General features: G+C 64.4%; 30 protein-coding genes. 16 read left to right on the top strand and 14 right to left on the bottom strand.

Annotated elements, in window-relative coordinates; genetic code table 11:
• From mdoH to H7225_RS12725, 6 genes are all read left to right on the top strand, one after another.
• On the top strand, positions 1–1,884 hold a 1,884-nt coding region (gene mdoH, locus H7225_RS12750; protein WP_290662376.1), incomplete at its 5' end, for a glucans biosynthesis glucosyltransferase MdoH.
• Between the two features lie 156 nt (positions 1,885–2,040).
• Positions 2,041–4,512, top strand: a complete 2,472-nt coding sequence (locus tag H7225_RS12745; RefSeq protein ID WP_290662374.1) for a class I SAM-dependent DNA methyltransferase — start codon at positions 2,041–2,043, stop codon at positions 4,510–4,512.
• Complete coding sequence (locus H7225_RS12740) at positions 4,505–5,773, top strand: restriction endonuclease subunit S (RefSeq protein WP_290662372.1); 1,269 nt, start codon at positions 4,505–4,507, stop codon at positions 5,771–5,773. The genes H7225_RS12745 and H7225_RS12740 overlap by 8 nt, the downstream gene beginning before the upstream one ends.
• Positions 5,770–7,443 carry a crosslink repair DNA glycosylase YcaQ family protein gene (locus tag H7225_RS12735; RefSeq protein ID WP_290662370.1) on the top strand — a complete coding sequence of 558 codons (1,674 nt, stop codon included), beginning with the start codon at positions 5,770–5,772 and terminating at the stop codon, positions 7,441–7,443. The genes H7225_RS12740 and H7225_RS12735 overlap by 4 nt, the downstream gene beginning before the upstream one ends.
• Positions 7,444–7,544: 101 nt before the next feature.
• Positions 7,545–10,808: a type I restriction endonuclease subunit R gene (locus H7225_RS12730; RefSeq protein ID WP_290662368.1), complete on the top strand. Its 3,264-nt coding sequence runs from the start codon at positions 7,545–7,547 to the stop codon at positions 10,806–10,808.
• The gene (locus H7225_RS12725) at positions 10,805–11,503 is read left to right on the top strand and encodes a SprT family zinc-dependent metalloprotease (RefSeq protein ID WP_290662366.1); all 699 of its coding nucleotides are present in this window, start codon (positions 10,805–10,807) and stop codon (positions 11,501–11,503) included. The genes H7225_RS12730 and H7225_RS12725 overlap by 4 nt, the downstream gene beginning before the upstream one ends.
• 8 nt (positions 11,504–11,511) lie before the next feature.
• Here the strand turns inward: H7225_RS12725 and H7225_RS12720 are convergent, their stop codons facing one another.
• The 4 genes from H7225_RS12720 to H7225_RS12705 form a co-directional block, all read right to left on the bottom strand.
• Positions 11,512–13,476, bottom strand: coding sequence for a calcium-binding protein (locus H7225_RS12720; RefSeq protein WP_290662364.1), 1,965 nt, complete (start codon positions 13,474–13,476; stop codon positions 11,512–11,514).
• Positions 13,477–13,506: 30 nt separating this feature from the next.
• The gene (locus H7225_RS12715) at positions 13,507–13,980 is read right to left on the bottom strand and encodes a hypothetical protein (protein ID WP_290662362.1); all 474 of its coding nucleotides are present in this window, start codon (positions 13,978–13,980) and stop codon (positions 13,507–13,509) included.
• A 2-nt stretch (positions 13,981–13,982) separates the two neighbouring features.
• A complete protein-coding gene (locus H7225_RS12710; protein ID WP_290662360.1) occupies positions 13,983–14,387 on the bottom strand; it encodes a hypothetical protein in 405 nt (134 codons plus the stop codon).
• A gap of 188 nt (positions 14,388–14,575) precedes the next feature.
• Entirely contained in the window at positions 14,576–15,133 is a 558-nt protein-coding gene (locus H7225_RS12705) for a hypothetical protein (protein ID WP_290662358.1), read from the bottom strand.
• A 128-nt stretch (positions 15,134–15,261) separates the two neighbouring features.
• Between H7225_RS12705 and tagF the strand changes: the two genes are divergently transcribed.
• Positions 15,262–15,972: a type VI secretion system-associated protein TagF gene (gene tagF, locus H7225_RS12700; RefSeq protein ID WP_290662356.1), complete on the top strand. Its 711-nt coding sequence runs from the start codon at positions 15,262–15,264 to the stop codon at positions 15,970–15,972.
• A gap of 41 nt (positions 15,973–16,013) precedes the next feature.
• Positions 16,014–17,888, top strand: a complete 1,875-nt coding sequence (locus H7225_RS12695; protein WP_290662353.1) for a serine/threonine-protein kinase — start codon at positions 16,014–16,016, stop codon at positions 17,886–17,888.
• Between the two features lie 28 nt (positions 17,889–17,916).
• Here H7225_RS12695 and H7225_RS12690 read toward each other — a convergent pair whose 3' ends face one another.
• The 3 genes from H7225_RS12690 to H7225_RS12680 all read right to left on the bottom strand — a co-directional run bounded on the left by H7225_RS12690 (position 17,917) and on the right by H7225_RS12680 (position 29,365).
• Positions 17,917–19,278, bottom strand: a complete 1,362-nt coding sequence (locus H7225_RS12690; protein ID WP_290662351.1) for a caspase family protein — start codon at positions 19,276–19,278, stop codon at positions 17,917–17,919.
• Positions 19,279–19,342: 64 nt separating this feature from the next.
• Positions 19,343–27,652, bottom strand: a complete 8,310-nt coding sequence (locus H7225_RS12685) for an autotransporter-associated beta strand repeat-containing protein (protein ID WP_290662349.1) — start codon at positions 27,650–27,652, stop codon at positions 19,343–19,345.
• 9 nt (positions 27,653–27,661) lie between these two features.
• Positions 27,662–29,365 carry a ShlB/FhaC/HecB family hemolysin secretion/activation protein gene (locus tag H7225_RS12680; RefSeq protein WP_290662347.1) on the bottom strand — a complete coding sequence of 568 codons (1,704 nt, stop codon included), beginning with the start codon at positions 29,363–29,365 and terminating at the stop codon, positions 27,662–27,664.
• A 305-nt stretch (positions 29,366–29,670) separates the two neighbouring features.
• On the opposite strand from H7225_RS12680, the gene H7225_RS12675 reads away from it, so the two are divergent.
• The 7 genes from H7225_RS12675 (at position 29,671) to H7225_RS12645 (ending at position 34,944) form a co-directional block, all read left to right on the top strand.
• On the top strand, positions 29,671–30,045 hold the full coding sequence (locus H7225_RS12675) for a hypothetical protein (protein WP_290662345.1): 375 nt from the start codon (positions 29,671–29,673) through the stop codon (positions 30,043–30,045).
• Between the two features lie 15 nt (positions 30,046–30,060).
• Complete coding sequence (locus H7225_RS12670; RefSeq protein ID WP_290662343.1) at positions 30,061–30,579, top strand: glycoside hydrolase family 19 protein; 519 nt, start codon at positions 30,061–30,063, stop codon at positions 30,577–30,579.
• Complete coding sequence (locus tag H7225_RS12665; protein WP_366481496.1) at positions 30,576–31,016, top strand: DUF4087 domain-containing protein; 441 nt, start codon at positions 30,576–30,578, stop codon at positions 31,014–31,016. Before H7225_RS12670 ends, H7225_RS12665 begins: the two co-directional genes overlap by 4 nt.
• Positions 31,017–31,038: 22 nt before the next feature.
• Positions 31,039–31,860, top strand: coding sequence for a 2-oxo-tetronate isomerase (gene otnI / locus H7225_RS12660; RefSeq protein WP_290662341.1), 822 nt, complete (start codon positions 31,039–31,041; stop codon positions 31,858–31,860).
• 21 nt (positions 31,861–31,881) lie between these two features.
• A complete protein-coding gene (locus tag H7225_RS12655) occupies positions 31,882–32,742 on the top strand; it encodes an alpha/beta hydrolase (RefSeq protein WP_290662339.1) in 861 nt (286 codons plus the stop codon).
• Between the two features lie 25 nt (positions 32,743–32,767).
• Complete coding sequence (locus H7225_RS12650; protein WP_290662337.1) at positions 32,768–33,325, top strand: YaeQ family protein; 558 nt, start codon at positions 32,768–32,770, stop codon at positions 33,323–33,325.
• A gap of 101 nt (positions 33,326–33,426) precedes the next feature.
• Positions 33,427–34,944, top strand: coding sequence for a PPC domain-containing protein (locus H7225_RS12645; RefSeq protein ID WP_290662335.1), 1,518 nt, complete (start codon positions 33,427–33,429; stop codon positions 34,942–34,944).
• A gap of 24 nt (positions 34,945–34,968) precedes the next feature.
• Here H7225_RS12645 and H7225_RS12640 read toward each other — a convergent pair whose 3' ends face one another.
• From H7225_RS12640 to H7225_RS12630, 3 genes are all read right to left on the bottom strand, one after another.
• Positions 34,969–36,648 carry a long-chain-fatty-acid--CoA ligase gene (locus H7225_RS12640; protein ID WP_290662333.1) on the bottom strand — a complete coding sequence of 560 codons (1,680 nt, stop codon included), beginning with the start codon at positions 36,646–36,648 and terminating at the stop codon, positions 34,969–34,971.
• Between the two features lie 121 nt (positions 36,649–36,769).
• Positions 36,770–37,963, bottom strand: coding sequence for an amino acid aminotransferase (locus H7225_RS12635; RefSeq protein ID WP_290662331.1), 1,194 nt, complete (start codon positions 37,961–37,963; stop codon positions 36,770–36,772).
• Between the two features lie 26 nt (positions 37,964–37,989).
• Complete coding sequence (locus H7225_RS12630) at positions 37,990–38,475, bottom strand: glutathione peroxidase (protein ID WP_290662329.1); 486 nt, start codon at positions 38,473–38,475, stop codon at positions 37,990–37,992.
• Between the two features lie 131 nt (positions 38,476–38,606).
• On the opposite strand from H7225_RS12630, the gene H7225_RS12625 reads away from it, so the two are divergent.
• Complete coding sequence (locus H7225_RS12625; protein ID WP_290662327.1) at positions 38,607–40,250, top strand: ATP-binding protein; 1,644 nt, start codon at positions 38,607–38,609, stop codon at positions 40,248–40,250.
• 33 nt (positions 40,251–40,283) lie between these two features.
• Here the strand turns inward: H7225_RS12625 and H7225_RS12620 are convergent, their stop codons facing one another.
• From H7225_RS12620 to H7225_RS12605, 4 genes are all read right to left on the bottom strand, one after another.
• The gene (locus H7225_RS12620; protein ID WP_290662325.1) at positions 40,284–41,132 is read right to left on the bottom strand and encodes a M14 family murein peptide amidase A; all 849 of its coding nucleotides are present in this window, start codon (positions 41,130–41,132) and stop codon (positions 40,284–40,286) included.
• Positions 41,129–41,704, bottom strand: coding sequence for a Holliday junction branch migration protein RuvA (ruvA, locus tag H7225_RS12615; RefSeq protein WP_290662323.1), 576 nt, complete (start codon positions 41,702–41,704; stop codon positions 41,129–41,131). The genes H7225_RS12620 and ruvA overlap by 4 nt, the downstream gene beginning before the upstream one ends.
• Positions 41,701–42,363 (bottom strand): response regulator transcription factor, encoded by a 663-nt coding sequence (locus H7225_RS12610; protein ID WP_290662321.1) that lies wholly within the window; start codon positions 42,361–42,363, stop codon positions 41,701–41,703. Before H7225_RS12610 ends, ruvA begins: the two co-directional genes overlap by 4 nt.
• A 15-nt stretch (positions 42,364–42,378) precedes the next feature.
• A partial coding sequence (locus tag H7225_RS12605; RefSeq protein WP_290662319.1) for an ATP-binding protein occupies positions 42,379–43,613 on the bottom strand: 1,235 nt, incomplete at its 5' end.

Here is a 43,613-nt window from a genome sequence, read left to right as displayed (position 1 = left end):
TTGCTGCAGTGGATACAGATCGGCCTGTTCGCGCTGCTGTTTGCCTGGGTCTCGGCCGGCTGCATCACCGCGGTGATGGGCTTTTGGGTGCTGGTCAAGGGCGACAAGCACGCGCTGTCCAAGACCACGGCCAGCAACCGCTCCTTGAGCGCCAACGCCCGCACCGCCGTCATCATGCCCATCTGCAATGAAGACGTGAGCACCGTGTTCGCCGGCCTGCGCGCCACCTGTGAATCGTTGGCCACCACGGGCGCGGATCGCTTGTTCGACGTCTTCATCCTGTCGGACAGCAGCGACCCCGCCGTGCGCGCCGCCGAGCTGGCCGCCTGGTCCGAACTGCGCGGCACCTTGAACAGCGACCGCATCTTCTACCGCTGGCGCCAGCGCCGCATCAAGCGCAAGGCCGGCAACGTGGCCGATTTCTGCCGCCGCTGGGGCCGCAACTACCGCTACATGGTGGTGTTGGATGCCGACAGCGTGATGAGCGGCGATTGCCTGGTCACCTTGGTGCGCCTGATGGAAACGCACCCCACCGCCGGCATCCTGCAAACCGCGCCCCAAGGCGTCGGCCTGAACACCGTGCACGCCCGTGGCCAGCAGTTCTCGTCCCGCGTGACGGGCCGCCTGTTCACCGCTGGCATGCAGTACTGGCAACTGGGCGAGGCCCACTACTGGGGCCACAACGCCATCATCCGCGTCGAGCCCTTCATGAAGCATTGCGCCCTGGCGCCTTTGGAAGGCACCGGCGGCTTGAGCGGCGAGATCATGTCGCACGACTTTGTGGAAGCCGCGCTGATGCGCCGTGCCGGTTACCACGTGTGGCTGGTGCCCGACCTGGTGGGCAGCTACGAACAACAGCCGCCCCACATCCTGGCCGAGCTGCAACGCGACCGCCGCTGGTGCCAGGGCAATCTGCAAAACGCCCGACTGATCGCCGAGCCCGGCCTGCACGCCGTGCACCGGGGCATGCTGATCACCGGCGCCATGGCCTACCTGTCGGCCCCGCTGTGGCTGGTCTACGTGGCCTTGGGCGCGATGCTGTGGTTGGTCGGCGGCAATGTGTTCTTCACGCCCGAAGGCGACCTGACCGTGGGCGTGCCGAGCCTGTGGATCGGCACCATCACCATGCTGGCCTTGCCGCGATTTTTGGGCGTGCTGGCCGTGGTGATGAAGGGCGAGCAGCGCTTCTATGGCGGCACCGCCAAGCTGGTCAAGAGCGCGTTCATTGAAGCGGGTTTGTCGGCCATGCAAGCGCCATTGCGCATGGTGGCGCACTCCACCTTCGTGATCGGCGCGCTGACCGGCTTGAAGCTGGATTGGAAGTCGCCCCCGCGTGCAGCCACCGATGTGAGCTGGCAGGAAGCCACGCAGCGCTTTGCCCCGGCCGGTGCCGCCGTGCTGGTGATCGCGGCAATCCTGGCCCTGGTCCACCCGCCCGCTTTGATCTGGCTGCTGCCGGTGGGCCTGCCTTTGCTGCTGGCCATTCCCTTCACGGTGATCACCAGCCGCACGGGTTTGGGCGAGAAGGTGCGCCAGGCCGAGTTGCTGCTGGTGCCCGAAGAATCGTGGTCGCCCTCGGTGCTGCGCCGCGCCTGGGCCTATGCCCAGCAAAGCAGTGATCCCCTGCCTTGGGGCGAGGTGCTGGACAACCCACGGCTGTGCGCAGTGGTGAGCGGCGCCATGGGGTCGCGCCGCACCTCGCAAGGTCTGCGCGGGCAAGCGCGGCGCCAGCGGATCGAGCAACTGGCGAGCGAGGGCGCCAAGCCCACACCGGCCGAGGTGATGCGGTTTTTGAGCGAGCCGGGCAGCTTGCAGCAGTTGCGCGCGGCGGTGCTGTTCCCGAGTGCTGGCGCCGAGTCACGCATGTCGACATCGCACGCCTGAGATCGGCGAACGTTGCCGGGCGCCGGCTTCGTCTGAGGCCGTGGCGGTTCTGATGATGGTGGCGCCCCTGATGAATTTGTCGATCAGCGAGAATCGCAGCTCTTGACCAGGCCAGCCCCGGCCCCGCAGCAGCCCGTTTCCGACAGGATTTCCACCATGCCCTTGACCTTGCAACAGCTTGAACGGCACCTCTTCAAGGCCGCCGACATTCTGCGCGGCAAGATGGACGCCTCCGAGTTCAAGGAGTACATCTTCGGGATGCTCTTCCTCAAGCGCTGCTCCGATGTGTTCGACCAGCGCAAAGAACAGATCATTGCCCAGGAAATGGCCGGCAAAAAATCCAGGGCCGACGCCGAGTTCAGCGCCGAACTGCGCCGCTGGTACGGCCAATCCTTTTACGTGCCCAACACTTCCAGCTGGGACTACCTGGTCAACGAGGCCCACCAGGACGTGGGCGGCTTCCTCAACCGCGCCCTGGGCGGCCTGGAGAGCAACAACTCCAGCTTGTCGGAAGTGCTGGAACACATCGACTTCAGCCGCAAGGTGGGCCAGAGCAAGATCCCCGACATCAAGCTGCGCCAGCTCATCAACCACTTCAGCCAGTACCGCCTGCGCAATGAAGACTTCGAGTTTCCTGACCTGCTGGGCGCGGCGTATGAATACCTGATTGGCGAGTTCGCTGATTCGGCGGGCAAGAAAGGCGGAGAATTTTATACACCCCGCTCGGTGGTGCGCATGATGGTGCGCCTCATCAAGCCCGAAGAAAAGCACAGCGTGTACGACCCCTGCGTAGGCTCGGGCGGCATGCTGATCATGGCCAAGGAATACATCGACGAGCACGGTGGCGACGGCACCAAAGCCGAGCTGTGCGGCCAAGAGGCCAACGGCACCGTGTGGTCGATTGCCCGCATGAACATGCTGCTGCACGGCATCAGCAGTGCCGATCTGCGCAACGACGACACCCTGGCCGAACCCGCCCACGTTGAGAACGGCGAGCTGATGCGCTTTGACCGCATCCTGGCCAACCCGCCGTTCTCCATCAACTGGGGCACGGCCGACACCGACCGCAGCGGTCAATCCGTCTGGGCGCCCAAGTTCCGCGCCGAGCGCTTCGCCTTTGGTGAAGTACCACTGGGCAGCAAGAAGGCCGATTTGATGTTCTTGCAGCACATGGTGGCCGTGTTGCGCGATGGCGGCCAACTGGCCACGGTGATGCCGCACGGCGTGCTGTTCCGGGGCGGTGAAGAGCGCAGCATCCGTGGCGGCATGATCGACGCTGATCTGTTAGAGGCCGTGATCGGCCTGCCCGCCAACCTGTTCTACGGCACCGGCATCCCGGCCTGCGTGCTGGTGATGCGCAAGGGCAAAGGCCAACGCAGCGGCAAGCCGCCCGAGCGCCAGGGCAAGGTGCTCTTCATCAACGCCGACCGCGAATACTTCGAAGGCCGCGCCCAGAACCACCTGCTGCCCGAACACATTGAAAAAATCGCCGACACCTTCGATGCCTTTGCCGAAGTGCCGGGCTTCTCAGCCGTGGTCAGCAACGCCACCCTGCGCGAGAACGGCTACAACCTCAACATCCGCCGCTACGCCGACAACGCCCCACCGCCCGAGCCGCACGATGTGCGCGCCCACCTGCAAGGTGGCGTGCCCAAGGCCGAGGTGCAGGCCAAGGCCGCGCTGTTCAAGGCCCATGGGCTTGACCCCATGGCCTTGTTTGCCGAACGTGATGCCGCTTACTTTGACTTCCACCCCAAGCTAACCACCCGCCAGGCCCTCAAGCCCGCGATTGAAACCAACCCCGGACTGCTGGCCCGCGAGCAAGCCGTGCGCGATGCCTTTGCCGCCTGGTGGCAAGCGCACAGCCCGCGCATCACGGCGCTGGCAGGCGCCAAGAGCCTGGTGGGCCTGCGCCACGATCTGCTGCACAGCTTCAGCGAAGCCCTGGAGCCCGTGGGCCTGCTCAGCCGCTTTCAGGTGCGCGGCATCGTGGCGGGCTTCTGGTTCGATGCCAAGTACGAGTTCATGACGCTGATGGCACGCGGCGCAAAAGGCGTGGTGGATGCGTGGCGCACCAGCATCCTCACGGCGCTGGATGACGACCAGCACAAGGGCAACCCGCTGGACCACAAGCTGGTGAAGTGCCTGATGGGTGACTTCATTCAAACCATGGCGGAGTTGGATGCGCGCAAGGTGGAGTTGGACAGCCAGATCAAGGCGGGCACGCCTGAGAAGCGGGGTGATGAGGCCGAGGGGGATGAGGGCGATTCAGCCGAAGCGGGTGACGAAGAACCCGTGATGGATGAGGCCCAGCTCAAAGTGTGGAAGCAGCAGCTGGCCGCGCTGAAGAAGCAGATCAAGGCCGAGCAGCAAGGCTTTGCCCAGCGATTGAACGAGGCTGTGGATGCGCTGGACGAGGCCGGGTCAGCGGAGTTGCTGTTGACGGTGATGCAGCGGGATGTGGCTGTGATCCTGGAGCGTTATGTGGCCGCGCAGCGGCAGCAGGTGGTGATGGCGTTTGAGGGCTGGTGGGACAAGTATCAGGTGCCGTTGACCAAGATTGAAGCGCAACGAGACGATGCGTCACGAGGCGTTCAAGAATTCCTGCGAGGCCTAGGTTATGCCTGACATTAGCTTGCCGATTGGATGGAAGAAATCAAGCTTAGCCACGCTCGCTAGCTATGTGAACGGCTTCGCCTTCAATGAGCAGTACTGGTCCGAGAAGGGGTTGCCCATTGTTAGGATCGCGCAGATCACGGGCTCTCAACCCGTGGTGGATAGATTCGACGGTCAACTTCCCAGTCACTACCGCCTCAACGATGGCGACCTGATTTTTTCGTGGAGCGGGACGCTTGCAGTGGTCCGTTGGAATGGTGGCCCGGCCTGGTTGAACCAGCATTTGTTCAAGGTCGAACCGCGAGGCGATGTTGACGGCAATTTGCTTTTTCATCTGCTGCAGCGCTCTGTCGCCGAGATGGACAAGCGCTCGCACGGCAGCACGATGAAGCACATTAAGCGTGGTGAGCTGGCCGAGTACGAGGTGACGTTGCCAACAAACTTGGATGAGCAATCCGCTCTGGCCCAAGTCCTCGACACCCTCGACACCACCATCCGCCAAACCGAGGCCATCATCGCCAAGCTCAAGCAGGTCAAGCACGGCCTGCTGCACGACCTGCTAACCCGAGGCATCGACGCCAATGGCGAACTGCGCCCGCCTCAGAGCGAAGCGCCGCATCTCTACAAGGCGTCGCCGTTGGGGTGGATTCCGGTTGAGTGGTCCGTGCAGCCCCTGGGTGAGATAGCGGAGGTCAGCCGTGGCAAATTTACCCATCGTCCGCGCAACGATCCCGCGTTCTTCGGCGGCTCTCATCCGTTTATTCAGACCGGCGATGTGGCTAGTGCTGAAGGCGGGCATGTATCAACATATTCACAGACGCTGAGCGTGCAAGGAACTGCTGTAAGCCAGGAATTCCCAGCAAACACCATCGCAATCACGATTGCAGCGAACATTGCCGACACAGCAATTCTGGCAGTGCCGATGTACTTCCCCGATAGCGTGGTCGGCGCGGTCGTGCATCCGCAGTTCAACGTCCGATTTGTAGAACTGTCGATACGTAAAGCCAAGCGCTTACTGGATGCCAGGGCACCGCAAAGCGCGCAGAAAAACATCAACCTACAAGATCTCCGCCCGCTGCCTCTCGCTGTGCCACCGAGACTGGAGCAAGATTGGATCGCACAGCGATACGAAGCCACACAGTCTCGACTGGAGACTGAGGGCGCGTTCGCCGTGAAAATGCGACAGCAAAAATCCGGCCTCATGGAAGACCTCCTCACCGGCCGCGTCCGCGTCACCCCATTGCTCGCCCAGGCCCCCACCACCCAGCCATGAGCACCCCCACCCTGCCCCCACGCGAATCGCTCACCGTCGAATTCAAAAGCGACCGCACCCGCCTGCCCGACCGTGACCTGGTCGAGGCCGTGGTCTGCCTGGCCAATGCCGAAGGCGGCGAGTTGTGGCTGGGCGTGGAAGACGATGGCACGCCCACCGGCCTGCATCCTGAGCACCTGCAACTGACCGGCCTGGCAGGCATGGTCGCCGCCCGCACCTCGCCTTCGCTGCCCGTGGTCGTCACGCCCGTCACCTTGGATGGCGTCCCCGTGGCCCACATCGCCGTGCCCAAAGCACAGGGCGAAGTCGCCACCACCAGCGGCGTGTACCTGCGCCGCCGCATCAAGCCCGATGGTCAGCCCGAGTGCGTGGCCATGCTGCCGCACGACCGCGCCAGCCGCGTCAGCAGCTTTGGCCTGGTCGATGCCTCCGCCCAGATCGTGGCCGGTGCCACCCTGGCCGACCTGGACCCGTTGGAGCGCGAGCGCCTGCGCCAATGCGTGCAGCAATACGGCGGCGACCGCGTGCTGCTGGAGCTGGACGACGAAGCGCTCGATGGAGCCCTGGGCCTCACCGCCCGCCTGCCCGATGGCAGCGCCCGCGCGCCCACCCTCACCGGCCTGCTGCTGGTGGGCAAAGAGGCCGCATTGCGCGGGCTGCTGCCCACGCACGAGTTCGCCTTCCAAGTGCTGGCCCGCGAGGCCGTGGGCTTCAACGAGTTCCGCCGCTTCCCGCTGCTCAAGGCGCTGGATTGGCTGGAGACCAACTTCCGCCCCTACAACCCCGAGCGCGAGATCCAGGTGGGCCTGTTCCGCGTGCCCGTGCCCAAGGTGGACCTGGGCGCCTTCCGCGAAGCCGTGGCCAACGCCCTGGTGCACCGCGATTACCACCGCCTGGCCGCCGTGCATGTGCGGCTGGACGACGAGGGCCTGACCATCAGCAACCCCGGCGGTCTGGTTGATGGTGTGACCCTGGCCAACCTGCTCACCACCGAGCCCCGTCCGCGCAACCGCACCCTCGCCGACGCCATGAAGCGCGTGGGCGTGGTGGAGCGCTCAGGCCGGGGCGTGGACAAGATCTACCGGGGCATGCTGCGCTTTGGCCGCCCCGAGCCCGACTACCGCCGCACCGATGTGAACAACGTGGTGCTCAAGCTGGCCACGGTCGATGCCGACGAGGCCTTCTTGAAGCTGGTGATCGACCAGGAAAGCAAGCGCGGGCAAGAGCTGCCCATCGACAGCCTGATCGCCCTGGCCGCCCTGCGCGAGCTCAAGCGCCTGAGCACCGAAGAGCTGGCCACGCACATCCAGCGCGAAGCCGCCCAGGCCAAGCGCACGCTGGAAGCCTTGGTCGAGATGGGCCTGGTGCAGGCCCACGGCAACGCCCGGGGCCGCAGCTACACCCTGGCCGCCGGGGTGTACCAGGCTGATGGCGACAAGGCCGCCTACACCCGCCAGGTCGGCTTCAGTGCCTTGCAGCATGAGCAGCTGGTGCTGAGTTATGTGCGCCAACACGGGCGGATTGCCAGGGCCGAGGTGGCCGACCTGTGCCGACTGTCGCCGGACCAATCTGCCAAGCTACTGAAAAAGCTCAAGGAACAAGGCGCGCTGCAACAGCATGGCGAACGCCGCTGGGCTACTTACACACTGAGTAGCGACGAATCTCTATGAGCTTTTATGGACGTCTATGAGCCGCTATGAGCCTGCTTTGGAGGCTTTGGCCCATATGATCTCAATGAAATCAATGACTTAACAAACGGGGCGGGCGGTCTATGGGCTGGGAATTGGATGAAGTCGAGCGCCCCCTGGTCGAGCAACTGGTCAGCCAAGGCTGGCGCCACGTGGCCGGCACGCTGGACGACCCCGCCCGCACCGAGCGCACCGCGTTCTCCGACGTGGTGCAAGCCGCCGTGCTGCGCCGCCAACTGCACGCCCTGAACCTGCACAACGGCCAACCCTGGCTGGATTCCGATCGCCTGACCCAGGCCGTGGCCGCGCTCACCCGCCTCCCGGCCCACAAACTGATGGAGGCCAACCGCGCCGCTACCGACTTGCTGCTCCATGGCATCACCGTGGAAGGCCTGCCCGGCTGGGACGGTGGCCGCCACCAGACCATCCACTTCATCGACTGGGCGCACCCCGAGCGCAACGCCTTCACCGTCATCAACCAGTACCGCGTCGATTGCCCGCCCGGCTTCAACCGGGGCAAGGCCTTCATCGTGCCCGACCTGGTGCTGCTGGTGAACGGCATCCCCTTGGTGGTGATCGAGTGCAAAAGCCCCTCGGTGCCCGAGCCCCTGGCCGAGGCCGTGGACCAACTGCGCCGCTACAGCAACCAGCGCCAGGCCAGCGGTGAGGTGAACGACCACGAGGGCAACGAGCCCTTGTTCCACACCACCCAGTTGCTGGTGGCCAGCAGTTTTGACGAGGCGCGCGTGGGCACCGTGGGCGCCACCTTCAAGCATTACACCGCCTGGAAAACGGTGGTGCCCTTGACCGAAGAGGCCGTGAGCCAGCGCCTGGGCAAAGCCCAACTGTCCGAGCAAGAGCGCCTGGTGGCGGGCCTGTTGACCCCCAGCCACTTACTGGACGTGGTGCGCCACTTCACCCTGTTCATGAACACCGATGGCGCCACCGTCAAAGCGGTGTGCCGTTACCAGCAATACCGCGCTGTGAGCCGCGCCATCGAGCGCCTGCGCCACGGCAAAACCCGCCTGCAAGACGGCGAGCACGATCGCCGTGGCGGCATCGTGTGGCACACCCAAGGCTCAGGCAAAAGCCTGACCATGGTTTTTTTGATCCGCAAGCTGCGCACCGATGCGCAGTTGCGCCGCTTCAAGGTGGTGGTCGTCACCGACCGGACCGACCTGGAACGGCAATTGTCAGAGACCGCCGCCCTGACCGGCGAGATCGTGGCGCGCGCCACCACCGCCGACAAGCTCAAGGCCATGCTGCGCATCAAAGGCCCCGGCCTGCTGTTTGGCATGATCCAGAAGCAGCGCACGGGTGATGCGGTGGGCGAGGCTGGCCTCACGGCCGAAGACTTGCCTGCGCTGAGCAGTGTCGTGAAGGCCCGCGAGCCCGAGCCCGCCGAGGTGCTCAACGACGACGACAGCATCCTGGTGTTGGTGGACGAAGCCCACCGCGGCCAATCAGGTGACCTGCACGCCACCTTGCAAGTGGGCCTGCCCAACTGCGCCCGCATCGGCTTCACGGGCACACCCATCCTGATGGGCGACAAGAAGCGCACGCACGAGGTCTTTGGCGAGTTCATTGACCGCTACACCATCCGAGAGGCCGAGCTGGATGGCGCCATCGTGCCCATCCTGTACGAAGGCCGCACGGCCCAAGGTGCCATCAAAGACGACGCCAACCTCGATGAGTTGTTTGAAGACCTCTTCCGCGAGCACACGCCCGAAGCGCTGGAGGCCATCCGCAAAAAATACGCCACCAAGGGCCAGATCTTTGAAGCGCCCGACCTGATCCGTGACAAGGCACGCGACATGCTGCGCCACTACGTCACGCACATTCTGCCCAATGGCTTCAAGGCGCAGGTGGTGGCGTACAGCCGCCTGGCCGTGGTGCGCTACCTGGGTGCCTTGGGCGATGCCCGAGACGAGCTTCTGGCCGATGCGGAAAGCCTGAACGCCGAAGACAAGGCCATGAGCGACGAGGCCCTGTGCGTGCGCCCTGCCGCGGTGCAAGCCACCGTGCAGGCCTGGCGCTACCGCGACACCCTGCGCGCCACCGAGTTCGCCCCGGTGATCTCCGGCGGCAACAACGATGACCCGGCCTGGAAACCCTGGACGGATGGCGCCGCGCACGAGCAAAGCATCAAGCGCTTCAAGAACAAGGCTGATCCGCTGGCCTTCCTGATCGTCAAGTCCATGCTGCTGACGGGCTTTGACGCGCCCATTGAAGGCGTGATGTACCTGGATCGCCCGATCCGCGAGGCCGAGCTGCTGCAGACCATTGCGCGTGTGAACCGTACCGGGCACGGCAAGAAGTTCGGCATCGTGGTCGATTACTACGGCCTGGCGCACCACCTCAAGCAAGCCTTGAGCGTGTATGCCGACGAAGACATCGACGGTGCACTGCAAAGCCTGAAAGATGAGATCCCCATCTTGCGTGATCGGCACTTGCGGGTGGTGGATCTGTTCCGCAGCCGTGGGGTCGAGTCCCTGTCTGACATCGAGGCCTGCGTTGGACTGCTGGGCAAGGAGCGCCTGCGCGCCGAATTCGGCGTCAAGCTCAAAGCCTTCTTGAATCTGTTGGACGTGGTGCTGCCTCGCCCTGAAGGCCTGCCATTCGTGGCCGATGCCAAGCTGCTGGCGTTCATCTATGCACGCGCCCGCAACCGCTACCGAGACACCCAGGTGCTGGGCAAAGATGTGGGCGCCAAGGTGCGCAAGCTGATCGACGACCACGTGATCTCGATGGGCGTGAACCCCAAGATACCGCCGGTGTCGCTCACCGATGCCGACTTTGGTGCCCAGGTATCGCGCGAGCCCAATGACCGGGCCAAGGCCTCCGAGATGGAGCACGCCATCCGTGCCCACATCCGCGAGCACATCGATCAAGACCCTGTCGCCTACCGCAAGCTCAGCGAGCGCCTCAAGGACCTGCTGGACAAGTTGGGCGAGCAATGGGATGAACTGGTGAGCGCCCTCAACGTGATGGCGAACGACATCCGCCAAGGGCATGTGGCACCGGATGCCCGCTTGCCTGAAGTGCCGGAGCACTGCGGCCCCTTCCTGCGCCTGATCGTGGACACGGCCGTGGGCGATGGCAGCATCACCGAGGCCGAGCGCCAGAAGCTGGCGACCTTGACGGTCGAGGTGGTGGACACCATCGTGGCCGAGCTGGTGCCCAATTTCTGGCGGCCCAACCGGCAACCGGCCCAGGATGCCTTGGCCACGCTGGTGTTCGAGCGCCTGATGGCCTCACGCCTGTTGCCCCCGCCACAGCTTGACGCCCTGGTGGACAAGCTGATGGAGTTGGCCCGCGCCAACCATGAGCGATTGCAAGCCTCATGAACAGCCTGATCGTTGAAGACCTGGCCTTTGAGGTGCGCCGCAGCGCCAGCAGGCACACGCTGGGCATCACCGTGGGCCGCCTGGGCGAGCTGGTGGTGTCGGCCCCGCCTGAAGCCCCCGAGGCGCAGTTGCGCGACTTTGTGATGCGCAAGCGACTGTGGGTTTACAAGCAGTTGGCCAAGAAGGAAGCCTTGCAGCACGTGGTGCCCCGCAAGGTCTTCACCGACGGCGAAGGCTTCACCTACCTGGGCAGGAGCCATCGACTGCGCCTGGTTGACGCGCCAGAAGGCCCGGTCAAACTGACGGGGGGGCGGTTCGTGATGCCCCAGTCTTTGGCGCCCCAGGGCGATGTCCACATGATCCGCTGGTACAGCGAGCGGGCTCGGTGCTGGCTTGACCACAAGGTCAAGGCCTACGCTGACCGGATGGAGGTCAGCCCGGCGGGCATCACGGTGCAAGACCTGGGCTACCGCTGGGGTTCGTGCGGCAAAGGCAGTCGGCTGTACTTCCACTGGAAGACGATCTTGTTGCCTGCCCGGATCGCTGAGTACGTGGTGGTGCATGAGCTGGCTCACCTGCATGAGCCACACCACACGCCAGAGTTCTGGCAGCGGGTCGAACGTGCCATGCCGGATTTCGCGCGCCGCAAAACGTGGCTGGCGGAACACGGCATGAGCGTCGAAGGGGTGGTTTAAGATTTTTTCTATTGCCAACTGGCCGTGATCAATTCAGCCAGCGCTGGTTGGGTTGGACTCAGCAATGTGCTTTGGCCAACCGGCACGGCTGACATCGCAGCCATGGCATCGACCAACGGGCTAACCTTGTCCGGTGTCAACGTTTTGCCATCCGCCAGGCGAATGAGTTCGACCTGATGGTCTGCCGCCGAGAACCAGCCCTTGATGGTGAAGGTCTCTCGCGAGTCAATCAACGCCAGGGTCAAATCATTGCTCGTGCGACCCAGCCAGATCTGATCTGCCGTGACACCGTCGGCCACATCAAGCCTGTCGATTCCGCCTGCATCCAGGACGACATCGTCGCCCTTGCCTCGTCCCCAGACGAACACGTCATTGGATGTGGCCGACGTGTCGATCAGCGTGTCGTTGCCCGCGCCACCATTGAGCACGTCGTTGCCATTGCCGCCGATAACGGTGTCGTTACCGTCCCCGCCGCTCAAACGATCGTTGCCATCACCACCATCCAAGATGTCATCACCATCGCCACCGCTGAAACGGTTGGCCGCGTGGTTGCCCAAGTACATGTCGGCGCTCTTCGTTCCAGTGGTATCGGCGCCTGGCCACAGCACACCGAGCTCATTGAGCGTACGCACAACAGGGGCATCAGGGGCCAGTTCAGATATCCATGAACGGAGCTTGCCGGTCGCATCGAATGAGGTGGCCGACAGGGTGTGCGAGCCGAAGCGAGTCAGATCCACCAGATCGAGCAAGGCATTGCCGCTGTCTTGTTGCTTGCGGACTTCAAGCATGGCATTCAGGCCGCTGGCGTCGAGTCGGAGCTCACCGGATTCGTTGCCGCTTGGCGCGGGGACGATGGCCTCCAGGTACGGCAGCAGGCGGGTTTGAATGACCAAGGCTCCATAGACGCTTTGTGACAAAGCATCGTAGCTTTGTTGCAAGAGCGCCTGACGATCACTGGCGGTCGAGATGCTGGTTTTGCCGGTTTTCGCCAGGGTCCGGTAGTTCTCACCATTGAATGCCTCCAGCACGGACAGCCGCTGCTTCCAGAGTGCATTGCCGGCTGCGTCCTGCCCGTAGAAGGAGTAGCTCACGGCGTGGCCTGCGGCCTCCCATTCCGATACCGTTGTCAACGGGCTGGTGTCGGACCAGGCCTTGAGCAAGGGGGCGATCAGCACCATCTGGGCATCGTGAGTGTTGGCTTGGCTGAAGCGAGTCAGAATGTCTCGCAGCGCAGTTGACTGGGCTGCTGCTTGCGACAGGTTGGCCACGGCGCCAGAGCCCAGCATATCTGGCAGGTTCTTGATGTCGTCGGGCAGCGTACTTGAGGTGACGATCTGTCCATGAAACCGATCTTCTGCAAACCAGGCGTCGGTGTAGGCATGGTTTTCGCCATTCATGGTGAAGGTCGCGCGGCCGTCAAGCCGGGTACCGTCCGCGAGTGTTTCGCTGCTGGCGGTCTTGGCCAGTTGTATCTCACTGATGCCAAGCTGCCCTAGCGTGAAGAGTTCATTGGCCGCGCTGATGCCGTTCTGGTTCAAATCTCGCCAAATGCGCAAGCGATCAAATACCGCATCTTGCCCATTGATCACGCCATCCTTGACGTTGTCAAGGTCGGCCAGGGCGGCATACCCGTTGGCGGCCAACTTGCCATTGCGCAACAGGGTGCTGTCGCCAAACAGCTCTCGGCCTGTGTCTACGCGCCCATTGCCGTCTCGGTCCAAAGCCAGCAAGCCGTCGTCTGGCGAGGCCCACGCTGTTCGGGTGCGAATGCCGTCGGCATTCAGGTCAAACGCCATTCGATCACTGCTGTCAAGTTGGCGGATTTCGATGCCATCGCCGTCAAGGTCGAGCACCAAAGGCGAACTGCTCTTCTGCGAACCAGTGAATTTCACGCCCACTCTCGGATCGATGAATGGCAGACCCAGGCCGCCTTCATCCTGGTGCTTGTCGAAGGGGTTGGGCGTGGGATTCAACAGGTTTTTTTCACCGCCAGGTGTGAGGCGTCAACTCAGGTCGTGCCCTGCCTTGCCCATGGCATCCAGCAGTGTCTTATTGACGCTGTTGCTGTTGCCTTCATTATCGCCACCCCCGTAAAACGAGTAGCCTATGTCCTGCTCGTTGATGGCTTCGCCCGCAGTGCGCGCCTTGTTCCACAAGTCCGTGATGGCCTGTTCATCGCCAGAAGCAATCACCTCGCTGGGGTGTCCCTTGTCGTAGTAGCCAGACCAGCCTGCATCGCCTCCTGAGTAAGGCCTGCCGTTGGGATCCAGGCTGTCTGTAGTCCCGTTGAACTCATAGAACTCGACCGTATCACCCAGCAGCGTTGAGCCTATGGGTTTGGTTTTGCCATCGTCAGAGGTGGCAAGGCCATGCATCTCTGAAACCAGTTTGCCTTTGTCGTCCACCAACGTCAGGTAGTAGTGGCCACCCGCGCCGATAACAGGCAGCTCCCTGCGTTCAATTTTGTAGTTCCCCATTTTCATTTCCCTTTGTATATTTCTTTCAAGCCATAGTCGACCTTGATGGCCTCAATGCGTGTGTCGTGTTCTTGAATCGCGATGTCGATGGTTTCCTCGAACAGATAGTGCTGGGTTGGCCCAAACAGCTCGCATCGCTCTTCGAGCGATGTTGTGACGCTCAGATGACAGGCTGTGCTTGTCAAGCCCTTGACGCAGGTGAAGTGCTGGTTTTCTAGCCACTCAACCAATGGCGCGGCGTTGCTTTGCAGTGCAAATCTGCGCAGCACGCCTTTGCGGATCCGCTCTGGAATGGACTGCTGCGGGAAGTCCGGCCCTTTGCGGTGATACCTGCTTTCCTCAAGCAACTCAACAGGGCCAGGTGTGTAGCTGTATTGCATGCCCAGCTTGACCACGCCCAGGTCCATGGACTGGCAACGCTTCTGGCACCCGGATACGCCCATCAGGATCATCAAACTGGCGAGCAGCCAGGCTGAGCTTCGGAGGCATGCGTGATCTTGCGGCGATTTATTCATACGGTTGACATGGCGCCTGGTGGAGTTGATCCGGTGCATCATATGAAAATGGCCGGTCCTGCGCGTCGCTCCAATGGGGGTCACTTGATTGCCGCTCGCATTTCTTTGAAGTCATAGTCAGCCTTGATGGCCTCAATGCGTGTGTCGTATTCATCAATGGCGATGTCGACGGTATCCTCGTACCGGTAGTGCTTGGTTGGCCCAAACAGCTCGCATCGCTCTTGCAGCGATACCTTGGCGCTCAGATGACAGGTGGCGCCTGACGAAACCTTGGCACATTCAAAGTGCTGGGCCTTCAGCCACTCGATCAATGGAGCGGACTTGCTTTGCAGGGCAAACCTGCGCAGCACGCCTTGGCGGATCCGATCTGAAATGGACTGTTGCGGATAGTCCGGCCCTTGAAAGTGATAGACGCTCTCTTCAAGCAACTCAACAGGGCCAGGTGTGTAGCTGTATTGCATGCCCATCTTGACCACGCCCAAGTCCATGGACTGGCAGCGCTTCTGGCACCCGGACACGCCCATCAAGATGATCAAACTGGCGAGCAGCCAAGCTCCGCTGCGCAGGCATGCGTGATCTTGCGGCGATTTATTCATACGGTTGACATGGCGCCTGGTGGAGTTGAGCCGATGCATCATATGAAAATGACTGCGTGCGCGCGTCGCTCCAAATGGGGGGGGGTAACGCACACACCGATGGCCAAAGAGGCGCGCCTTTTTTCGACCATCATGTCAAGGCATTCCAATCCACTCTCCCCGCAAAACCCATGACCGCAACACCCCCCACCCCCGGCTGGTACGGCAAGCTGCCCACCTTGGGCGACTTCGCCTCGCGCCGCCTGGAATCCAGCTTCATCGACCCATGGGATGCCTGGCTGTCCGAAGGCATCGCCGCGTTGCGCACACAAGCTGGCGAGCCGTGGCTGGACGCCTACCTGGCCAGCCCCGTCTGGCGCTTCGTGCTGATGCCCGGCGTGATCGGGCTGGACACGGCGATGGCCGGCGTGCTGATGCCTTCGGTCGACCGCGTGGGGCGCTACTTCCCGCTCACACTGGCCTCGCCACTCAACGCCACGCCGCAGTCGGCCGCCGAGGTCGATGACCTGCAAGCCTGGCTGCACCAGTTGGACGACACCGCCGCCGATGCCCTGCACGACGACTGGAGCGTCGACCAACTGGAGGCCGCACTAGAGCGCCTGCCGCTCGGCCTGAACGCCACCACCGCCGTGCCGCCCGGTGCCGACGCGTTGAGCAGCGTCATCCAAGGCCAAGTGCTGCACGCCACCCTGCCCTTGTCCAGCCGCCAAGATTTAAGCGCCCTGATCGCCCACAGCAGCGCCTTGCAATGGCAGGCCGCCACGCAAGGCCTGGCCTTCTGGTGGGCCGAATCGGCGGAGGGCGCCCCCCGCAGCCTGGTTTCGCGTGGTTTGCCACGGGGCGACGGATTTGCCGCCCTGTTGGGCAGCGCCGCCGCCTAGAATCACCGCACGCACCACCAGCCAGAGGTCTTGAGCAGCGCATGAGCGATTCATCCGACGACGACCGCACGATCATCAAGCCGGTCAACCGCACGCCGCCGCCGCCCGCCGCCGCGCCCACCCCGGCGCAGGACGACCACGGCAATGCGCTGCCGGTCGGCACCTACCTGGGCGAGTTCGAGGTGACCAGCATGCTGGGCGAGGGCGGCTTTGGCATCGTCTACCTGGTCTGGGACCACTCATTGGAACGCCGCGTGGCGCTCAAGGAGTACATGCCCTCGGCCCTGGCCGCGCGCAGTGGCGGCACGCAGGTGTCGGTCAAATCCGAGCGCCACCGCGACACCTTTGAAGCCGGCCTGAAGAGCTTCGTGAACGAGGCCAAGTTGCTGGCCCAGTTCGACCACGCTTCGCTGGTGAAGGTGTACCGCTTCTGGGAGGCCAATGGCACGGCCTACATGATCATGCCCTTCTACGAGGGCCAGACGCTCAAGCAGGCGCTGAAAGACATGAACGGCCCGCCCGACGAGGCCTGGCTGATGGGCATGCTGGCGCCGCTGACCGAAGCCCTGGAGGTGATCCACGCCGAGCAGTGCTTCCACCGCGACATCGCGCCCGACAACGTCATCCTGCTGAAAGGCAGCGGCCGCCCGTTACTGCTGGACTTCGGCGCCGCCCGCCGCGTGATCGGCGACATGACGCAGGCGCTGACGGTGATCCTCAAACCGGGCTATGCGCCGGTGGAGCAGTACGCCGAAGTACCGGGCATGAAACAAGGCGGCTGGACCGACATCTATGCGCTGGCCGCGTCCATCCACTACGCGATTTTGGGCAAGACGCCGCCGCCGGCCGTGGGCCGCTTGATGAGCGACCACTATGTGCCGCTGGCGCAGCAAGTGGCCGGCAAGTACAGCGAACGCTTCCTCAATGCCATTGACCGGGCCCTGGTCGTCAAGCCAGAAGACCGCACCCAAAGCATCGCCGAGTTGCGCGCGGCCTTGGGCCTGGGCGGCGTGGATTTCAACCCCATGGTGACGCAGCCGGTGAACCTCGCTTCGCAAGGTGGGGCGTCCAAGTCTCACCGGGCCCCGGCGCCCGCGCAGGCCAAGCGCCAAACGGCTTCTGCCAACAGCACCGCCACCGCCCCGGCGGCCTCGCGCACCGGGCTGATGATTGGCGTGGGCGCCCTGGCCTTGGCGGGCTTGGGCGGCACGGCGTTCTGGTTGCTGACCAAATCATCGGCGCCACCGGCCCCGGTGGCCGCGGATGCCAGCCTGGCCGCCACCCCCGCCCCTGCCACGGTGGCCGTCGCGCCCGTGGTCACGCCACCACCAGCCGTGGCCCCAGCAACACCCCCCGCGCCCGCGCCCATCGCCGCCACGCCCCCCGTGGTCGAAGGCCCCTTCGATGCTCTGCGCGAGTTCGACCGCATCATCGCCGCGCAAACGCCCGGCTTCGGCGTCGAAGCGGCCTCGGCCAAACCCCAATTCCGCATCGGCAAAGACCGCCTGGCCTTCACCGTCAAGTCGGCGCGCGAGGGCCATGTCTACGTGCTGCTGCAAAGCACCGAGGGCGAGTTCATGCAACTCTTCCCCAACAAGATGGCGCGCAACAACCGCATCAAGGCGGGCCAGACCTTGAGCTTGCCGCAAGCGACCTGGCCCATGGACGTGGCCGGCCCGGCGGGCACCGATCATTTCCTGGTGATTGTCTCAAGCCAGCCGCGCAACTTTGAGGCGGCGGGTTTGAAGAACGATGGTGGCTTCGGCATGTACCCCAAGCCCGATGCGGCTTTGGAGATCGCCAAGCGGCACACCGGCCCAGGCTCGGCCTTCGCTGGTGCGGTTCAGTGCGAAGGCGGCCCGGGCTGTGTGGACGAGTATGGCGCGGCCAAGTTCTCGTCCGACGAGGTGCCGTGAGCGCACCTGCTGGCGCGCTGGCTGACGACTACTTGCGGTAGTGGTCCAGCGTGGGCGGCGGCGTGTAGCCCAACTCCCTCGCCCGTGACTCGAACTGCGCGGCCAGCAAGGGCTGATCCTGGCCCCGGTAGTACAGGGCCAACTCATAGCTGGCGATCCCGTTGCCCAGGGCCGACGCGAACTGCATCCAGCCTTCAAAACGGTTGGGATCGGTGTTCACGCCATCCTGGCCCTGGCGGTACATGCGCGCGATCCGCGCGGCGGCATCCTTGTCACCCCAGGCGGCCTTGCGCAACTCGCGCAGCAGGGTGTCAGGAGTTTCGGGTTTGGGGCTGAAGGCGCTTTTGAACAAGCGCACATCGTTGCGCTGCATGGCCTTGGCCGCGTCGGTCGCGCCTTCGCGGGCCACTTGTGCCGAGCCCGCCAGCTTGCCACCGGGAAAGCGCTTGAGGTATTCATCCGCGCGCTTGACCACGTCGCCGGGCCAATAGCTGTCTTCCACCTGCTTCCACAGGGTTTTTTCATCGACGTTCTCGAACGCGACTTCGCCACCGGGCGCGGCGGGCTTGAGGGCCAGGCGCGTGCGGATCTGCGTGTTCTCGGCGATGAAGGGGAACTGCGCCACGTTGCGGATGGCCTGGATCGGGTGGTTCAGCATGGTCTGCTGCACGTCCAGTTTGACCAGGCGGAACAGGTCGGAAAACGTGGTGTCGTCTGACGCGGCTTGCATCACCTTGACCAGCGAGGCGGTGTAGAAAGTGTTTTGCGTTTCAACGGCGGGCGCGATGGCGGGCTTGCCTGCGCCGGTGGCAAAGGCGATCAGGCAGCCCAGCGGGGCCTCAACCTGGTTGAGGCCGCCTTCAGCGCGCAGCGAGGTGCGGCAAGCATCGATCACCACCATGCTCAAGCCCTTGGGGCGGTGCGGCAGGGCATCGACCAAATCGCGCTTGAGCATCAGGCCATTGCCCAGCAAGGCGTCTTCTTTGCCGCTGGGGTTGGTGCCCGCGCCCAGCAGCAGGTTCTCGGCATCGACCTGCATGCCGTGGCCGGTGAAGTAAAACAGCACCGTCGCATCAGCTGGTGCGGCCTGCACGCGGCGGGCGAAGGACTGCATGGCGTCGCGCAGCACCTTCACGTCCTGGTCGGTCACCACGGTGACTTCGAAGCCGCGTTTTTCAAGCACGGCCTGCATGTCGCGCAGGTTCTTGTGGACCGGCGGCAAGTCAAACGGCGAGGGGTAGGCGCGGTTGCCCACCAGCAGGGCAAAACGCTTTGGCGCTGTGCCCGCGGCGGCAGGGCTGGTGCCGTAACCCTGCGCCAAAGTCACCGAGGGCAAGCCCAGGGCCAGCGGTAAGGTGATGATTTGGCGGCGGTTCACGGTTGATTTCACGGTCGGGCTCGGAGGTGATCGAACTTCAAACTGTATGCCATTCGCACGCCTGCGTGTTCAACAATCATTGGCAACCCAACGCGGCGTTGGGGGTGCACGTGGCGGGCATGCGGATGGACTCGGCGCCTTCGGTGGCGGGGCGGCCCGCGCCCACTTCGGCGATCACGCCGGTGCGCAGTCGGGACGATACGTTCTCGGTGCGCACGGCTTCGTCGAAACGGGCCCGGCGGGCATCTTCGATCACGGTGGTCACCGCGCTTAAAGCGCCTTCGGCCTGCGGGGTGGAGGGCGCTTTGCCGTTGTAATAAACCGGGATCTGGTTGAGCTTGCCCGCCCCGTCATAGAAAGGTGTGGGCGGCTCGGCGCCCGCCAACCACACCGCCGTGGCACTCAAACCGTAGTTCTGCGGCCGCAGGGTCAGGTAGCCACCGCTGCCGTTGCCCACGCTGACCTGCAACCAGTTGGCCAGGCCCGCCGGGGTGCCAAACTGGTTCGGCGTACCCGGCTGTTTGAGCACCAAGGTCAAGGCGGGCAGCGAGGTTGAAGTGCCCTGCGAGTTGTTGTAAGGCAGGCGGGCGCGCACCACACCGATCGGCGTGGTCATGCTGTTGGCGCTGAGCTTGACCACGTCGCCTTCGATGCCCGCCGAGTTGATCTGGGTCGAGTCGATGCGCACGAAGCCCAGTCGGCCCAAAGCGCCGCCCGGCGTGAACCGCGACGGGTTGGCCTCACCAGCCGTGCCGCTGACCGCCACAATCTGGCCTTCTATCCGGTTGCCCGGTTTTTCAAGCAGGATGGAGCCGCGTCCTGGGGCCTTCAAGGTCAAGGTGGTGCCGGCCACCGTGGTGACCGTGCCGCCCAGTTGTTCGATGGCGGCGCTGCTCTGCCCGATGACGGACCCGTCCAGGTTGTAGGTGCGGGTGTTGAAATCGCCGTCGGTGATGGCCCCGATGCCGGAGCCCGCGCCGCCATCGGCCGTCAGGGTCAGGTTGCCGCCATTCAGTGCCACGGCACCGTTCAGCAAAATCTGCCCATCCGCATGGAAGTCGCTGCTGCCACCGGCCAGGGTGACGGCGCCCAGGTTCAGGCTGTGCGAGGTGCCCGCCTCAACCGTGGCCGCGTGGGCATCCATGGACAAACGACCGGCGGTGAAGTTGTTGCCGGTGTTGCTGGCGCTGATGTCGCCCGTGGCCGTGAGCAAGGTGTCGCCGGTGGTGGTGACCGTGCCGGTGTAGGTTTGCCCGCCTGCGGTGGTGGTGACATTGCCGCCCAAGGTGGCGTTGCCCGTGGACGTCACGCTGCCAGCGGACAAGGCATTGAGGATGTGCCAGTGGCCCGAGCCGACGAAAGCGCCGCCGATGATGGTGGTGCCACTCAAGGTGAGGGTCTGGGTGCCCGCCTGGGTGAGCGAGCCGCTCCCGCTGATGTTGTTGGCCACCGTGTGGTTGTCACTGCGGTTGAACACCAGGGCTGCGTTGTTGAGCACATCGCCACTGCCCAAGGTGCCGCTGGTGCCCGCATTGCCCACCTGCAGCGTGCCCGCCGAAATGGTGGTGGGGCCAGCGTAGGTGTTGTTGCCCACCAGCGTGAAGGTGCCCGTGCCCTGCTTGGTCAAGCCGCCCGCCCCGCTCATGACGCCGCCGAACTGGGTCGAGGTGTTGTCGCCGCCCGTGGTCAAGGTGGAGGCGCCCAAGGCCACATCGCCGCTGCCTGACAGCGCGCCGATGGTTTGCGCGCCGCCCAGGTTGAGTTGCGTGCCGGAAGACAAGTTCACCGCCGCCGCGCTGGACAGGCGCTGGGCCGCGCCCAGGGTCAGCGCGCCGCCCGTGACGTTGACCGTGCCAGCCGCCGAGCTGCCGTTCAGGGTGCTCGTGTTGCCAGACTGGGTCAGCACCCCCGCGCCCAAGTTGGCCTGGACCGTGCCGCCATTGAGCGTGTACGTGCCGCCCGAGGCGGTCAAGGTGCGTCCCGCGCCATCCAGCGTGCCTTGGTTCAGGCTGAGGCTGGCCACCGTGGTGTCGGCGGTCAGGGCCATGGTGGCCCCGCTGTTGACCACCAAAGCACCCGGGCCGACGGGGCCCGACAAGGTGCCGCCGTTGACGGTCGTGGTGCCGCCATAGGCGATGCCCGGGCCCGAGAAGGCCAAGGTGCCCGTGCCCTGTTTGACCAGTCCGCCCGTGCCCGCCAGGTTGCCACTGAAGGTGGTCGAATTGTTGTTCGCGCCAATGGTGAGCGTGTTGGCCGCCATGGCCACATTGCCGCCGCCCGCCAGCGAGCCGATGGCTTGTGCGCCCCCCAGGGTGAGCTGAGCGCCGCTGTCAACCTGCACCGCGGCCGCGTTGGACAAGCGCTCAGCGCCGCCCAGCACCAGTTGGCCGCCCGTGATGTTCACCGTGCCAGCTTGCGCGCTGCCGTTCAGGGTGGTGGTGCCCGACACCTGGCTCAGCACACCGGCCCCCAGGTTGGCATTGACCGAGCCCCCATTGAGGCTGTAGCTGGACGCAACCAAGGTGTGGCCCAGTCCGCCCAGGATGCCGTTGCTCAAGGTCAGGCTGCCGACGTTTTCATTGCCCGCCAAGGCCAAGGTGCCCAACACGGTGACGGCCGCGTTGGCGGCCAACCGGCCCGCCGCGCCCAGGATCAAGGTGCCCTCGTCGAGGTTGACGGTCGTGGCGCCCGACAGGCCGTTCAGCGTCACCGTGCCGGGCGTGGCCTTGGTCAGGATCCCGGTGCCCAGGTTGGCGTCGATGGTGCCCGCGTTCAAGGTGTAGCTGGCGGCGGTCAGGGTGCCGCTGCCACTCACATTGCCGCTGCTGGTGAGGGTGCCCATGTTGAGGGTGCCCACCGTGTCGCTGCGGGTGCCCATGCCCAGGGTGGCGCCGCCCGCCACATTGACCGCGGCGGTGTTGCTCAGGCGGTCATTGGCCCCCAGGGCCAATGTTCCACCGTTGATGTTGACGGTGCCCGCGCCCGAGCTGCCGTTGAGCGTGGACGTGCCGCTGGACTGGGTCAAGGTGCCGGTGCCCAGGTTGGCATTGACCGTGGCCGACTGCAAGCCATACGTGCCCGCGGTCAAGGTGCCTGTGCCGCCCAAGGTGCTGTTGTTCAGCGTCACGCTGGACGCAGTTTCACTGTCGCCCAGGTTCAGGGTGGCGTTGTTCACCTGCACCGCAGCCGAGCCCGTCAATCGCCCAGCCGACCCCAAATTCAAGGTCCCCGCGTTGACGTTGACGCTGGACGCTGCGGCCGTGCCCGTGAGGTTGACGACGCCAGCGGTGGCCTTGGTCAAGGTGCCGGTGCCCAAGTTGGCGCTGACCGTGCCGGCGTTCAAGGTGTAGTTGCCAGCGGTCAAGGTGCCACTGCCCGTGACGTTGCCATCGCTGACCAGGCTGCTGACGTTGTCGCTGTTGGCGCCCAGGGCCAAGGTGGCCCCGCCGGACACGGTCACCGCCGCACCGGCACTCAGGCGATTGCTGGCGCCCAAGGCCAGCGTGCCGCCAGTGATGTTCACCGTGGTGGCACCCGCCTGGCCGTTGAGGGTGGTGGTGCCATTGGCCTGGGTGAGCGTGCCCGCCCCCAGGTTGACGCCCACGCTGCCGCCGTTGAGGCTGTAAGTGGGCGCGCTCAGGCTCAGGCCCGAGCCATTGATGGTGCCGTTGTTCAAGGTGACGCTGGTGGCCGTGGCGCTGGTGGCCAGGTTCAAGGTTGCGCCACTGTTGACGGTCAAGGCGCCCTGCCCGATGGCGCCCGCCAGCGTGCCGGCATTGACCGTGGTGTTGCCCGAATAGGCCACCGTGCCCGACAGCGTGGTCGTGCCAGCGCCGTCTTGCACGATGTTGCCGCTGCCGATCACGTCCGACACCGCGAGGCTGTCGCTGCGGTTGAAGCTCAGCGTCCCGTTGTTGACCACCGCACCGCCGCCCAAGCTGCCACTGGCCCCACCGTCGCCCACCTGCACGGTGCCGCCAGTGATGGTGGTGTTGCCGTAGCTGTTGGCGCCCGTCAGCACGACCGTGTCGGTGGTCGATTTGACCAGCTCACCGCCCGCGCCGCCACTGAGGTCGGCACTGATGGCGCCCGATCGCACATCGAAGCGATTGGCCGACAAGAACCCGTTGATGATGTTGCCCGAGGCCAGCACCACATCACCCACCGTGGTTTGCGAAAAACCACCCAGGCTCAAGGTGCCGCCGTTGACGTTGATGGCCGCTGCGCCACTCAGGCGGTTGTTGCCGCCCAGCGCCAAGGTGCCGCCGTTGACGTTGACCGTGGCGGCTGAGGCCGTGCCGTTCAAGGTGCTTGTGTTGGCCAGTTGGGTCAGCGTGCCGGTGCCCAGGTTCGCGTTGACCGTGCCGCCGCTGAGAGCGTAGGTCGATGCGGTCAAGGTGTGGCCTGTGCCGCCCAGGGTGCCGTTGTTCAGCGCGAAGCTGCCCACCGACTCATTGCTGCCCAAGGTCAAGGTGGCCGCGTTGGCCACGGTCACGGCCGCCGCCGCGTTGAGCAAGCCGCCCGCCGCGCCCAGCGCCAAGGTGCCCGCGTTCACATTGACCGTGGCGGCGTCCACCGTGTCATTGAGGGTGGTGGTGCTGCCGGTCTGGGTGAGCGTGCCCGCGCCCAACTTGGTGTTCACCGTGCCGCCATTGAGGCCGTACGTGGCCCCGGTCAGCTTGTGGCCCACGCCATTGATCGTGCCGCCATTGAGCGTGACACTGGCCGCGCTGTTGTCGCCCGCCAAATTCAAGGCCGCGCCGCTGTTGACGGTCAGGGCACTGTTGGCCGACAGGTTGGCAGCGCCGCTGGTGGCCAGCACGCCGTGGTTGACCGTGGTGGCCCCGCTGTAAATGTTGATGCCCAACAGGGTGGTCGTGCCCGTGCCCTCCTGAGTCAGGGCCCCCGTGCCGCTCATGGCCGCCACCGAAACCGCGTCACTGCGGTTGATGACCAAGGTGCCGCTGTTGCTGACCAGGCCGGTGCCCAGCGTGCCGCTGGTCCCGCCATTGCCCACCTGCAAAGCCCCCGCGCTGATCACGGTGGCGCCGTAGGTGTTGTTGCCCGCCAGCACCACGGTGCCCGTCGTGGTTTTGGTCAAGGTGGACGCCACGCCACCCAGGGTGGCCCCCACCGTGCCCGATTGCACCGCGTAGCTGGAACCCGTCAGGCTGCCGTTGTTGATCTGGCCCGATTGCAGCGTGACGGCGCCCACCGTTTCGCTGAAACCACCCAGGTCAAAAGTGCCGCCATTGACGCTCAACGCCGCCGTGTTGACGATGCGGTCGGCCGCCCCCAAAGCCAGCAGGCCGGCATTGACGTTGACCACCGCGTTCGCGATGGTGCCGTTGACGGTGACCGTGCCCGCCGTGGTCTTGGTCACAGGCGCCGCGCCGGCCAGATTGGCATCCAGCGTGCCGGCTTGCAGACCGACGGCATTGCTGACGGTCATGGTTTTGCCCGCGCCTGCCAGCGTGCCGCCTGTCAGGTTCAAGGTGTTGACGGACTCGGCGCCCGCCAAATTCAGGGTGCCGGTGACATTGACGGTGGCGCCCGCGCCCAGTCGGCCCGCCGAGCCCAGGGTCAAGGCCCCGGCGTCAACGTTGACCGTGCCGGCGGCCAGGGTGCCGTTGAGCGTGGCCGTGCCCAGCGTGGCCTTGGTGAAGGTGCCCGCGCCCAGCTTGGCATCCACCGCGCCCTGGTTGACCAGGTAGGTGGCGGCCGTCAAGGTGGAAGAGCCCGTGCCCGCGATGGTGCCATCGCTCACCAGGCTGCCCACGGTCTCGTTGTGCCCCGCGCCCAGGTTCAAGGTCGCGCCGGCGGACACCGTGACGGTGGCGGTGTTGCTCAAGCGCCCGTCGTCGCCCAGGGCCAAAGTGCCCCCGGTGACATTGACCGTGGCCGCCGCCGAGGTGCCGTGGTTGTCCAGTGTCGTGGTGCCACTGGCCTGCGTCAGCGTGCCCGCGCCCAGCCCGGTGCTCACGGTGCCGCCATTCAAAGCATAGGTGGCGGCCGTCAAGGTGCGGCCCGTGCCGCTGACCGACCCGCCATTCAAGGTGACGCTGGCCGCGGTGTTGTCGCCCGTCAGGGCCAAGGTGCCAGCGGCCCCCACCACCACCGCGCTGGCCCCCGACAAGGCGCCCGCTGCGGCCGTGATCTGGCCCGCCGTGATGGTGGTGGCGCCTGCGTGGGTGTTGCCCCCGCCCAGTGCCAGCTCACCGTTGCCGACCTTGCTCAAGCTGCCACTGCCCGCGATGACGCCGTTGTAGGTCAGCGTCTTGGTCGCGCCCACATCAACGGTGCTGGCGCCACTCAAGCTGATGCCGCGTTTGGCGTTGATGGTCAGGTCGACGCCCGTGCTCAAGGTGCCGCCATTGAGCACCAGATTGCCTGGCGTGGCCGCGCCAGGCACGGTGCCCAGCTGGTTGTCATTGCTGATCAACAAGGTGCCTTCACTGACCGTCGTGCCCACCTGGCCATTGGCCTGGGACAAGGTCAGGGTGCCCGCCCCTTTTTTGTCAAGCCGGCCCCCGCCAATGGCACCGGTTTGCACGCCCGCGCCCGCCACGTCCAGCGTGATCGTGCCGGCGGCGCCGCTGGTCAAGGTTTTCACGCTCAGGTTGTTGGCGCGGTTGATCGCGATGGCCGACGCCGTGCCGTTCGTGGTCGTGACCGCGCCCAACAGGGTCACGTCATGGCCATTGGCATCAAGGGTCACCGTGGCGGTGCCCGCGTTGATCGTGGTGGCCGCCGACTGCGTGATGCCGCCGGTGCCCGAGGTCAGCACCACGGCGCCGTCCTTGGTGGTGATCGATTGCTGGACGTCGATGGCATTGCCCGCCGTCAAGGTCAAGCCATGGCTGTTGACATTGGCGCTGGCGTTCACCGCCGTCTTGACCGTGATGTCGTTCGTGGCCGCCAGAGACACGTCCTGCGTGTTCATCAGCAGCACGAGCTTGGTCGCGGTGATCTTGCTGGTGCCCGCAGCGGGCGCGTCCGTGCTCAGGATGTTGGCCGTGATGTCGTCACCGACCGTGGCATCGCCATTGAGATCATCGACCGTGCCGATCTCCAGGTCCAGGGGGTCGAGCAACAGGCTGCCGCGATGGCCCCGCGCCGCCGACAAATCGACCTGCCCCAGGAAGTCCAGGTGGCCCTTGCCAGAGACCTCGGCAAAGCCGCCATCGCCACCCAACACACCACCCCGGGCCAGGATGCTGCCGTGGTAAGCCGTGGTGCCATCGGACCACACGATGACCTTGCCGCCATCGCCCTGGCGCGTGGCGCTGGCGTCGATGCTGGCCTGCGGTGCCACATAGGTCACGCTGGACCGGCGCGCCGTGCCCTGGCCTTGAAAGTCGCCGCCCACGCGCACCACGCCGCCACCCGAATCGCCCCGCGCGTCGACGCGCGCGCCGTTCATCAAAGCCACGCGCTCGCCCAGCACGTCGACGCTGCCGCCCTTTTGGCCCACGTCCAGCCCGGCCACATCCAAAGTGCCCGACACCTTGGTGATGCCACGGCTGCCGCCATCGATCACGATGCGCCCGCCTTGGTTGCCCAGCCCGCGTGACTGCACCACGCCAGACATGTTCAGCACCGTGTCGGCGAAATTCGCGCGCGCCGACGCCATCAGCTCAACCGAGCCCCCGACCGCCTTGATGTCACCCAACTGGTCCAGGCGCGCGTTGGCATCTTGCCCCGTCATCTCGAAGAACAACAGGCCATCGCCTTCCACGTCAACCAGCACCTTTGATGCCGCCGCCAGGCCGATGCGGCCCTGCTCGGCGATGATCTGCCCGCTGTTGCTGACCTGCCGCCCCACCAACACCACATCACCATTCTTGGCGCGGATGCGGCCTTGGTTGATCACCTTGCCCGCCAGCGGCCCACGCCCATTGCGGTCATCGCCCAGGCTGACATCGGCGCCCAGCAGGTAGCGCCCGGCCATGAAATCCTGGTCCGACAAGGACAGGGTAGAGGCCACCAGGCTGCCCACATCGACCTGCGCCGTCGAGCCGAACACGATGCCATTGGGGTTGATCAGAAAGACGCGGCCATTGCTCTGCATCTGGCCCAGGATCCGGCTGGGGTCAAAGCCCGTCACGCGGTTCAGGATGGCCGATTGGCTGTTGGGCTGAACAAAGCGCACCGCCTCGTTCACGTCGATTGAAAACCCATGCCAGTTGACGATGGCCTTGTCGCTGCCCTGGTTCACCACCATGGTGCCTGCAACAGGTTGCTGGATGCTGACCTGGCCGGCCACCACCGTGGGGTCGGTGGGCAAGGCCCAGGCCAGGCTGGCATCAAGGGTCAGCCACACGGCCAGGGACAAAGGCCGCAAGGCGAAACGCTGCAAGCGTGAAGACGAAGAACGACGGTTCATGACAGGCCTTTAGAAATACTTGGTCAAGGTGGCGAACGCACGTGGCACGCGCCGCACCTGGTCGTTCTTGGCTTCACCGGACACCGGCCAAGCCACGTTCACACGCATCCCAAAGGACTGCGGCCGGTCCCAAATCGCCCCCAGGCCAGCGCTGGACAAGGTGCTTGTGTTGACGAACTGCGTGCCTTCGCCCGAGGCGTCGTGACGCAATTTGGCGTGGCCCCAGTCGTAAAACAGGCTGAACACCATTTCGCGCGACACCCTTCCAAACCAGCTGTCATAGGGCAAAAAGCGCAGTTCGGCCGTGGCCAACTGACCTTCGTCGGCGGTGGCCTCGCCCGGCGCAAAGCCGCGCACCCCCGTGGGCCCACCCAGGCTGAAGCGCTCGGTGGTGTCCAGGTTGGTGTTGGCGTACTGGCCCTTGAAGCGCAGGTACATCAGCAGGCGGTTGCTCACCACGCTTTGAAGCCGCGAGTAGCCCACCGACAGCTTGCCGAAGTTGGGGTCAGTCGGCGGCAGCCCCACGCTGGAGTCAAAGCTCATGCGGCCTTGCAACCAGTTCAGCTCGTACGTGCTGACGCCGCCATTGAAGAAGTTATCGCGGAAATCGCCCACCACCCCCACCAGCACGTCGTCGCTGGATTTTTTGTCTGACACGCCAAAGCGCTTGTCGTCAAAAGCCTTGTGCTCAAACGTCAGCAAGCCGAACACGTTCAGGTTGCGCGACCGCACAAAAGGGTACAGGCCGAAGGCGTTGACCGCCGTGGCCTCGCCGTTCAAGTCCATCGGGAACTCGGCCTTGTCCAGCTGGTAATTGACCTTGGACGCCGACGCGCCCAGCTTCAAGCCATCGGAGCCCACCGGCGTCACGTAGCTGGCCAGCACGAAGGCCAGGCCGCCATTGGTCGACACCAGGGCATTGGCGACCAGGCCGTCGCCGCGCCCGGTGGGGCTGGCCGCGGTGGCCAGCAGGCCCACCCGGTTGGTGCCCGAGTAGCGCGAGCCATTGGTGTCCAACTCGGCGCGGCCGCCAAAGCGCGGCTCGCTTTGCGGCGACACCAGCAACGAGGCCGTGCCCGCATAACGCCCAGCCTTGACTTCAAACCGCGCGCGGATGCCCTGCAGGTCATTGACCATGAACACCACCCGCTCGACATCGCGCACGCGCAGGATCTCGCCGGGGCGCAGGCGCGCCAGGTAGCGCTCGACCACCTCGCGCTGCACGATCATCTTGTCGGGCCATTGCAGCAACACTTGGTCCAGGCGGCCCTCCATGACCGCGATGCGCACCACGCCATCCTTGGGCGATTGCTCCGGCAGGTAGGCATGGCCCAGGTAGTAGCCCAGCTCGCGCTGCATGTAGCGCGACACCGCCGCGGCAGCATCCACCATGTCTTCGTAGCTGCGCGCTTTGCCCGCATAGGGCGCGGTCAACTTGGCCAGCACGTCGCGCGGCACCTCGTTCAGGCCGTCGATCTCGTAGGCGCTCACGTCCAGGGTGATGTCGTCGCTGGGCTTGCCCAACTCTTTGGGCACGGGCGCCGGCGCCGGTACCTCGGCGGTGCTTTCGAGCGGTGACAAGGTGGTTTCACGGCCCTGCTGAAGCTGTTGGGCCGAGGGGATCACCCCAGGCGCGGCCTGGGCCCAGGCCGCCATGGGTGAAACACACAAAACCAGGGACAGGCCCCGGGATAAAACGCTCGGCAAACGCACAGTTGAACTCCTTCAAAATGAGTGCGGGTACTGCTGACCACCCTCAACTGGCGCCGCGAATCCAACCCAACGGCAGGTTATAACCGTCGCCACCCGTTTACACACTCCCTAAGCCCTGGGGGGTACAGCACCTAACGTGAACCCCACACCCCCCTTGAAATTCGCGGCGAACCTGTCATGGCTTTACCCTGACCCATGACCGTCAAGCAAGGTTCGGTCCTGGTTTTTGGGCGCTCCCCCTTTGCGCTTGCAAATGGCAAGTCAGAACCTAAACTCCGAAAAATCCACCATCAACGGAGGAGAAAATGTCCGAAGCCAGTACCTCGACCTGGAAAAGCCCGGTCGCCTATGACCGTACCGTGTTCGCCAATGAATTCGCCAAGTCTTTCGGCAACAGCCCGAGGTACAACGCCGGATCCTTGCCAAGCACCTTCGCGCTATTGCGCATGATCGAGAAAGACCGGCAAATCACGGACCTTCGCTGGGCCGCCTACATGCTGGCCACGACGATGTGGGAGACCACGAGCCCGCACAGAATCCTTCGGCAAGCCAAGAACCGCAAGGGCATTGCGCTCAAGGACAAACACGGCAAGCCCGTGATGGTCAAGACCACACATTGGCAGATGACCATGGCCCCTGTCACCGAAGTCGGGCATGGCAAGGGACGCAAGTACCACTAGCCCGTCAAGATCAAAGTGCTCGATGATGGTTCGGCCAGGATCACGGAACATGATGGAGACCAATTCATCGTCAAGCCCTCGGGAAACATCAAGCCACTCACCAAAGCGGCGAAGATGGGCGCAAAAGATGGCCTGGCTGCCTCCGACGTTTATGCCAAGGACGACGGCATTGAGCAGGCGTTCTATGGTCGGGGCTATGTGCAATTGACTTGGTGGTCCAACTACGCGCAGGCGGGCATTGCCCTTGGGCATGGTCTTGATTTGATGCTGAACCCCGAACTGGTCAAGACGCCAGAAATGGCTTTTGAACTCATGTCATACGGCATGCGCACCGGAAAGATCTTCGCCAATGGCAACATGCTGGATGACTTCATCTCTGGCACCGATGCCGACTACGAAGGCGCGCGCGCGATGGTCAACGGGACCGACCATGCGGCAGCCATTGCAGAAATCGCCAGGAAGATCGAGGCTGTGCTGCAAAAGTCGAGAAGCGACAGAGAAATGTCGCGCCCGATGCCCACGAGGATTCCATGATGTGCAGCGCTCGTTTCAAAGCAAATTTTCCGCTATGGCTGGCCGTGACAACAACGCTTTTGGTCACGGCGGCTAGCCCCGCCTTCGCGGATGGCACCCCCAGCAGCGACCACCTTCGCACACGCTGTGGCTGGTTTGACAACCCGTCTCCCGGCAATGCCACGCTCACCGACCGTGATGCCGAATGGACGGTGGCCCAGCAGGGCACTTCATCGACCAAAGGCCAATGGCCCACGTTCAAGCGTCCTCAATGGGTGAGGACGGGCTCAGGCACCGCTGGATACGGCTGTGCCTGCCTGAAGGTTCGGCAGGATGCGCAAAGCCTCACCATCACCCATATCATCGAGGCTCGCACGAATGCGCTTTCCGCATGCAGGCGGGACAAGGCGTTGATGACCCTGGAGCCTTTCAATTCACTCAAAAATCACACACCCTGAGCCCTGGGGTACAGCACCTAACGTGAACCCCACACCCCCCTTGAAATTCGCGGCGAACCTGTCATGGCTTTACCCCGACCGCCCCTTTCTGGAGCGATTCCAGGCCGCTGCCCAGGACGGCTTTCGGGGGGTGGAGTGCCTTTTCCCCCAAGGGCACCCTGAAAGCGAGATCCGGGCCCGCCTGCGCGACCTGGGCCTGGCACTGGTGCTGTTCAACGCCGCCCCGGGCGATTGGGCTGCGGGCGAACGCGGCCTGGCCTGCCTGGACGGGCGCGAAGCCGACTTCCAATCCAGCGTGCTGGCCGCGCTGGACCTGGCCCAGACCCTGGACTGCCCCCGCGTGCACGTGATGGCTGGCCTGTGTTTGGGCGCCCCCACCGACCAAGATCGGACGCGCGCCCTGGCCACTTATGAACAACGACTGGCCTGGGCCGCCGAGCAAGCCCGCCGGGCCCAGCGCACCCTCCTGATCGAGCCCATCAACCCGCGCGACATGCCCGGCTACCTGATCAACCGCCAGCTTGATGCCCACGCCCTGGTCCAACGCATCAACTCACCTCACCTGCAGGTGCAACTCGACCTGTACCACTGCCAGATCGTGGAAGGCGACATCAGCACGCAGTTGCGCCAGGCCCTGCCCACCGGCCGGGTCGGCCACCTGCAGATCGCCGCTGTGCCCGACCGGGGCGAACCCGATGCCGGCGAACTGCACTACCCTCACGTCTTCGCCGAACTGCGCGCCCTGCACTGGGATGGCTGGATCGGCTGCGAATACCGCCCGCGCCAAAGCGGCCCAGGCGGCACCTCCGCCGGACTGAACTGGCTGCGCGCAGCCACCGCCTGACATAAGAAAAGAAGGCCCACGATGATCCCCAAGATCCCCGCCACCATCACCACCCGCGACGGCCTGGCCCTGGCCACCCGCCACTGGCCCCTGCCCGACAAGGTCGAGCCGCGCGGCGTCGCCCTGCTGGTGCACGGCCTGGGTGAACACGCCGGCCGCTACGAACACGTGGCCCACCACCTGAACAACTGGGGCTGGGCCGTGGTGAGCTATGACCACCGGGGCCACGGCCGATCACCCGGCGCCAAGGGCCGCCTCGCCCACGGCGACGACCTGCTGCACGACCTGGCCTCGGTGCTGGACACCGTGCGCGCCACCTACCCCGGCCAGCGCCTGCTGCTGATCGGCCACAGCCTGGGCGGCCTGGTCGCCGGGCGCTTCGTGGCCGCGCAAGCCCAACCGCCAGAGGCCGCCCCGTGGGTGCGCCCGGTGGACCTGCTGGTCATGTCATCCCCCGCCCTCGACCCCGGCCTGAGCTGGTTCCAGAAAGCCCTGCTGGCCACCTTTGGCAGGCTCACGCCCGACCTGGCCGTGCCCAACGGCCTCCAGCCCGAGTGGGTGTGCAGCGACCCGGCCATCGTCAAGGCCTACATGGCCGACCCACTGGTGCACAACCTGGCCACCGGCCGCTTGAGCCGCTTCATCGTTGACGCCGCCGAGCACACCCTGCAGCGCGCTGCGCACTGGACCACGCCCACCCTGCTGATCTACGCGGGCGCCGACCGCTGCGTGCGGCCTGCGGGCAGCGCGCGCTTTGCCGCCGCCGCGCCGCATGCGGTGGTCACCACGCACGCTTACCCGCGCATGGCCCACGAAATCTTCCACGAGCCCGACCAGGCACAGGTCTTCGCCGACCTGGCCCGCTGGCTCGACACCGTCTGAACCCTGAGAACAAGGACCCGTCCCCATGGCGATCAAAGCCACCATCTACAAGGCCCAGCTGCAACTGGCCAACATGGACCGCAACGTCTACGCCGACCCGGCCCTGACGATCGCGCGCCACCCCTCCGAAGCCGACGAACGCATGATGATCCGCGTGCTGGCGCTGGCCATGGGCTGGCCCTCGAACACGCTGGAAGGCACCATCGAGCTGGCCAAGGACATGTGGGACACCGACGAGCCCGCGCTGTGGCAGAAAAACTATACGGGCGAGATCCTGCACTGGGTGGACGTTGGCCAACCCGACGACAAGCGCCTGATGAAGGCCAGCGGCCGCGCGCATCAAGTCAGCCTGTGGGTGTTTCAGAGCAGCACCAAGGTGTGGTGGGACGCCATTGCCACCAAGCTGACCCGCGCGCGCAACCTCACGGTGTGGCAGGTGCCCTCAGAGCAAAGTCAGGCCCTGGCCAAACTGGCGCAGCGCACCATGCAACTGCAGATCACGGTGCAAGACGGCACCATCTGGGTCAACGATGGCGAAGAGACGGTTGAGGTCACGCCGGTGAAGTTGATGGGGCCGGACTGACATCTTCCCGTGATGGTGCCTGCGCAATAATGTGGGGCGGCCGAACTTGCCATCAAAGTGGCCGGCTGCAATCAACAAACATGTCATCACAGGGAGACTCCATGCGCATCACTCGACACATCAAGCCCATTGCCATTGCTTTGGGCTTTTTCACATCCAATTTCGCCCTCGCGGCAGAACTCACACCCGTGTTCACCGTCACCTCGGGCGCCAACTGGGGCGCCATCGGTGCGGGCAATGGCGACCTAATCACCATCTTCTCTGGCAGCCCGTCCGGCACTGGCAGCTTCATCCAGCGTTTCGATGGCTTCGGCAACCGGCTTCAATCCAGCGACTGGTATGTCTCGGCCGATGGATCCCTGATGTCGATCGGGGCCAGCAAGCGCGGCGACTACGGCATCGCCTGGCGAGCTGCCGATGGCAACAACGTCAGCGTCTACGCCCGCACCTTCACACGCACTGGTGCCACCAAGGTGACGACCTTCAAGGTCAACACCAGCACCCAACCAATCGTCTACGGCAGCTTCGCAGGCATGAACGACGTGGGCGACACCGTCGTCTTCTGGTCAACCTCCCCCGGCACGGTCGGTGCAAACGCCCGGCTGCTGGCAAGGGTCTTCTCGTCAACGGGCGCCCCGGTGACAGGCGAGATCGAAGTGTCCGCCGCCGCTTCGGCCAATGGAGCACCACAAGGCGTGGTGGTTGACAAAAACGGAAACTTCACCTGCATCTGGATGAGCGAAGGCGCCAACGGTGATGTGATGACCCGCCGCTTCTACCGCAACGGCACGCCCCTCACCAGTGCCGCGGCCGCCAACACCTATTTGCCCGACAGCCAAGCCGGCATGCACATCGCCATGAATGCGAGCGGGCAATCGGTGATCGCCTGGGAAAGCCGAGGTCAGGACGGCGATGGCATGGGCACCTACGCGCAACGCTTTAATGCCGCAGGACAAAAGGTGGGTGCTGAAATCCACGTGAGCGAAGCCACGATCGGCGATCAGAAGGATTCCTCCGTTGGCATCGCCGATGACGGTAGCTTCGCCATCGCCTGGATCGACGACAACCGCCGCAACGCCCCCTCATCCCAGCCCTCGGTCATGGTGCGGCAGTATGGTGCCGACGGCACGCCGCTGCGGAGCGCCGACTTGGTGGCCACGCCCAGTTCGGGCTCCCCGGCCGGCTACACCTCTCTGAGCATGTCGCCCGACGGCACCTTCCTGGTGACCTGGCGTGTCGCCACGCCAGGCAGCACCGCCTTCACCATGCTGGGGCGTCGCTATGCCATGGACACCTTGCCCTATGCCCAGGCCGTGTACTCGGGCGTGCCCGTCAGCGGCCTGAGCGGCGCCACCGGCAGCATGCGTTACTTCAAGCTGAACGTGCCCAACGGCGCCACGCAACTGACCGTCTCCATGGCAGGAGGCACGTCGGGTGACGCCGACTTCTACGTGCGGCTAGGCAACATCCCAAGCAGCACCGGCGTCGACGTGAGTTCCACAAAGGTAGGCAATACCGAAGCGGTCCAGATCACCGGAATCCCGGCAGGCGTTTGGTACATCGGCGTGTACGGCTATACCGCCTACAGCGGCGTGTCACTCACCATGACCGCACAGTAAGTTAGTCACGGACCAGCGCGGCGCTCACGCGCTGGCCGCGTCCCGCAACTCGCGCCGCAGGATCTTGCCCACCGGCGTCTTGGGCAGCTCGGCGCGAAAATCCACCACCTTGGGCCGCTTGTAGCCCGTCAGGTGCTGGGCGCAGTAATCGCGCACCTGCTGCTCGGTCACGGCCGGGTTCTGGCGCACGATGACCAGTTTCACCGCCTCGCCTGAATGCTCATCGGGCACGCCCACCGCCGCGCACTCCAGGATGCCCGGCATCTGCGTGACCACGTCTTCCACCTCGTTGGGGTACACGTTGAAGCCCGACACCAGGATCATGTCCTTCTTGCGGTCTACGATCTTCACGTAGCCGCGATCGTCAATGGTGGCGATGTCGCCCGTGCGGAAAAAACCGTCGGCGGTCATCACCTTGGCGGTCTCGTCAGGCTGTTGCCAGTAGCCGGCCATCACCTGCGGACCACGCACCGCCAACTCGCCCGGCTGGCCCAGCGGCACCTCGCGGCCCGCATCGTCCAGCACGCACACTTCGGTCGATGGCAAGGGCAGGCCGATGGTGCCGGTGTAGGCGGTGTTGGTCACCGGGTTGCACGTCACCGACGGCGAGGTCTCCGACAAGCCATAGCCCTCGAACACCGCGCAACCGGTTTTGTCCTTCCAAAGCTTGGCCGTGGCCTGTTGCACCGCCATGCCGCCGCCCACCGACAAGCGCAAATGGCCCCAGTCAACCTTGTGGAAATCAGGGTGCCGGGCCAGCGCGCCAAACAGCGTGTTGACCGCCGGAAAGCTGTGAAAGCGGTGCTTGGCCAGCTCCTTCAAAGTGGCGGCCAGGTCGCGCGGATTGGGGATCAGGATGTTGCAGACGCCCAGGCGCAAGCCCAACATCATGCTCACCGTGAAACCGAAGATGTGGTACAGCGGCAAGACGCACACCGTGGTGGGTTGCTCGCCGCCTGGCACCTGCTTCCACATGGGCGCGTTCCAGGCTTCTGATTGCAGCAGGTTGGCAATGATGTTGCGGTGCAGCAGCATCGCGCCCTTGCTGACGCCCGTGGTGCCGCCGGTGTATTGCAGCACCGCGATGTCGTCAGGGCCAGGCCGGGCCGGCTGGTAAGCGCGGCCACGCCCCTTCGCCAAGGCCGCGTTGAAACGCACCGCCCCGGGCAATGAGAACTTGGGCACCAGCTTGCGCACGCGGCGCACCACGTGGTTCACCAGCTTGCCTTTGATCAGGCCCAGCAGGTCGCCCATGCTGGCCAGCACCACGTGCTTGACCGGCGTCTGCGCGATCACCGCCTGCAAGGTGCCCGCAAAGTTCTCGACGATGACGATGGCCTGGCTGCCCGAATCCTTGAGCTGGTGTTCAAGCTCTCTGGGCGTGTACAGCGGGTTCACGTTGACCACCACGAACCCGGCCCGCAAGATGGCCGTGACCACCACCGGGTACTGCGGCACATTGGGCATCATCACCGCCACGCGGGCGCCCGCTGGCAAGCCCAAGCCTTGCAGATAAGCGGCGAAGGCCTGCGAAGCTTGGTCGATCTGGGCGAAGGTCCAGGTCTGGCCCATGAACTTGTAGGCGGGCTTGTCGATGTGGGCTGCGAAGCCCTCGTCCATCAGCTCCACCAGGGATCGGTAAACGGAGGGGTCGATCTCGTGCGGCACCCCGGTCGGGTAGTGCCTGAGCCAGATTTTATCCATGGCGGGGAAGGGTTCCTCGTGACTTTTTGTTGTAGTCACATTCTTCTACGGAACTGCCACCCCCCGACTCAGGGGATGCCCCCAATCAAGGGCTCATGTTAACTATTGTTTATAGGACAGATCAAACCAACACGGCGGCCATGGCCTCGGCCACGCGGTCCACATTGCCAGCGTTCAAACCGGCCACGCACATGCGACCAGACCGCAGCACGTACACCCCATGCACCTCGCGCAGGGTGTCGGCCTGCTGGGCGCTCAGACCGGTGTAAGTGAACATGCCGCGCTGGTCCAGAAAATACTGAAAATCCCGGCCCGGCAAGCGCGCCACCAAACCCGCGTGCAAACGCTGGCGCATGGCCTGGATGCGGGTGCGCATGGCGCCCAACTCGTCTGACCACACTCGGCGCAAGGCCGGCGTTTGCAACACACGCGCCACGATCTGGCTACCGTGGGCGGGTGGGCTGGAATAGTTGCGCCGCACCGCCGACATCAACTGGCCCAGCACACGGTCGGCCTGCGCCTTGTCGGGGCAGACCACGCTCAGGCCACCCACACGCTCGCCATACAGCGAGAAGCTTTTGGAAAACGAGTTGGCCACGAAGAAGCTCACACCCGCATCGGCCAGGGCGCGGATGGCGTGCGCGTCTTCGTCAATGCCGTCGCCAAAGCCTTGGTACGCGATGTCCAGGTAAGCCAGCAACTGGCGGCTTTTCAGCACCGGGATCAGTTGCGCCCATTGCGTGGCGCTCAGGTCGACGCCGGTAGGGTTGTGGCAACAAGCGTGCATCAGCACGATGCTGTGGGCGGGCAGATCCTGCAGCGTGGCCAACAGGCCATCAAAGTTCAGCCCGCCCGTGGCCGCGTCGTAATACGGGTAGGTGTTGACTTTGAAGCCCGCGCCTTCAAACATGGCACGGTGGTTGTCCCACGTTGGGTCGCTGACCCACACCTGCGAATCCGGAAAGTAACGCTTCAAGAAGTCGCCGCCCACCTTCAAACCGCCCGAGCCGCCAATCGTTTGCAAGGTCGCGATGCGGCCACTTTGAACGGCCTCGTGGTCGGCGCCAAACAACAGGTGTTGCACGGCCTCGCGGTAGTTGCTGGCACCCACCATCGGCAGGTAGGGCTTGGGGCCCACGGCGGCCAGCATGGCGCTTTCGGCTTCGCGCACGGCGGCCATCACGGGCAGCTTGCCGGCATCGTCAAAGTAGATGCCGATGCTGAGATTGATCTTGTCGGCGCGCGGGTCTTTCTGAAAATCCTCGTTCAGCGTGAGGATGGGGTCGCCAGGGTAGGCGTCAACGTGTTGAAACATGATGTTGAGAATCTTTCGTCAATCGATCAAGCGAGTGCTTTTTCAATGTCGGCGCGCAGGCTTTTGGGGGTGTCGGTGGGGGCATAGCGGCCCAGCACCACACCATCGCGGTTCACCAAAAATTTGGTGAAGTTCCATTTGATGGACTTGGTGCCCAAGATGCCAGGGGCCTCGCTTTCCAGCCATCGGTACAGCGGGTGCGCATCCGAGCCGTTGACGTCGATCCTGGCCATCATCGGGAAGCTCACGCCATAGTTCAACTGGCAGAACGAGGCGATCTCTGTGTTGGCACCAGGGTCTTGTCCGCCGAACTGGTTGCACGGAAAGCCCAGCACCGTCAAACCTCGGTCTGCGTAGTCTTTCCACAACTGCTCCAGGCCTTCGAACTGTGGCGTAAAACCACACTTGCTGGCGGTGTTGACGATCAGCAGCACACGGCCCCGGTATTGGTCCAGCTTTACGGGAACTCCGCCCGTGGAAAGCGCATCAAAATCGTGAATTGATTGAGTCATGATGGCCAACAACTTTCTCAAAGTACCTACACATGAAGCGTCCATTCTGACATCATGCGATCCTAGCTGTATCCCTTTGCTCGCCAGAGACAAGCGAGTATCCGCACCCACGGTGCCGAGAGGAAAACGCCATGCCCCAAAACACCATTGAGGCCGACCTGCCAGTCACGACTGAGCAAGGTCTGCCAATGAGACAAATCCAGGCCGCTTTGCAACGCGCCCAAGCTACCAACCAGGAACTGGCCTTGCTGGCCGATCGGGTCAGTGACGCGGTGATGATCTGTGATGCGCAGCGTTGCATCCGTTGGGTCAATCCCAGCTTTTCGCGCCTGACCGGTTTCTCCCTGTCGGAGAGCCTGGACCAGCAACCCGAAGAGTTGCTCAGTGGCCCGCACACCGAGGCCGCGCTGATCACCCGAATCAACCAGACGCTGGCGCAAGGCCACGCGGTTGAAAACCTCGAGATCTGCCACCACCGCAAAGACGGCGAGCCCTTCTGGGTGGCGCGCACGGTGCACCCATTGCCGGATGCCGATGGCCAGGTCACGCGTTACATCGAACTGATGCGCGACATCAGCGCCCAGCGCCGTGGTGAGGCCGAACACACGCGCCGCCTGCAGGCCGAACTGAGCCTGGTGGCCAAGGCCGACTTTTTGGCGCGCATGGGGCACAGCATGCGCTCGCCCCTGAACGCCATCATGGGCTTTTCGCAGTTGCTGGACATGCAGGACACCGCCGGCATGCCCGAGCCCCTGCAACGCCAGTTGGGCCACATTCGCACGGCTGGTCAACAGCTTTTGACCTTGCTGGACCAGGCCCTGGATTTTGCACGGCTGGACGAGCCTTCGGTCGCCCGGCGGCCACAGCGCTTGGCCATGACGGGCCTGCTGCGCGAGGTCTGCGCCGCTCAGGAAACCCTGGCCCGCAACCACAACGTGACCGTGGTGGTCGATTGCGCACCCCACACCGTCTGGGCCGACCCGCACCCCACGCGTGACATCCTGATTCAGTTGCTGAACAACGCCATCCGCGTCAGCCCTGCGGGCTCGACCGTGTGGCTGCGCGCCCGTGAGGTCGCCGAAGAACGCATGGGCATCGTCGAGGTGCGCGACCAAGGCGCAGGCATCGACCAAAGCGACCTGCCCAAGCTCTTCCACCCCTTCACCCGACTGGACCGGGCCACCGAGGCCGACAGCAACGAGGGCCACGGCCTGGGCCTGGCGGTCGCGCAACGCATGGCCGCGCTGATGCATGGCCGCATCGAGGTGCACAGCACCCTGGGCGAAGGCAGCGTGTTCGGCCTGAAGCTGCCGCTGGCCGAGCGCAGCCACACCACCACGCCCACCAGCGCCCGCCCCTCCGAGCCTTTGGTGTTGCTGCCGCCTTTGCGCGTGGTGCACATCGAAGACAACGCCTTGAACCGCAGCCTGGTCGAGGCCCTGTTCGCCACGTATCCGCAAGTGCGTTTGTTGTCGGCCGACACCGCGGCCGATGGCATGGCCTGCATTGAATCCATGCAGCCGGATGTGGCCCTGGTCGACATCAATCTGCCGGATGGCAGCGGCCTGGATTTGTGCCGCCAGCTGCGGGCCAAGGCGGCATTCAAGAAGCTGCCTTTGATTGCCTTGAGTGGTGATGCTTTGCCAGATCACATTGCTCGGGCGCTGCAGGCTGGTTTTAACCAGTACCTGGTCAAGCCTTTGCAGATCAACCGCTTGCTGACGATTTTGGCGTCGTTGCCGAGCACCCAGGCGGCGCCACCGCTGAACTCCTGAATCGGGACGCTGATCAACGCCAACGCCAAGAATCTAGTTGGCGCCCAGCCGCTCCGCCGTCCAGCGCAGCAAATCCAGCCACATCTGGCGAATCTCCGCCTCTTGGGGCGTGCGAATGGCGCTCGGCAACTCAATGGTCACCACCGGCATCTTCTTGTGCACACCACCATAGTTGCCCAAGCTGCCCGGAAAGATGCCCACCTGGTCCAGGTACAAGCGCCCCAGCTTTTGCGGCGGCGAGGTCGGCCCGTCAAAATCCAACACCCCATAAGGCGCATGCACCGACACGATCAGATTGGGCTTCCAGCGCTCCATCTCTTCATACAACCAGCGCGATTCGGGTTCGGACAAAGCCTTGGGCCCAGGATACCGGCGCGGATCATTTTTGGTCCGCTTGCCCCAGTACTGCCGCGCCTCCTTGTCCCAGTTGGGCGTGGGAAAGTTGCGGTTCAGGTCCACGCCATGCGCGTTGGTCCGAGTGGGCGAGGCCCGCAACATGCCGTCCGGGTTCATCAAGGGCACGAAGCGCCAGTGGATGTTCGACGGCGTCTCCCCGGCAGCGCGGATCCAGTGCAACACCAGCGAGGTGGACGACAGCTCGTCGCCATGCACCCCCCCGATCACCAACACACGCAGGTGGGCGTTGGGCGAGATGATGTCGCGCTGCATCAGGGCGTGGCCCTGGACCGACTTGGCCCCATTGGCCTGCAACTGAGCCTGGGCACACAAGGCCATCGGCACATTGGGCAAGCGGCTGGCAGCTTGCTGGCAAAAGGCTTGCGGGGTCTGGATCAGGGCCACAGGCTGCGCGGGCTTGGCCTGCACGGAAAGCGCCAGCGCCAACATCACCCCCATTGACGCCAGTGAGGTGCGAAAACTCATCGGGCCAGGTTCTTCAAGGCCAGCTTGATGCCATCACTCACGGACACATCGGCTGGCAATTGTTTGAGCACGGCCTGGGCCTCGCGGTCGGTGTAACCCAGGGCCAGCAGGGCCTGCAGGATGTCCGATTGCGCTGGGCTGACCACGGAAAAGCCCGGGGCCGACAGCACGGGCGACAACTTGCCCTTCAGCTCCAACAACAAGCGCTCAGCGGTTTTCTTGCCAATGCCGGGCACCTTGATCAAGCGCGCCACGTCTTGCGCGGCCACGGCTTGCGCCAGCTCGTCGGTGCTCAAGCCCGACAGCAAAGCCAGGGCAATGCGGGGGCCCACACCACTGATCTTGGTCAACTCGCGGAAGGAGGCACGCTCGCCCGCGGTCAAAAAGCCATACAACAGCTGCGCATCTTCGCGCACCACAAACTGGGTCAGCAAGGTGACGCGGGCGCCCAGCTCGGGCAGGTTGTAGAAGGTGCTCATGGGCACTTGCACTTCATACCCCACGCCGTTGCAATCCACCAGCACGTGGGGCGGAGACTTCTCGGCGAGAAGCCCGGTCAGGCGAGAAATCATCGGCGGAACAGGCCCAATCGTTGTGCTTCCAGGGCAGCTTCAGCACGCGAAGACACGTTCAGCTTGCGGTAGATCTGCTTCACGTAGTCGGCGATGGTGTGGCGCGACAGGTTCAGCTGCACACCGATCTCAGGCAGGGTAAAGCCCTTGGCCACGCGCAACAGCACTTCGTTTTCGCGGTCGGTCAGTTGCACGTGCGGGGTCACCGAATCGGCCTGCGAGATAGGCTGCTGACTGGCTTGCGCGGTGAAGTACTTGATGACGCGGCGGGCGATGGACGGCGACAGCGGCGGCTCACCCTGGCTGATGCGGTGCAATTGCTCGGCCAGTTGCTCGCGCGATTGCTCTTTCAGCAAATAGCCAAAAGCGCCGGCTTGCAAGGCGGGGAACAAATGCTCGTCGTCGTCGTGGATGGTGACCACCACCGACTGCACATCGGGCTGCTTTTCGCGCAGAGCCTGGACCACCTCGACGCCGGAGCCATCGGGCAAGCCCAGGTCGCACAGGGCCACGTCAAAGCGCACGGCATTGACCAGTTCCAGGGCATCATGAACCCGTGCGCTCTCACTGATGTGAGCGCCCGGAAACACCTGAAGCGCCAGCGTTTTCAGCCAGGCGCGGATTTCAGGAAGATCTTCGAGCAACAAAATCTGCTTCATGGCCGAGGCCTCACATCAAGGTGGCGTGCCCAGGGGAGATCCCTGCGCACTAACAAGGATGCTAGCAGTGCTAGCCGGTTGCGTGTGCTCAATGGCCACCTTCTGTTGCACGACGGCAATTTCAAGGGGCAAAGTGAGCCGAATGACGGTGCCAAAACCCGGCCCGGACTCGACCAGGCATTGCCCATTGAGCTGTTTGGCACGGTGCTTCATGCTGGTCATGCCATGGCCGCGGTCCAGGCGGCCATCCAGTTCCAGCGGAATGCCCTTGCCGTTGTCCTGGATCACCAGCAAGAAGTCATGGTTTTCCAGGTGCACGTCAGTGTGAATCACCACGTGCGAGGCCTGGCTGTGTTTGATGATGTTGCTGACCGCCTCGCGGATGATCCGCGTGGTCTGCACATAGGTGCGCGCCGACAGGGGCTCTTCGACCTCGTCGATGGAGTTGCGCCACTCGATCTCGATGCCCGACTGGCCCAGGCGCGACACCACCTCGGCCCGCCAGTCGGCCAAAGCCTCGGACAAGATCATGGGCCGGCCGGTCAGGCCGCGCACCGACAGGCGCATCTCTTCCAACGCTTCGCGCGCCAGGGTCGAGATGCGGTCGTTGTCGCTGGTGTGCACGATGGTGAGCAGCTTGGCACCCAGGTCGTCGTGCAGGTCGGCGGCGATGCGCTTGCGCTCTTTCTCGGCGATCTGCTCCACGCGCAGTTCGGCGATCTGGTTGAAGTTGCGCTCAATCTCGCCGCTGATCTCTTGCACGCGCTTCTCCAACTGATGGCGCGCGCCTTCGGCCGTTTTCAGCGCGCCGGCGTAAACCTGGATCAAACGCACGGCCACCACGGCGTACAGCACCGGCATCACAAAGTAAGTCACGTGCACGCCCCACACCCGCAGCAAGCCGTTCTGGAAGGACAGCTCGATGCCCATCACGGCCGAGACCACGCCCAGGGCCACGCTCATCAACCAGAACTCGGGCTTGCGCGTGCGCCCGGAATGCCACAAGAAGTAGCCGATGGCGCCAAACAGCTGCAGCGCGAACACCACATACCAAAGGCGGCTGACCAGGAACAAGCCATTCACGCCCACCAGCCACAGGCTGAGCGGCAACAACAGGCACTGCGCCCACAGCACAGCGTTGACCTGGCGCGTCAGGTGGCGCGCCTTGCGGTTGCGCACGCCATGGCCTGAATAGCCCAGCAAAAATTTGATGGCAAACGCGGTCATGGGCGCGAACATCATCGCGATCA

Source organism: Aquabacterium sp., from assembly GCF_014378415.1.
Taxonomy (GTDB): domain Bacteria; phylum Pseudomonadota; class Gammaproteobacteria; order Burkholderiales; family Burkholderiaceae_C; genus Aquabacterium.
This window is presented reverse-complemented; position numbering and strand designations above follow the sequence as displayed.

Coding starts and splice junctions, on each gene's coding strand:
- H7225_RS12745 (WP_290662374.1), top strand. CDS start 2,041: ATGCCCTTGACCTTGCAACAGCTTGAACGGCACCTCTTCAAGGCCGCC.
- H7225_RS12740 (WP_290662372.1), top strand. CDS start 4,505: ATGCCTGACATTAGCTTGCCGATTGGATGGAAGAAATCAAGCTTAGCC.
- H7225_RS12735 (WP_290662370.1), top strand. CDS start 5,770: ATGAGCACCCCCACCCTGCCCCCACGCGAATCGCTCACCGTCGAATTC.
- H7225_RS12730 (WP_290662368.1), top strand. CDS start 7,545: ATGGGCTGGGAATTGGATGAAGTCGAGCGCCCCCTGGTCGAGCAACTG.
- H7225_RS12725 (WP_290662366.1), top strand. CDS start 10,805: ATGAACAGCCTGATCGTTGAAGACCTGGCCTTTGAGGTGCGCCGCAGC.
- H7225_RS12715 (WP_290662362.1), bottom strand. CDS start 13,980: ATGGGGAACTACAAAATTGAACGCAGGGAGCTGCCTGTTATCGGCGCG.
- H7225_RS12710 (WP_290662360.1), bottom strand. CDS start 14,387: ATGGACCTGGGCGTGGTCAAGCTGGGCATGCAATACAGCTACACACCT.
- H7225_RS12705 (WP_290662358.1), bottom strand. CDS start 15,133: ATGATGCATCGGCTCAACTCCACCAGGCGCCATGTCAACCGTATGAAT.
- tagF (WP_290662356.1), top strand. CDS start 15,262: ATGACCGCAACACCCCCCACCCCCGGCTGGTACGGCAAGCTGCCCACC.
- H7225_RS12695 (WP_290662353.1), top strand. CDS start 16,014: ATGAGCGATTCATCCGACGACGACCGCACGATCATCAAGCCGGTCAAC.
- H7225_RS12685 (WP_290662349.1), bottom strand. CDS start 27,652: ATGAACCGTCGTTCTTCGTCTTCACGCTTGCAGCGTTTCGCCTTGCGG.
- H7225_RS12675 (WP_290662345.1), top strand. CDS start 29,671: ATGTCCGAAGCCAGTACCTCGACCTGGAAAAGCCCGGTCGCCTATGAC.
- H7225_RS12665 (WP_366481496.1), top strand. CDS start 30,576: ATGATGTGCAGCGCTCGTTTCAAAGCAAATTTTCCGCTATGGCTGGCC.
- H7225_RS12655 (WP_290662339.1), top strand. CDS start 31,882: ATGATCCCCAAGATCCCCGCCACCATCACCACCCGCGACGGCCTGGCC.
- H7225_RS12650 (WP_290662337.1), top strand. CDS start 32,768: ATGGCGATCAAAGCCACCATCTACAAGGCCCAGCTGCAACTGGCCAAC.
- H7225_RS12645 (WP_290662335.1), top strand. CDS start 33,427: ATGCGCATCACTCGACACATCAAGCCCATTGCCATTGCTTTGGGCTTT.
- H7225_RS12640 (WP_290662333.1), bottom strand. CDS start 36,648: ATGGATAAAATCTGGCTCAGGCACTACCCGACCGGGGTGCCGCACGAG.
- H7225_RS12635 (WP_290662331.1), bottom strand. CDS start 37,963: ATGTTTCAACACGTTGACGCCTACCCTGGCGACCCCATCCTCACGCTG.
- H7225_RS12630 (WP_290662329.1), bottom strand. CDS start 38,475: ATGACTCAATCAATTCACGATTTTGATGCGCTTTCCACGGGCGGAGTT.
- H7225_RS12625 (WP_290662327.1), top strand. CDS start 38,607: ATGCCCCAAAACACCATTGAGGCCGACCTGCCAGTCACGACTGAGCAA.
- H7225_RS12620 (WP_290662325.1), bottom strand. CDS start 41,132: ATGAGTTTTCGCACCTCACTGGCGTCAATGGGGGTGATGTTGGCGCTG.
- ruvA (WP_290662323.1), bottom strand. CDS start 41,704: ATGATTTCTCGCCTGACCGGGCTTCTCGCCGAGAAGTCTCCGCCCCAC.
- H7225_RS12610 (WP_290662321.1), bottom strand. CDS start 42,363: ATGAAGCAGATTTTGTTGCTCGAAGATCTTCCTGAAATCCGCGCCTGG.